This window comes from Shewanella pneumatophori (genome assembly GCF_023283895.1).
Classification (GTDB): domain Bacteria; phylum Pseudomonadota; class Gammaproteobacteria; order Enterobacterales; family Shewanellaceae; genus Shewanella; species Shewanella pneumatophori.
The window spans coordinates 115,344-158,215 of record NZ_JAKILB010000009.1; the positions used below are offsets into that span (position 1 = coordinate 115,344).

Annotated in this window: 42 protein-coding genes and 2 tRNA genes (1 of these 44 only partly in view); 10 read left to right on the plus strand and 34 right to left on the minus strand. The window is 42.3% G+C overall.

Features of this window, described 5'->3' with window-relative positions; translation table 11 throughout:
- The 13 genes from L2740_RS14925 to trmJ all read right to left on the minus strand — a co-directional run.
- Positions 1-2,657, minus strand: the 5' portion of a protein-coding gene (locus tag L2740_RS14925; protein ID WP_248950928.1) for a TonB-dependent receptor. 94 nt of this gene lie to the left of the window's left edge; the window shows 2,657 of its 2,751 coding nt (coding positions 1-2,657); it begins with the start codon at positions 2,655-2,657; its stop codon lies beyond the left edge, outside the window.
- 809 nt (positions 2,658-3,466) lie between these two features.
- Complete coding sequence (gene ndk, locus L2740_RS14930; protein ID WP_248471242.1) at positions 3,467-3,898, minus strand: nucleoside-diphosphate kinase; 432 nt, start codon at positions 3,896-3,898, stop codon at positions 3,467-3,469.
- Positions 3,899-4,127: 229 nt separating this feature from the next.
- Positions 4,128-4,298 carry a hypothetical protein gene (locus L2740_RS14935; protein ID WP_248950929.1) on the minus strand — a complete coding sequence of 57 codons (171 nt, stop codon included), beginning with the start codon at positions 4,296-4,298 and terminating at the stop codon, positions 4,128-4,130.
- A 178-nt stretch (positions 4,299-4,476) separates the two neighbouring features.
- A complete protein-coding gene (gene iscX / locus L2740_RS14940; RefSeq protein WP_248950959.1) occupies positions 4,477-4,674 on the minus strand; it encodes a Fe-S cluster assembly protein IscX in 198 nt (65 codons plus the stop codon).
- Between the two features lie 585 nt (positions 4,675-5,259).
- Positions 5,260-5,595 (minus strand): ISC system 2Fe-2S type ferredoxin, encoded by a 336-nt coding sequence (gene fdx, locus L2740_RS14945; protein WP_248471239.1) that lies wholly within the window; start codon positions 5,593-5,595, stop codon positions 5,260-5,262.
- An 8-nt stretch (positions 5,596-5,603) separates the two neighbouring features.
- Positions 5,604-7,466, minus strand: a complete 1,863-nt coding sequence (gene hscA / locus L2740_RS14950; RefSeq protein ID WP_248950930.1) for a Fe-S protein assembly chaperone HscA — start codon at positions 7,464-7,466, stop codon at positions 5,604-5,606.
- A gap of 71 nt (positions 7,467-7,537) precedes the next feature.
- Positions 7,538-8,062: a co-chaperone HscB gene (hscB, locus tag L2740_RS14955; protein ID WP_248950931.1), complete on the minus strand. Its 525-nt coding sequence runs from the start codon at positions 8,060-8,062 to the stop codon at positions 7,538-7,540.
- A 19-nt stretch (positions 8,063-8,081) separates the two neighbouring features.
- Positions 8,082-8,405 carry an iron-sulfur cluster assembly protein IscA gene (iscA, locus tag L2740_RS14960; protein WP_248471236.1) on the minus strand — a complete coding sequence of 108 codons (324 nt, stop codon included), beginning with the start codon at positions 8,403-8,405 and terminating at the stop codon, positions 8,082-8,084.
- Positions 8,406-8,419: 14 nt separating this feature from the next.
- Positions 8,420-8,803 carry a Fe-S cluster assembly scaffold IscU gene (iscU, locus tag L2740_RS14965; RefSeq protein WP_028767228.1) on the minus strand — a complete coding sequence of 128 codons (384 nt, stop codon included), beginning with the start codon at positions 8,801-8,803 and terminating at the stop codon, positions 8,420-8,422.
- 40 nt (positions 8,804-8,843) lie between these two features.
- Positions 8,844-10,058: an IscS subfamily cysteine desulfurase gene (locus tag L2740_RS14970; RefSeq protein ID WP_248471235.1), complete on the minus strand. Its 1,215-nt coding sequence runs from the start codon at positions 10,056-10,058 to the stop codon at positions 8,844-8,846.
- An 82-nt stretch (positions 10,059-10,140) separates the two neighbouring features.
- Entirely contained in the window at positions 10,141-10,602 is a 462-nt protein-coding gene (gene iscR, locus L2740_RS14975; RefSeq protein ID WP_028767226.1) for a Fe-S cluster assembly transcriptional regulator IscR, read from the minus strand.
- Between the two features lie 195 nt (positions 10,603-10,797).
- Complete coding sequence (gene cysE, locus L2740_RS14980) at positions 10,798-11,619, minus strand: serine O-acetyltransferase (RefSeq protein WP_248471234.1); 822 nt, start codon at positions 11,617-11,619, stop codon at positions 10,798-10,800.
- A 23-nt stretch (positions 11,620-11,642) separates the two neighbouring features.
- A complete protein-coding gene (gene trmJ / locus L2740_RS14985; protein WP_248950932.1) occupies positions 11,643-12,404 on the minus strand; it encodes a tRNA (cytosine(32)/uridine(32)-2'-O)-methyltransferase TrmJ in 762 nt (253 codons plus the stop codon).
- 156 nt (positions 12,405-12,560) lie between these two features.
- Between trmJ and suhB the strand changes: the two genes are divergently transcribed.
- From suhB to L2740_RS15000, 3 genes are all read left to right on the plus strand, one after another.
- Positions 12,561-13,361 carry an inositol-1-monophosphatase gene (gene suhB / locus L2740_RS14990; protein WP_248950933.1) on the plus strand — a complete coding sequence of 267 codons (801 nt, stop codon included), beginning with the start codon at positions 12,561-12,563 and terminating at the stop codon, positions 13,359-13,361.
- A gap of 591 nt (positions 13,362-13,952) precedes the next feature.
- Positions 13,953-14,363, plus strand: a complete 411-nt coding sequence (locus tag L2740_RS14995; protein ID WP_248950934.1) for a phosphate-starvation-inducible protein PsiE — start codon at positions 13,953-13,955, stop codon at positions 14,361-14,363.
- A gap of 226 nt (positions 14,364-14,589) precedes the next feature.
- Positions 14,590-14,886, plus strand: a complete 297-nt coding sequence (locus L2740_RS15000) for a PilZ domain-containing protein (RefSeq protein WP_248950935.1) — start codon at positions 14,590-14,592, stop codon at positions 14,884-14,886.
- 188 nt (positions 14,887-15,074) lie between these two features.
- Here L2740_RS15000 and L2740_RS15005 read toward each other — a convergent pair whose 3' ends face one another.
- Positions 15,075-15,329 carry a YecH family metal-binding protein gene (locus L2740_RS15005; protein ID WP_248950936.1) on the minus strand — a complete coding sequence of 85 codons (255 nt, stop codon included), beginning with the start codon at positions 15,327-15,329 and terminating at the stop codon, positions 15,075-15,077.
- Between the two features lie 189 nt (positions 15,330-15,518).
- Here L2740_RS15005 and L2740_RS15010 point away from each other — a divergent pair, with 189 nt between their 5' ends.
- The 3 genes from L2740_RS15010 (at position 15,519) to L2740_RS15020 (ending at position 19,470) form a co-directional block, all read left to right on the plus strand.
- Positions 15,519-17,192: a sensor histidine kinase gene (locus tag L2740_RS15010; RefSeq protein WP_248950937.1), complete on the plus strand. Its 1,674-nt coding sequence runs from the start codon at positions 15,519-15,521 to the stop codon at positions 17,190-17,192.
- Positions 17,193-17,194: 2 nt separating this feature from the next.
- A complete protein-coding gene (btsR, locus tag L2740_RS15015) occupies positions 17,195-17,905 on the plus strand; it encodes a two-component system response regulator BtsR (RefSeq protein WP_248950938.1) in 711 nt (236 codons plus the stop codon).
- A gap of 128 nt (positions 17,906-18,033) precedes the next feature.
- On the plus strand, positions 18,034-19,470 hold the full coding sequence (locus tag L2740_RS15020; RefSeq protein WP_248950939.1) for a carbon starvation CstA family protein: 1,437 nt from the start codon (positions 18,034-18,036) through the stop codon (positions 19,468-19,470).
- Positions 19,471-19,571: 101 nt separating this feature from the next.
- On the opposite strand, the gene L2740_RS15025 is transcribed toward L2740_RS15020, so the two are convergent.
- The 10 genes from L2740_RS15025 to L2740_RS15070 all read right to left on the minus strand — a co-directional run bounded on the left by L2740_RS15025 (position 19,572) and on the right by L2740_RS15070 (position 27,918).
- Positions 19,572-20,120 (minus strand): YaeQ family protein, encoded by a 549-nt coding sequence (locus tag L2740_RS15025; RefSeq protein WP_248950960.1) that lies wholly within the window; start codon positions 20,118-20,120, stop codon positions 19,572-19,574.
- A gap of 96 nt (positions 20,121-20,216) precedes the next feature.
- Positions 20,217-21,128, minus strand: a complete 912-nt coding sequence (locus tag L2740_RS15030; protein WP_248950940.1) for a precorrin-2 dehydrogenase/sirohydrochlorin ferrochelatase family protein — start codon at positions 21,126-21,128, stop codon at positions 20,217-20,219.
- A gap of 35 nt (positions 21,129-21,163) precedes the next feature.
- Positions 21,164-21,526: a rhodanese-like domain-containing protein gene (locus tag L2740_RS15035; RefSeq protein ID WP_248950941.1), complete on the minus strand. Its 363-nt coding sequence runs from the start codon at positions 21,524-21,526 to the stop codon at positions 21,164-21,166.
- The gene (locus tag L2740_RS15040) at positions 21,526-21,843 is read right to left on the minus strand and encodes a putative signal transducing protein (protein ID WP_248950942.1); all 318 of its coding nucleotides are present in this window, start codon (positions 21,841-21,843) and stop codon (positions 21,526-21,528) included. Before L2740_RS15040 ends, L2740_RS15035 begins: the two co-directional genes overlap by 1 nt.
- 229 nt (positions 21,844-22,072) lie before the next feature.
- Complete coding sequence (secF, locus tag L2740_RS15045; protein ID WP_248950943.1) at positions 22,073-23,020, minus strand: protein translocase subunit SecF; 948 nt, start codon at positions 23,018-23,020, stop codon at positions 22,073-22,075.
- A 12-nt stretch (positions 23,021-23,032) separates the two neighbouring features.
- Positions 23,033-24,883: a protein translocase subunit SecD gene (gene secD / locus L2740_RS15050; protein WP_248950944.1), complete on the minus strand. Its 1,851-nt coding sequence runs from the start codon at positions 24,881-24,883 to the stop codon at positions 23,033-23,035.
- 17 nt (positions 24,884-24,900) lie between these two features.
- The gene (gene yajC, locus L2740_RS15055) at positions 24,901-25,233 is read right to left on the minus strand and encodes a preprotein translocase subunit YajC (RefSeq protein ID WP_012154722.1); all 333 of its coding nucleotides are present in this window, start codon (positions 25,231-25,233) and stop codon (positions 24,901-24,903) included.
- Positions 25,234-25,263: 30 nt separating this feature from the next.
- Positions 25,264-26,397 carry a tRNA guanosine(34) transglycosylase Tgt gene (gene tgt / locus L2740_RS15060; RefSeq protein ID WP_248950945.1) on the minus strand — a complete coding sequence of 378 codons (1,134 nt, stop codon included), beginning with the start codon at positions 26,395-26,397 and terminating at the stop codon, positions 25,264-25,266.
- Between the two features lie 186 nt (positions 26,398-26,583).
- Positions 26,584-27,621, minus strand: a complete 1,038-nt coding sequence (queA, locus tag L2740_RS15065) for a tRNA preQ1(34) S-adenosylmethionine ribosyltransferase-isomerase QueA (protein WP_248950946.1) — start codon at positions 27,619-27,621, stop codon at positions 26,584-26,586.
- A gap of 123 nt (positions 27,622-27,744) precedes the next feature.
- The gene (locus L2740_RS15070) at positions 27,745-27,918 is read right to left on the minus strand and encodes a hypothetical protein (RefSeq protein ID WP_248950947.1); all 174 of its coding nucleotides are present in this window, start codon (positions 27,916-27,918) and stop codon (positions 27,745-27,747) included.
- A gap of 167 nt (positions 27,919-28,085) precedes the next feature.
- Between L2740_RS15070 and L2740_RS15075 the strand changes: the two genes are divergently transcribed.
- A complete protein-coding gene (locus tag L2740_RS15075) occupies positions 28,086-28,679 on the plus strand; it encodes an acyl carrier protein phosphodiesterase (RefSeq protein WP_248471213.1) in 594 nt (197 codons plus the stop codon).
- A 105-nt stretch (positions 28,680-28,784) separates the two neighbouring features.
- Positions 28,785-29,438 carry an RluA family pseudouridine synthase gene (locus L2740_RS15080; protein WP_248950948.1) on the plus strand — a complete coding sequence of 218 codons (654 nt, stop codon included), beginning with the start codon at positions 28,785-28,787 and terminating at the stop codon, positions 29,436-29,438.
- Between the two features lie 62 nt (positions 29,439-29,500).
- On the opposite strand, the gene L2740_RS15085 is transcribed toward L2740_RS15080, so the two are convergent.
- Complete coding sequence (locus tag L2740_RS15085; protein ID WP_248950949.1) at positions 29,501-29,911, minus strand: hypothetical protein; 411 nt, start codon at positions 29,909-29,911, stop codon at positions 29,501-29,503.
- 514 nt (positions 29,912-30,425) lie between these two features.
- Here L2740_RS15085 and L2740_RS15090 point away from each other — a divergent pair.
- Positions 30,426-31,796 carry a Gfo/Idh/MocA family oxidoreductase gene (locus L2740_RS15090; protein ID WP_248950950.1) on the plus strand — a complete coding sequence of 457 codons (1,371 nt, stop codon included), beginning with the start codon at positions 30,426-30,428 and terminating at the stop codon, positions 31,794-31,796.
- 105 nt (positions 31,797-31,901) lie between these two features.
- On the opposite strand, the gene sstT is transcribed toward L2740_RS15090, so the two are convergent.
- From sstT to L2740_RS15125, 7 genes are all read right to left on the minus strand, one after another.
- Complete coding sequence (gene sstT / locus L2740_RS15095) at positions 31,902-33,125, minus strand: serine/threonine transporter SstT (protein ID WP_248950951.1); 1,224 nt, start codon at positions 33,123-33,125, stop codon at positions 31,902-31,904.
- A 185-nt stretch (positions 33,126-33,310) separates the two neighbouring features.
- A complete protein-coding gene (locus L2740_RS15100; RefSeq protein ID WP_248950952.1) occupies positions 33,311-34,237 on the minus strand; it encodes a chemotaxis protein CheV in 927 nt (308 codons plus the stop codon).
- Between the two features lie 66 nt (positions 34,238-34,303).
- Positions 34,304-35,845 carry a phospholipase D family protein gene (locus tag L2740_RS15105; RefSeq protein ID WP_248950953.1) on the minus strand — a complete coding sequence of 514 codons (1,542 nt, stop codon included), beginning with the start codon at positions 35,843-35,845 and terminating at the stop codon, positions 34,304-34,306.
- Between the two features lie 26 nt (positions 35,846-35,871).
- Entirely contained in the window at positions 35,872-36,342 is a 471-nt protein-coding gene (locus L2740_RS15110) for a dual specificity protein phosphatase family protein (protein ID WP_248471205.1), read from the minus strand.
- A gap of 219 nt (positions 36,343-36,561) precedes the next feature.
- Positions 36,562-37,857 carry a DEAD/DEAH box helicase gene (locus tag L2740_RS15115; protein WP_248950954.1) on the minus strand — a complete coding sequence of 432 codons (1,296 nt, stop codon included), beginning with the start codon at positions 37,855-37,857 and terminating at the stop codon, positions 36,562-36,564.
- Between the two features lie 209 nt (positions 37,858-38,066).
- Positions 38,067-38,615, minus strand: a complete 549-nt coding sequence (locus tag L2740_RS15120; RefSeq protein WP_248950955.1) for a methylated-DNA--[protein]-cysteine S-methyltransferase — start codon at positions 38,613-38,615, stop codon at positions 38,067-38,069.
- Positions 38,615-40,102, minus strand: a complete 1,488-nt coding sequence (locus L2740_RS15125; RefSeq protein WP_248950956.1) for an Ada metal-binding domain-containing protein — start codon at positions 40,100-40,102, stop codon at positions 38,615-38,617. The genes L2740_RS15120 and L2740_RS15125 overlap by 1 nt, the downstream gene beginning before the upstream one ends.
- Positions 40,103-40,289: 187 nt before the next feature.
- Here L2740_RS15125 and L2740_RS15130 point away from each other — a divergent pair, with 187 nt between their 5' ends.
- Entirely contained in the window at positions 40,290-42,119 is a 1,830-nt protein-coding gene (locus L2740_RS15130; RefSeq protein WP_248950957.1) for an ABC transporter ATP-binding protein, read from the plus strand.
- Between the two features lie 527 nt (positions 42,120-42,646).
- Here L2740_RS15130 and L2740_RS15135 read toward each other — a convergent pair.
- Together L2740_RS15135 and L2740_RS15140 are read right to left on the minus strand one after the other, a co-directional pair.
- Positions 42,647-42,722: transfer RNA gene (locus L2740_RS15135), tRNA-Ala, on the minus strand.
- A 45-nt stretch (positions 42,723-42,767) separates the two neighbouring features.
- A tRNA-Glu gene (locus L2740_RS15140) sits at positions 42,768-42,843 on the minus strand.
- Positions 42,844-42,872: the final 29 nt, after the last annotated feature.

The window sequence follows — 42,872 nt, forward strand, 5'->3', positions numbered from 1 at the left end:
GGCGGTTGCTCATCAAATAGGTTGTTAACACCACCAGATAGACGAACAGTTTCAGTTACGTCATATGTTGCTGATAAGTCATGATACATAACAGCATCTACACTTGGAGCATAACACTTTGATGGATCGTCTTTACAAGCAAATGAATCCATACCATCGATGTAGCGTGCTTCGTATGTTGCACTCCAGTCACTTCCGGTAGCTGTCAAGTTAAAGTTAGTCTTTAGTTTAGCGTAAGCACCTACGCCACCAGTGATATAGCCACGGTAATCAACCGCTACGCCATCTTGGTCAAATTCTTCATATTCATTTAGAAGTGAAGTATCTAGACCCGCTCTCCAATCTAAGCCTAAACCTTCAAATACGTATGCAACGTTAATATCGTAACCAGAGGTGTTAGTTTGACCTATGTTTTGTAATCCATTATCAAATGAGATTCGACCCGTTCCATCAATTTCGATATTTGCAGACTGACATAACGCAGTACCAGTATTAATCTTATTGCCACCAGCATCTAAACACTGGTTTGCCACATAGTTAGAATCTACCGCAGTAATAGTGTTACTAATTTCAATATCATAGTAATCAACTGTGAACGATAGACCTTCAACAAAACTTGGTGAATAAACTAAACCAAGTGTAGTGATATCCGCTTCTTCCGGTGTCAGATTAGGGTTACCGCCTACAGTTACTTCTGCCTGAGTTTGTTCTGTTGCAGGGTGCTTAATTTGGTCAAACGATGGAGACTTACCGCCATATAGCTCGCTGACAGTTGGTGCACGGAATGCTGTAGACATACCACCACGAACCATTAAGTCATCAGTCATACGCCACGTTAGGCCTAGCTTCCAAGTATTATCTGAACCAAATGTGCTGTAATCGAAATAGCGGATAGCGGCACTCAAATCAACTTGTTGCGCTAACGGTAAATCACTTAGTAATGGAATAGCTAGCTCAGCATATGCTTCATTTACGTCAAAAGAACCGGCTGTAGCCTCTACTCGAGGATCATTCGCAAGCCCCTGTGATGTCAACGAATCTGGCGTATAATAAGCAGACTCTTTTCTGAACTCATAACCAGCTGCAAAACCTAGAATTCCAGCAGGTAGCTCCATTATTTCACCTGACAACGTAGCGGCCATAATATCTAGCTCACTGCCACCAGCATTAATTTCTGTATAAATATATGGTGCAATACTCTCACCTTCCCACGAAGACTGAGTAAAAGGATCAAACTCTTGTGCTAATACTGCATCATTAATTGAACCTAAGTTATGTAGATTTGCGAGAGTGTCTACTGAGTCGTTCTTTCCTTTGTTATAAGAGGCATCCCAAGTCCAGCCGTTTTCGAACTCACCTTCAAGTCCTACAACTACACGAACAGTATCTACAACCTGTGAGAAATCTCGTGTACCTGACTCAACCACACGACGACCATAATTTAGTTTTTCGCCTTCTTGTACATGACCAACCAGCTCTTTATTCATCCAAGAAGAATCGTACGCCCAAGCACTGCTGTTCCAGATTGGCTGAGGAGCCATTTGTTGCTCAGACCAACGCTTAGAGTACATAGCTTCAGAAAAGAACATGATTGAATCTGATAGCTCATAAGTACCAGAAAACGAAAGATTCAAACGCTCCATAGGTGTTGAAAGGTAGCTGTCTTTTGAATAGTTATATTTATCTTCATTAGTAAAGTCATGGTATTCGCCACCACGACCACTTAAGTCAGCTTCGGTTTTATTTGGATCGAAGTAAGCAAACTTTGCTTTGCCGTCATCACCAGCAATATAGTGGCCATAGTAACCGCTATCGCCTATTTCATAAGCACCATCTTCACCTGAACCGACTATACCATGGTTCTTATCGCCCCAAATATGGCCGCCTTCGGAATATGAACTACCACCACAATACAATTCACTTCCGCCAGAAGTTTCAGCAATAGGACACTCAGAGAAGTCTCTATCAGCCTGGCTTGCATCACCACGTTTAGTGAATTGGGCGTTAATAACTACGTTACCTTTGTCAAATGTATTACCGACAGTAAAATCAACGCTTGTTTCATCAGCATCGCCATGCCCAGACATACCCGTCTGTACATTCATTTCAAAGCCTTCAAAATCACGCTTCAAAATAACGTTTACCACACCAGCAATCGCATCTGTACCGTATACAGCTGACGCGCCATCTTTTAGTACTTCAACACGTTGAATCATTGAAACTGGAATCGTGTTCAAATCCACAGATGAAGCTGCGCCAGTACCAGAGGCAATCATACGACGACCGTTAACCAATACCAGAGTACGGTTAGAGCCTAGACCGCGTAAGTTAACGCGAGCATTACCGCCTGAGCCATTGTTTACGGCAGCGTTAGTCATTGCACCGCCTGATGCGGTCATTTTCTGTAACACGTCATCAATAGAAGTCGCACCTGATGCCATAATAGCTGAGGCATCGATTACGCTTACAGGACTGGAGGTTTCCATGTCTGCACGTTTAATACGTGAACCGGTTACCTGAATACGTTCAACACTTTCTTCTGCATTACTTCCTGCAGATTCTTCTGCATAAACAAACCCAGATAATGCAACACTGGTTGCAGCCGCAGCAATTAGGCTGCTACGAATAGCTTTTGCTGTTAATGATACAGAGCTCATATTAATTCCCTCAATCCCAGAAATAAAAAATGGAATGGTTAAATTTATTTTAATTTTATTTAAACAGGCGGTTAACACCTATAAGTTGAATACTGTTTAAATTTAACTTTTATGTCAACTGTCGCAACATAAAAACAACTAAAAAGATATTATTTGATACATTTGAAAAATTAGAGTCGCCACAAAATAAAATTAAAACAAAGACTTAAAAAGCAGGAAGGGCAAGGCGAGATTAAGAGAAAGATAAATAAGTAGCGGCACAAATGTATCAGCAATAATATATTTGTTAAGATTTAGTTAACGACACAAGCAATTAAAACCATAAATGCAACTATCTAGTCACACTTAATCAACACTAGCCAAACATTAAACAAACATTTATTGGGAAGAGGTGTTAAAATACATTTAACTAATAAGTGAGAAAAATAAGAAACTATTTTCATTTGAATAATATTTAACCAAAAATATATTGTGATGCTTGGTCATACAAATATTTTTAACTAAAAATAGAAAGTAATCTTCGAAATATAACAAGAAAAGTGATTGTAATTTAACAATGCTTGCCCCCACTCCGGCACTATATTAAAAAACGCCATGAGCGAATTGTTACCGCAAGCATGTTTGCAGTCAGACCAATCAGCTCAGTCTAAACATTGTAAAAAGGTTAGTTAAGCATCTCTTTGTGCATGACGTGTGTAGTCACCGAAACATTAACAAAATTGAACTACTTGCTAATTTTATCCAAGCATAATTGCATGCTGAAAACAAAAAAGGAGCCAAAAGGCTCCTTTTTGTGTCACACATTCGAATTAACGAGTGCGTGGGCATAGCTCTTCAGCGCTGAAGAAGTAAGCTACTTCACGCTCAGCTGATGCTAATGAGTCAGAACCGTGAGCAGCGTTCTCATCGATGCTTTCTGCGAAATCAGCACGGATTGTACCTTCCGCAGCTTCAGCTGGGTTAGTCGCACCTAGGATTTCACGGTGAGCTAGAACAGCGTTCTCGCCTTCAAGAACTTGAACCATGATAGGACCAGAAGTCATGAACGCAACTAGTGCACCAAAGAATGGACGCTCGCTGTGCTCAGCGTAGAAGCCTTCAGCTTGCTCTTGGCTTAGGTGAACCATTTTAGAAGCGATGATTTTCAGGCCAGCCGTTTCAAAACGGTTATAGATAGCGCCAATGTGGTTTTTTGCAACAGCATCAGGCTTAATGATAGAAAAAGTACGTTCGATAGCCATGAAAAGCTTCCTTCTTGAATATAGGGGTTTTAATTTTCGCGCGGATTATACGAAATTCTGCACCTATTGCCTACCCTTTAACGGCCATCTAATTGAGATAAGTCTGATATCTGGATATAAAAACCCTGAGTGGGTCACACTTTACAGTCGCCACCGTGCACTTTCTATCGCTAAATTAACCAAGACTAAACGATTGACCAACTAAATTAGCCAATCATTTATCACAACATTACTTACGATTTTTAACCCAAACAAAGCCTACAGCAATAACCGCTAAAAGTGCTAAAGCAGGGGCTAAGTCAACAAAGTGATGAAATAAGCCAACACCACCGTGCCCCTCATGAGCAAAAGCAACTGTAGGAGATAACAAGATTGTTCCTAATAATAATAACTTACGCATATCTACATCCCTTTCTCAAAATGATGACTTAAGCCAAAGCCAAGCAAAAACAGTCTTCAATTTAGAACAATTTTTGCTTCTACACTTGATACGGATCAACTGCAAACGGAATTGCGTATTCAACAATCAACAGAGTAGACCAAGATCACACTTGTGCGCTTAACCCCGACAAAGTGTCTCATTTTTCAGCAATCCAATTCGCCTGAATTGCTTCGAGTACTCTTTCATTACAGTGGCTAGGGTCATCGTCAAAACAATCAAGCGCCAATATCCACTCATTTAGATCGGTAAAGCGAATAGTTTCAGGGTTCACCTCGGGATATTTCTCTAACAACTCTAAAGCAATTTCTAATGAATCTATCCATTTTAGCTGCATCATTACGCTCCTTTTATCTGCACTAAACTGAGTATAAGCCAACTCACAGCTAACATTTAAGAAGGTGAGCTAATCTAAGCGCTTTTTGAAGCTCTTGCTGATTTAAGATCTTGCAGAACACAAACCAAGGAAAGTATATGCATTGCTCATAACCACAAACAGTATAGAGCTTATCCGTTAGAGCTTATGCCTGCATATGGGCTATTTAAATCTCATCAATAAAAGCATCCTGATAGTTTCGATATAGCTCACCAAGCGAGAGCTAACCGCTTTAGGATTAGGACTTAGAGAACATGCAAGATCGTGTGGTTTGCAACGAGTGAAAGTCATAGTTGAACTGCTTAATAAGGGTATAACCATTATTGCAGCTATTCGCCTTAAATTAGTTTGCCAAGAGTCTCTCTAAATAGATCAAATTCTTACATCGATTGGTATAACCTTGCCAAAACGAGTCTGAATAGCGCTATTTTTTGTGTAGCTGAGAGCAAGGCTCTCCTAAAGTTTAGTTATCTAGCGATAAAAACAAAAAAGCCAGTAGATTTAGCTACTGGCTTTTTAAAACGCTCAACTTAAGTTCGCTTGGAATTAACCTTCGCTAACCATATTGATAGTGTACTTAGGAATATCTACGACTAAGTCAGACGCTGGTACTCGTGACTGGCAAGATAAGCGACTTTCAGGCTCTAGCCCCCATGCTTTATCTAGCATATCGTCTTCTAGCTCATCACTCTCTTCTAGCTCATCAAAGCCTTCACGAATAATGACGTGACAAGTAGTGCAAGCACACGACTTTTCACATGCATGTTCAATATGGATGCCGTTACGTAGTGCAACGTCTAATACCGTTTCACCTTCTTGCGCTTCAACAACAGCGCCATCTGGACACAACTCTTCGTGGGGTAAAAATACAATTTGTGGCATAACCTTACCTATATATTGTCAACCGACTGCCCTTTTAAAGCGAGTCTAATTGAGTTATCCATACGCTTAGCAGCAAAGTCCTGCGTCGCTGTATCTAATGCTTCAATAGCCTTTTCAATCGCATCAGCATCTTCCTCACTTGCAGTTTGTGCAAGTAATGCCATATCGGCTTGAATAGCTGTGCGCTCATCATCTGACAGTAAATCACCGTCTTTATTTAATGCAGCACTTAATGACTCGAGTACACGAGCAGCTTCAACCTGCTTTTCCGCGAGCATACGGCGGGTAATATCGTCTTTCGCATTTGCCATCGAGTCTTTCAGCATACTGCCAATTTCTTCATCGCTTAAACCAAATGACGGCTTAACTTGAATACTTGATTGAACCCCTGTTGATTTTTCCATTGCCGTTACGCTTAGTAAGCCATCGGCATCAACTTGGAACGTCACTCGAATATGTGCAGCGCCAGCCGCAAGCGGCGGAATGCCTTGTAAAGTAAACTTAGCAAGCGAGCGACAATCAACCACTAACTCACGTTCACCTTGAACCACATGAAACGCCATTGCCGTTTGACCATCTTTAAAAGTGGTAAACTCTTGCGCACGGGCAACTGGAATAGTGGTGTTACGTGAAACCACTTTCTCAACTAAGCCGCCCATAGTTTCAATACCAAGCGATAATGGGATAACGTCAAGTAACAATAAGTCAGATTCAGGCTTATTACCGACTAAGATATCCGCTTGAATAGCAGCGCCAATGGCCACTACGCGATCAGGGTCAATAGAAGTTAACGGCGTTTTACCCATGAAGTTTTCAACTTCTTGGCGCACTAAAGGCACACGAGTTGAACCACCAACCATCACAGTCTCTAATACTTCATCAGCGCTAACATCTGCATCTCTTAATGCACGACGACAACTTGCTATGGTTTTCTTTACAAGCTTACTGATTAAACTGTCAAACAGCTCACGGCTGATAGATAAAGACTGTTCAGCACCGTTATCATCAATAACACTTGCAACGGTTTCAGCTGCATCAGTTAATGCTTCTTTTACGCGGCGCGCTTCAATCTGTATTTTTCGATTAAGGCTAGCGCTCACATCAGCTAACTGCCATTGTTCAATTAAATAAGCTTGCAGCGCATGGTCAAAATCATCACCACCTAATGCAGAATCACCACCGGTAGCCAATACTTCAAATACGCCTTTGTTTAAACGTAGAATTGAAATATCAAAAGTACCACCACCCAAATCATAAACGGCGATAACACCCTCTTGACCTGAATCTAAACCGTAAGCAATCGCTGCTGCTGTTGGTTCATTTAAAAGACGTAATACTTTTACACCTGTAAGTGCTGCTGCATCTTTAGTGCCTTGACGCTGCGCATCATCAAAGTAAGCAGGAACAGTGATCACCACGCCTTCTAACGTGCCACCAAGCGTTGATTCCGCACGGACCACCAGCGGCTTTAAAATTTCGGCAGAAACTTGTACTGGGTTAACTTTACCGTTTGGCGTGACAAATATCGGTAAACCATTTTCACTTGCTTCAAACTCGTAAGCAAACGACTGTGAGCCAGACTGAATATCAGCTAGACTACGACCCATAAAGCGTTTAACTGACACTATGGTATTTTGCGGATCTTGAGCTGAAAACGCTTCAGCGTCTCGCCCTACCATCACTGTATCTTGGGTATAACGAACGACTGAAGGTAAAGAGTGTCTATCATCTTCGTCAGGTAAAGTATTCGCTACGCCACTACGAACCGCAGCAACAAGTGAGTTAGTGGTGCCTAAATCTATCCCAACGGCGAGACGATGTTGGTGAGGAGCAGCGCTCTGTCCAGGCTCTGCTATCTGCAAAAGTGCCATAAATATCCAACTTAAAAAAATGTTGGCTCAAATAGCTTGAGCCAACAATATTATAAAATTAAGACCGCTGACTAATCGAAGAGTGCGTCTTCCACCCTAGTCAACTCATCTTGTAATTTTGCCATAAACTTGAGTTTACGAATTTGATCTGCAGCCTGCAAATGATCCACTTCAAGATCGCTAATAAGTAACACTTTTAATTCAGCGGTGATCTGTTTAGCGTATTGGTCAAAAGAGTCGTATAACGCCGCTATATCATCTTCAGGAGCATTACTGTGAGCAATATCTTCAAGCGATTCACGCCATTCCATCTGCTGCATTAAAAATTGCGTATCTTTTAACGTGGTAGATTCATGGCTAAGCTCTAACCCTTTTAGTGCTAACAAATGTTCAGCGCGTTGAATTGGGTTCTTAAGCGTTTGAAAAGCGTCATTAATTTGCGCAGTACGTTGTACTGAAAGACGCTTATCTTGCTCACTTGCGTTAGCAAATTTGTCGGGATGAACCGCCCGTTGCAGTTCGCGGTAGCGATCTGCAAGTAAGGCGGTGTCGACATCATAGGAAGGAAGTAAACTAAACAGCTCGAAATAATTCATAGTTTAACTTTAAAATGGCTTAAACGGTAAAACTCTCGCCGCAGCCACATTCACCTTTCGCGTTCGGGTTATTAAATTGGAAACCTTCGTTTAGACCTTCTTTAACAAAGTCCAACTCAATCCCTTGAAGATAGATAAAGCTTTTTGCGTCAATGATGATTTTAACACCATCGACATCGTAAAGTTCATCGTCGTCATTCAGGTCATCAACAAACTCAAGCACGTAAGCCATACCAGAACAACCCGATGTCTTAAGTCCTAAACGTAAGCCTAAACCTTTGCCACGGCTGGTTAAGAAACTCTTAACACGTTCAGCCGCAGCGGGAGTGATACTAATTGCCATCTTAACTCCAGGTATTACTTAGATTGCTTTGTTTTGTACTCTTCAAGAGCGGCTTTAATCGCATCTTCAGCCAAAATTGAGCAATGAATTTTTACTGGTGGTAACGCTAACTCTTCAGCAATATCAGTGTTTTTAATTGCGCCAGCTTCTTCAATTGTTTTGCCTTTAACCCACTCAGTTACTAGTGAGCTAGAAGCAATGGCACTGCCACAACCGTAAGTTTTAAACTTAGCGTCTTCGATAATACCGTTGTCGTCGATGCGCAGTTGTAGCTTCATTACGTCACCACAAGCTGGTGCGCCTACCATGCCAGTCACAACTGACGGATCATTTTTATCAAATGAACCTACGTTACGTGGATTCTCATAATGATCGATTACTTTTTCGCTATAAGCCATGATACAACTCCAATTTATCTATTCGTGAATTAAGTTAAGGTTAGTGGTGTGCCCACTGAACAGTGTCTAAATCAATACCGTCTTTGAACATTTCCCAAAGCGGAGACATTTCCCTTAAATTACCAATAGATTCTTTAATCGTTTCTATTGCATGGTCGATCTCTTCATCTGTCGTGAAACGACCGATTGAGAATCGAATTGAGCTATGCGCCATTTCGTCATTCAGACCCAATGCACGTAACACGTAGCTTGGTTCTAGACTTGCTGAAGTACATGCTGAACCTGAAGAAACTGCTAAGTCTTTTAATGCCATCATTAATGACTCGCCTTCAACGAAGTTAAAGCTCACGTTTAGGCTACCACAGTGTCTGTTTTCCATATCACCGTTGATATAAGTCTCTTCAATGTGGTTGATACCATTCCAAAGCTTGTCACGTAAACGACGAATACGTTCGTTATCTACATCCATATCCGCTTTTGCAATTGCAGCAGCTTCACCCATACCTACGATTTGGTGAGTTGCTAGTGTACCACTGCGCATACCACGCTCATGTCCGCCACCGTGCATTGCTGCTTCTAGACGAATACGTGGCTTACGGCTTACATATAATGCACCAATACCTTTCGGGCCGTACATTTTGTGGCCTGAAATAGACAGTAAATCTACTTTGGTCTTTTGCACATCGATAGGCATTTTGCCAGCGCTTTGCGCCGCATCAACATGGAAGACAATTTTACGTGAACGACAAAGTTCACCAATCGCATCGATATCTTGGATAACACCGATTTCATTGTTCACTTGCATGATGCTCACTAAAATAGTGTCTTCACGCATAGCAGCTTCAATCATAGCAACCGGAATTAGACCACTTGGCTCAGGCTGAAGATATGTCACTTCATAGCCTTCACGCTCAAGTTGGCGGCAAGTATCTAGAACTGCTTTATGTTCTGTCTTGCTGGTGATGATGTGCTTGCCTTTCTTGTGGTAGAAGTGAGCAACACCTTTAATTGCAAGGTTGTCAGACTCAGTTGCACCAGATGTGAAGACAATTTCACGTGGGTCAGCATTGATAAGATCAGCAATTTGGTTACGCGCAATATCAACCGCTTCTTCAGCTTGCCAGCCGTAACGGTGAGAACGAGACGCTGGGTTACCAAAAATGCCGTCCATTGTCATGCACTTCATCATTTTCTCTGCAACGCGAGGGTCAACCGGCGTCGTCGCAGCATAATCTAAGTAGATAGGTAGCTTCATCACACACTCCGTACTTTGTAGCCTCTAGCGGAGACCACTTACAACGTACAAAAAATAATTTTTATATTCATAACAAAAGCTGCTAAATGCTGAGCCTTTGCTCCTGCTGCAATTTATCCTGTTTAACGGAGATAAACTGCACATCTCTTTTATGCATTAATCCTGCTAACGATATGCCATTCAAAAAATCGGAGATTTGATTACTTAAGTCTCCCCACAGAGAATGGGTTAAACATCGCGTTCCACTCTGGCAGTTTCCCTGACCTTGGCAACGTGTTGCATCTACGGACTCATCAACCGCACGTACAACCATACCAACTGAGATCTCACAAGCGTCAGTACCTAAGCGATATCCACCGCCAGGGCCACGTACACTTGAAACCAAGCCGTTCTTTCTAAGTTTTGCAAAGAGTTGTTCGAGGTAAGATAGAGAGATCCCTTGACGCTCAGAAATATCGGCTAATGGCACAGGACCATTTGTTGAATGCATAGCAACATCTAACATTGCTGTGACTGCGTACCGACCTTTCGATGTAAGTTTCATGCTACTACGTCTCCCAAAAAAGCATAGGTTAATTTCAACATACCCGACTATTTTAGTCAAGTATAAAACCTAGCGATTTGGTCAGGTATTAATAGGATCATGACAGGAATTAAATACCCCGTCATTTTGCTGGGGTATTTAACCTGTTTATTAGGCAAGATTCAATGGCATTTCAGATTTTAAACGCACATTCTGCTAGATAATGGGATCAAACTCATCTAATGACTTCTGACGCTTCTGCGCTGCCGCTAATTCTGCCTCACTAAAATCTTCGACATCAAGCTCTGGCAGCTTCTCGGTGCAGACACTTCCGCCTAAAGTTTGTACTGCTTGGCAGACTTCTTGGACTTTAGAATCCATTAAATGCATGTGATCGAGCATTTGACCAATCGCATTAGCTACTGGATCCGGGTTATCTGGTGATACCGCATAAGCATCGAAACCATACTTTTTAGCCATTTCGGTACGGCGCTGTGAGGTTTCCTTTGATTGCGCCGACGGCGTTGCCACTACCCGGCCAGGGATCCCGACAACTGTAGTATCTGCAGGCACATCTTTTACTACAACCGAATTTGAACCCACACGAGCGCCATCATGCATTGTAATCGGGCCTAAAATCTTGGCACCAGCACCAATCACCACATTATTACCTAATGTAGGGTGACGTTTACCTGCCTGCCATGTTGTACCACCTAAGGTCACACCATGATAAAGCGTACAGTCATTGCCGATATTTGCAGTTTCACCTATGACGACACCCATACCATGGTCGATAAAAAAGCGATCGCCAATCGTTGCGCCCGGATGAATTTCGACTCCGGTTAGCCAACGTGAAAACGTTGACAAACATCGCGCTGAAAGTCGCCAATTTCTAACCCATAATTTATTACTTACTCTATGGATCCAAATCGCTTGCATTCCCGGGTAATTGAATAAAATTTCAATTGTGCCGTTAGCCGCAGGATCTCTATGGTAAATAGAGGCTATGTCGTCTTTCAGTCTTGCGATAACACCCATTTAGCTACTTCCTTTTTAGCGCTTTACTTATCTTTAGTCTCGTTTTTAGCAACGACTTTATCAACCGAAGTTAAAATACCGCGCAAAATATTCATCTCTTGGCGCTCAATACGAGTACGACTAAATAAACGACGTAACTTAGTCATGACCTGGCCAGGATGATTCTTAACAATGAAATTGGTCGAGAATAAGGTATTTTCCAAATGCTCGAAAAAGTTTTCGCGCTCTTTTGATGATGGATAGTCTTGTTCGGACTCATCAGCTTCTACTGCAACAACTTCAGTTGTGCTTTGTACCTGTGCTAGGTGCGCTACACGGGCTTCATAACAAATAATCTGTACTGCTTGAGCCAAGTTTAATGAGGTATATTCTGGGTTAGCAGGAATAGCCACATGGTAATCACAACGTTGTAGCTCTTCATTAGTCAGACCGTTATTTTCACGACCAAACACAATAGCAACAGGGCCGTTTAGTGCAGAACCTACAAGCTTCTCACCTGCTTCACGCGGCTCTAGCATTGGCCAATCTAACGTGCGGCTGCGTGCGCTTGTTGCGATAACCAAGCTACAATCTGCAATCGCTTCTTCTACAGAGCCAACTGTTATAGCGTGCTTTAAAATATCTGATGCACCCGCTGCTAGCGCAATAGAGTGGCCATCAGGCTCAACTTTTGGCTCAGCCAGATATAAAGTGGATAACCCCATGGTTTTCATAGCACGGGCTGTTGAACCTATATTCCCTGGGTGGGAAGTACCGACAAGAACGACGCGAATATTGCTGAGCATGAAACTACTTATTTTTCTGAGAGAACACGTGAAAGAATGTTACCACAAGCGACCCATTTTGCTTATACAAAAATCAGCATTTGATATAACGGTCAAATAGAGTATAATCCGCCTCCGATAATTTATATCCGTTCTTTTACATCCAGGGGATTTGCAATGCTTCCAATGCATACCATTGCTGTGCGCGCTGCTCGCGCTGCCGGCCAAACGATTTTGCGCGCCTATGCAGAACTAGACCGAGTTGAAGTCAGTTCAAAAGGCATTAACGACTACGTGACTAACGTAGACAAGGAAGCTGAAGCTGCAATCACGTATCAGATCCGTAAATCTTACCCAGACCACACTATTGTTGGTGAAGAAACGGGTGAGAATAAAGGAACAAACAAAGATTACGTATGGATTGTTGACCCTCTGGATGGCACTAACAACTTCGTAAGAGGTATTCCTCACTTTGCTGTTTCTATTGCTATGCAATTCAAAGGCAAAACTGAAGTAGCTGTTGTTTACGATCCAATCCGTGATGAATTGTTCTCTGCTGTACGCGGTAAGTTTGCAAAACTTAACGATTTCCGTATCCGCGTTGCTAACAAAGATTTGGATGAAACTATTATTGCTACAGGTTTCCCATTCAAAGCTAAACAGCACACTGAAACTTACATGAAGCTATTTGCAACTGCATTCACTCAATCTGCTGACGTACGTCGTGCAGGTTCTGCAGCTCTTGATCTAGCTTACCTAGCAGCTGGCCGTGTAGATGGTTTCTTCGAAATCGGTCTAAAGCCATGGGACATCGCTGCAGGCGACCTAATTGTACGTGAAGCTGGCGGTACTGTTACTGACTTTACTGGTAACCACAACTACCTAGTTTCAGGCAACATCGTTGCAGGTTCTCCAAAGACTACTACAGCATTAGTTAAGTCTTTCCGCCCACTATTGAGCGAAGCACTTAAACGTTAATTTACGTTTAAGATGAAAAACCGCCCGAGGGCGGTTTTTTTATGTGTTTTTTTCATCAAGCTCATATATCACATCAACTCATTCGCGATGAATAGCAATCAGCGTAAACATTTGCTCATTCAACAAGTGTTTAGCGACTTACTTTTACCTTGAATTGCTTCACTTGAGATACCGTCATTCTTTAAACTATCCCCTTGAATTAGCTTGGCCAAAAACGATCAGAGTAAGGCAGCAGCTTTATTCTCATTTATAGCAAGCCCTAACCGTCTTTAATTAAGCGAAGCTAATCACAATAGGTCGTTCATCAATAAGCATTTCACAACAGGTAGCTCAACTTGTGCCCTAAACACTTTTCCTTTAGCGTAAAAAATATAAAACTTTGAATTCGATACATTTGATTTTAAAGCTTTTCAATATCAGACAAATCGTTAGCAATTTGAGTAAATGAGAAACACATCACTTACAGTTCGTATTTATTTACGATTCAACAAGAAAAATATCAAACGCAATTGTGAATAATATCACATCGATAATGTCACATTTTTTTGATTTGCTGATACCCTTTATCAAACGACTGCAGTAGGGAACATCATGGATAAAATGTATCGAAAATATGGCATTACCAGTATTAAAGCCATAGAACACCTAGTACTTATTATTATTGCTATCGCCACGGTTGTTGCGATTGGCCAAGAGATCAAACATATTTTTGATGTAGGTGCCGTTGCACTTGCAGATCTACTTCTACTATTTATTTATCTTGAAGTACTGGCAATGGTATCTCACTATGCCGAATCAGGTAAATTACCGATCCGCATGCCGCTGTATATTGCCATCGTTGCCCTAGCGCGTTATCTAATTTTAGATATGAAGGCCATGGATGACTGGCGAATAGTCGCCATATCCTTATCAACATTAGTGCTAGCAGCAACGGTAATTGTGATCCGTTGGGGACAACTAAAACTGCCTTATCCTCGCCCTAGAGACGAAGACGAAAAGTAAACACTATATAAACAACAAGCCCAAAGTACTACTTTGGGCTTTTTTGTTTCCTGCGCTCAGACAGTTTATGATGACACTTCTCATTGAATTCATTTATAGCAATCAGTAAAAAGATTTGGTCACATAGCGAAAGTTTAGCTGCACTGAGTAGAGCAACTTCTTATACTGATTAGTATTCGACAGTTGGCAGTAAGAGACAAACTGATGGATGCAAGGATAACCACTCATGGAAAATTATAGAGAAGACAGACGTAAATCAGCTCGCATTGATATGGGATCAGAAAAGGTCATAATTCGCATACAAAGCGAAGTCGATGTTATTACCAAGCCAGCAACCGCTCTTTGCATTGACCTATCTCGTAAGGGTGCATTATTGCAATGCACACAATCAATGCCTTTAGGCACGTTAATCGCCGTGACATTTAACCCCGGTACAGATAGCGAAAACATAGTAAAAGGCCAAGTCTGCCGCAGTAAACAGCTAGCTGACTCAAGCTTTCAAGTCGCCTTACAGCTAATTTAATGTCATTTTTTGGTATCAATATGTGCTGAGTATGCAGTTAATATTGCAGCTCGAACTCATTAGATGAGCCATTTTGTAGGTGCTGTTTTTCACACTACATGACTAAAGACATGTGCTATTGCTACGTCCATTAAACAAATTTTTCAATTAGATAAAAGCCCGCATTGGCGGGCCAAATAAGATAAAGTTTAATGATTACAAATGCGGTCTGCAGCTGTTGCGATGCCGTCATCAGAATGAATGAACTTACCTTTCTTTTCTAAAAACTCGATTAAAGCATCTGCGTCCATCTCTGATGCGGAACAAGTATGATAACGAGCTTGGTCACCAAAGGTTTGATGCATCAATGTTCTCAATGCTTCTTTAGTTAACGACTGCCCATGTGCAAGCATAAGCTCCATTACCTTGTGACCATGTATTGAATCAAGTGTTAGCTCTGACATTTTGTTAATCTCATTAAGGTGTATATATTAAACACCTTATATGTCATATTGCTGCAGAAAACTTTGATCTGCTTGGCAGTCATGTCAAAACGGCTAAAATTTTCTAGGTAGATTTGGCTAAGTGAGCTTATATTAATTTAGCGATATACCATTAGATAACCACCAGCCGTATCAGCCTGTGAGCACTGCATGTCACTAATATTACTTCTAACTCAACAGATGAGCCTTTATATGGTGATCGTTTATCTAATGAGTAAGACTCCACTATTTAAAGTATTTACTGAGGCCGCAACTCGCCTGCCCCATAAAGTTTATATCTACTTTATCTTTTCTGGCTTTTGCATCATGGCAACCTATTTTGGTGAACAAACTAACGATGCTATTGCCAATACTCGAGCAATGGGCGCAGTGTTAGGCGGCTTGCTTGGTGGCCCCGTAACCGGTTTTTTTGTCGGGCTCACTGGTGGATTACATCGTTACAGCATGGGCGGCTTTACCGATTTAGCCTGCGCGATTTCAACAACACTTGAGGGCTTATCAGCAGGGTTATTCAGCTATTATCTGCGCCGCATTGGCCAGCAAGAGTTAATTTATTCTCCACTGATGGTATGCATAGTTACCTTTGCTGCGGAAGTGATGCAAATGCTGATAATTTTATCGGTAGCCAAACCTTTTGAGGAGTCGTGGATTTTAGTCCAACAAATAGCTTTACCTATGCTGCTTATCAACTCTGTTGGTGCTGCACTGTTTATGAGTATTATTCGCGACCAGAAAGCTATGTACGACAAGATGTCATCGGTGTTTTCAACACAATCTTTACGCATCGCAGAGCGTAGTGTCGGTATATTATCGACAGGCTTTACCCAAGAGGCCAGCAAGCAAGTTGCACAAATAGTTATTGAAGAAACTAAAGTGGGCGCGGTCGCCATTACTGACACTGAAAAGCTGCTAGCATTTTGCGGCATAGGTGATAACCACCATATCGCCGGCACGCCGATATCGTCGAAGCTCACCCAAGATGCTATTGAGCAAGATAAAGTGATGTTTGCCGATGGCGTCAACACGCCCTACTCTTGCTCTATCTCTAAAGAGTGCCAATTAGGTTCATGTTTAGTTATTCCACTGCGCTCAGATGCGGAGGTGATCGGTACTATTAAACTTTACGAACCTAAGAAAAAGTTATTTTTAAATATTAATCGCAGTTTAGGTGAAGGCTTGGGTCGCCTGTTGTCAAACCAAATTCTATATGGACGCTTCGCGGCGCAGCAAAGCCTACTCACTCAAGCAGAGTTAAAGCTATTGCAAGCTCAAGTAAACCCACACTTTTTGTTTAACGCATTAAATACGATTGCGGCAATTATTCGCCGCGACCCAAACACTGCGCGCCAGCTGATTCAAAATCTATCGCAGTTTTTACGTATCAACTTAAAGCGTACTACTGGCCTAGTATCACTGGCTGATGAGCTTGAACATATCGACTCCTATTTAACCATTGAAAAAGCGCGCTTTATCGATAAATTAACTGTCAATATTGAAATTCCAGAGTCATTACTACAATGCAAGTTACCGGCATTTACTTTGCAGCCTATTATTGAAAACGCGGTTAAGCATGGCATTTCTAACATGCTCGATGCTGGTGTGATAGTCGTTAAAGGCGAACAATTGTCAGATGACAGTTTATTATTGTCAGTAACAGATAATGCAGGGCTATACTCGCCCACAACAGACAGCGAAGGCTTAGGTATGAATATTGTTGATAAACGCATTCAAAATATATTTGGCCCTCAATATGGCGTTTCCATCGACTGTGAGCCAAACATTTACACTACAATCAGTATTCACTTACCAAATATGGGATCTTAGCCATGATTAGCTGCATCATCATTGACGATGAACCCTACGCTAGAGAAGAAATTGCGATTTTACTTGAGAATGAGCCCGATTTTGACATTGTGGCGCAATGCAGTAATGCAATCGAAGCAATTCAAGCAATCACAAAACTCAAACCTCAATTAATATTTTTAGACATTCAAATGCCAAAGATATCTGGTCTAGAGTTAGCCGCAATGCTCGATCCTGATGACATGCCAAGGATCGTGTTTGTCACGGCATTTGACGAATACGCTATTACCGCATTTGAAAAGCAGGCCTTCGACTATCTACTCAAACCTATCGATGACAACCGCTTTGCCAGTACTCTAGCCAGATTACGTAAAGATCTTACCCCTAAAGCGCTTGGACCAATCATTAGCGAGAAGCTAGCCCACATTCCCTGTTTTTGTGGCAATAAACTCAAAGTGATCGCCACAGATTCAGTGCAATATATTTACAGTGATATGAGCGGCGTACATGTAGCAACAGCAACAGAACTTGTGCATACCCACATGACACTGAGAGTACTCGAAGAAAAAACCTCACTCATCTATTGCCACAGGCAGTATTTAATTGCACCAACTGCAATAGCAGAAATTGAAGTACAAGATGCAGGTGCCGAAGTTACCACTCGCTCCGGCGCTAAAGTCCCTGTATCTCGACGCTACTTAAAACAACTCAAACAACTATTTGGCTTTCAATAAACATAAACCACTAACAACGCCATACTGCCGCTTAACTAGATGATTTGACCGCTTAGTCAGTTGCCACTTCCAGACGTCATAAATATCTATACACTCGCGACCATTCTAAGTTTGGAGAGTTAATAATTATGACGTGGTTTTTACTTTGCGTCGGTCTGTTGATCGGTGGTTACTTCATTTACGGTGCATTTGTCGAAAAAGTTTTTGGTATCAATGCAAAGCGCCAAACCCCGGCATTTACCAAGACTGACGGCGTTGATTATGTGCCAATGTCAAAAGGTAAAGTGTACTTAATTCAGTTATTAAATATCGCTGGCGTAGGTCCAATTTTTGGTCCAATTCTTGGTGCGCTTTACGGCCCAGCCGCAATGCTATGGATTGTGCTCGGTTGTATCTTTGCTGGTGCCGTTCACGACTATTTTTCAGGCATGTTGTCAGTTCGCAACAACGGTGAGTCAGTACCAAGCCTTGCGGGTAAATACCTAGGTAAAGGTGCTAAGCACTTTATGAACGTATTTGCCATTATCCTGCTGCTACTTGTTGGTGTGGTATTTATTTCAGCACCTGCAGGTCTACTTGGTAAATTGACTGGTTGGGACGTTAGTATCTTCGTAGGTATTATCTTCTGTTACTACTTAATCGCAACGATTGTTCCTGTAGACAAAATCATTGGCCGCCTATATCCATTCTTTGGTGCATTGTTAGTATTTATGTCTGTTGGCTTAACTATCGCATTAATCGTTTCAAGCGAGCACAGTCTATTACCTGGCGTTGAAGTCGGTGACTTCTTAACTAACCTTAATCCGAATGATATGCCACTATGGCCTGCATTATTTATTACTATTGCCTGTGGTGCTATTTCAGGTTTCCATGCAACTCAGTCTCCGCTAATGGCGCGCTGTGTTGAAAATGAATCAAATGGCCGCTTTGTATTCTTCGGTGCCATGATTGGTGAAGGTATTATCGCGTTGATCTGGTGTGCTATCGCACTTTCATTCTTCGGCGGTGTTGAAGGGCTAAACGCAGGTATGGCAGGAAACCCTGCAAACGTGGTTTATGAAGCATCTACTGGTTTACTAGGCGTCGTGGGCGGTTTCTTAGCGGTGTTAGGTGTAATTGTACTGCCAATTACCTCTGGTGATACCGCTTTCCGTAGCGCTCGCTTAATCTTAGCTGAGTTTTTCAAGATGCCTCAAACCGAGCTACCAAAGCGTTTGATGTTTGCTATCCCATTATTCGCTGCAGGTGCGGTACTAACTCAAGTTGATTTTGGAGTGATTTGGCGCTACTTCGGTGTAGCAAACCAAGCGACTGCGGTAATGATGTTGTGGACAGCATCTGCTTACTTACTACGTCTAAATAAATTCCATTGGATCTGTACTATTCCAGCCATGTTTATGACTACTGTGGTGATTAGCTTTATGCTTAGCTCACCGACATTAGGTGCTGGCCTACCAATGACGTTATCTACTGTGGCAGGTGTGGTATCAACCTTAATCGTTACCGCCCTAATCATGCTAAAGACCAAAGGCAAAGGTGATATTGAAACTGCGGAAGAAGCTTAGCAGTTTCATCTCTACGCTATAACAATAAAAAGCCAGTCACATGACTGGCTTTTCTTAATTATTCAATACTTTAATAGAACTTTCAAAGGGCTGGTAACAGCTTATTCTTGCGAGCCTTTTAGTAATTCTGGCTCTACAAGTACCGAGTTATCATTATCAGAGATCCAGATCTGGCCCTCACAAATATTGAACTGCAACGACATATTACGACCAACAAGTAGCCCCATTGCCTTAACAGCCTCTTCAGGAATATTCCAGATTGTTAGGTTGTTATAACGCTCAAGTAGTGGTTCATTTTGCTTCCACCAAATAGGCACACTACGGCCACCATAAGTGATCAATTGTACTTGCTTGGCGCGGCCACAGGCTTTGCGTAACCACTTTTCATCGCTTTGACCAAACTCTACCCATAGGTTGATTTCATCTGATAAGGATTTATCCCAAAGCTCTGGCTCATCATCAACACACAAGCCCTTACTAAATGTCAGTGAGTCACTGGCGTTCATAGCAAAGGCTAACAGTCTTACCATCATACGCTCATCTGTTTCAGACGGGTGCTGTGCTAGAGTTAATTGATGATCTTGGTAATAACCGCGATCCATATCAGCGATTTGAATTGCGACTTTAAATACGGTTGCTTTAAGTGCCATGGGAGTATTCACAAATTAATTTGCACCAAGTTTACCTTAAATTTACCGCTCAACACATAATATGAGCTCTAAAAAGTTAACTCGTCAACGATGGCGCTAAAGGCTGCCTGGTTTGAGATATTTTGCATTAGGAAATTGTGCAGCTAAATGGCTTATTTCATCAACATTGCCAAACACTAAACATGACTCCCCTTTAGCAAGTTGTGCCTCAATGCACTCTGTATCGAATTGATTGCTTATACTCGCATCCCTTCTCAATAGCTCATTCAGCTCAAATGGCACATCTAAGCGTGAGTATGTGACTTCTATCTTTTGTAGATAGGGCATGGCGCCAATAGGCAGTAACTTAGGATCTGTCGTTGTATCAATAAGCAGTAACTCTCCACGCTGCTTACTAATTGTAAAACTAGATTGGTAATGTGTTTCAGTACTTTCGTCAAAGCGTGTATCGTTTCGACTAAAGAACTGCTCCCAAAATACTCGTCTTTGTTTAAACACCGGCAGTCGCTGTTGTACTTCGACTCTACGCTCAGCAATAAAATCAAACAATGGACTAATTGATTGTGGTAACCAAGACTCTAATCGCGCTCTAAGCTCGCGAGCATACACTGGCGCAGCACCAGCGGTACTGATGGCGATTTGTAAACGTCCACGATCAACAATAGAGGGAGTGATAAAGCGGCAAAAATTGGGGTTATCAACCACATTAGCCCAAATGCCTTGTTCTTGTGCAAGTACGGCAAGCTGCTCATTAAGCGCGGTATCAGCAGTGCAAAGATAGAGTAAATCGCAATCTTTAATATCGCTTTGCTTAATGCTGCGCTGTTCGAGTGTTATGCGCCCTGACTGAACATAAGCTTGGGTGTCTTGACATACATCAAGCGCAATCACTTTGATGTGCGCTTGTGTACGGCTAAGTAAATCCAGTTTACGGCTGGCAACATCACCCGCACCAACAACCAGAACCTTGAATGATTGAGTATCGACAAACAGCGGAAAATATTGCATCTATAGTGACACCTTAACGACAAGTTACGACTCGTTTAGTCGTGTTCTATCGGCAATTGTCGCTCAAGCCATGCCTTATAACCACCTGTTAATGATACGACTTTGCTATAACCCATAACTTGCAGGTTATACGCTGCCAATGCCGAGCGATAACCGCCACCACAATAAAGCACTAATGGTGTTTTTTTGTCGGCAAATAAGGTTTCAATATCTCGCTCAATAATGCCACGCCCTAAATGCTGAGCCCTGGGTAAATGCCCATTTTGCCACTCAGAATCCTCTCTAACATCGAGTAATGTCCAAGCTTGCATCGCTTCTTGATACTGCTCAACTGTTACTTCTGTCACTTGTGGTAGGACGCTTTCAACAAGCGCTAAAAAACCTGGGTTATGTTTCATTAACTGTATTTCTCACTGCGTTCGGCACCACAATTCCAGCAGAGCTCGAAACTCGATTCATTCACTTCATGACAGCTCACACACTTCCATTGTGGGCACTGCGCATCTAAAGAAGCCATTTGTGTTTTAGCGAGTTCATATTGGCTTTCAGCCACCCAAAGTTCGACGTTTTGAATGCCAGTAGGTAACTCACCAACGCCGCCTAATAAGGCTTCACCTCTGATCTCAACTTGCACACCGCTCGATTCTAACATACCTTTCCAAGTATGAGCTTCCAGCAGATTCCCTGTTGCGACTAAACGTGTTTGCTCTTCCATGTCATTCCTTACTACTTATGCGCGTTTGGCCTGATTAAGATAATGGTGAAATAGAACTACATGCTACTGCTAAATCATCCAGCCTGTCGAGCGCTGTTTTTTCGAACAACACACTACACCAACTTAAGCCTATATTAATAGTTTTTTAAGCTAACGAAACAATTAGTTCAAGCAGATCGCAAGCATAAAAAAAGCCACCCTTAGGTGGCTTTTTATTTATACCTTAAAACTAAGGCATCAATGCATCTTGATCTGCACCTTCTTTTTCGATTTCTACCGGCATCATGTGCTCACGATTGATCCCTAACTTAATCGCTAAGAAACTTGCTACGTAGATTGAAGAGAAAGTACCAACAAAAATACCCATTAGTAGTGCAGTAGCAAAACCGTGGATCATTGTGCCGCCTTTAAGGAATAAGGCAACAACCACAACTAATGTTGTACCTGTAGTAATAATGGTACGGCTCATGGTTTGGGTAATTGAGATATTCACGACTTCTTCTGGCAAGCTCTTACGTAGCTTTAAGAAGTTTTCGCGGATACGGTCAAATACCACGATGGTATCGTTCAGTGAGTAACCTACAACGGTGAGAAGACCTGCCAAAACCGTTAGATCAAACTCAAGCTGCAGTACAGAGAACACACCTAAGGTCACGATAATATCGTGTGCTAGTGCTGCAACTGAGCCCAGAGCTAAACGCCACTCAAAGCGGAATGACACGTAGATCAGAATACAGATAAGCGCAACTAATACCGCAAGGCCGCCTTGCTCTGCAAGCTCTTTACCTACTTGTGGACCAACAAACTCAACACGCTTTTGGATCACTGAAGAATCAAGCTGAGTCACAGCAGCCATTACGTCGTTAACTTGATCTTCGCTTTTAAAGTCATCTTTAACTGGAAGACGGATAAGTACGTCACGACTAGAACCAAAGTTCTGTACCACTGCACCACCAACCGCTTCAGTCACAAGACTGCTACGCACGGCGTTAAGATCAGCAGGTTTTGAAAACTCAAGCTCAACAACTGTACCACCGGTAAAGTCTAAGCCCCAGTTAATCCCTTTCGTTGCTAAACTTGCAATCGAGCCCAGCACCAAAACAGCAGAGAAAATACTGATCGGTAGTGCGTGGCGTAGGAAGTTGACTGTACTTTTAACATTTAATATTTGTAACATTATCAACGTCCCTTAAATAGATAGTTTCTTCACGCGCTTACCACCCCAAATCGCGTTCACGATTGAACGTGTACCCACGATGGCAGTAAACATTGAAGTAGCGATACCAATCATCAAGGTAACAGCGAAACCTTTCACCGCACCAGTACCAACAGCAAATAGAATTAATGCTGTCATAAAGGTGGTGATGTTTGCATCGGCAATGGTAGAGAACGCGTTGCCATAACCTTCATGAATCGCTTGTTGTACACTACGACCGTTACGAAGTTCTTCACGAATACGTTCGTAAATAAGTACGTTACCGTCAACCGCCATACCTACAGTTAATACCATACCGGCAATACCCGGTAGAGTAAGTACAGCACCTGGGATCATAGACATAACGCCCACAACCATTACCAAGTTAGCTGTTAGTGCAAGGTTTGCAATTAGACCGAAACCACGGTAGTAAACCAACATGAAGATAAGTACAACTGCCATACCCCAGATCATTGCTTGCATACCGTTTTCGATATTTTCTTGACCTAAGCTTGGACCAATTGTGCGTTCTTCAACAATATATACAGGCGCAATCAAGGCACCTGCGCGTAGCAATAGTGCTAGATTTTGTGCTTCAGCATGCTCAAGGCCGGTAATCACAAAGTTACGACCTAAACGTGCTTGAATGGTCGCAACTGAAATCACTTCCTCAATCTTCTTCATCTTCACGCTACCGTCAGCATTCTTTTCACCGGTATCTTTATACTCGATAAATAGCGTTGCCATTGGGTTGCCGATATTGTCTTTAGTGACATTAGAGAAGATTGAACCACCTTTTGCATCAAGGTTAATTGATACTTGTGGACGACTATATTCATCAAAGCTTGGCTGTGCGCCTTGAATATGGTCACCGGTCAACATAACGGTTTTCTTCAATACAACAGGGCCACCACTGCGGCGCTGATAAAGCTCAGAACCCGCAGGAACTCGGCCACTCATCGCTGCTTGAACATCAGCTTTTTGGTCAACCATGTGGAATTCGATAGATGCTGTTGCGCTTAGAATTTCTTTAGCACGAGCAGTATCTTGAACACCTGGTAACTCAACGATAATTCGCTCAGCACCTTGACGCTGTACAACAGGTTCAGCCACACCTAACTCGTTAACACGGTTACGCAGTGTAGTGATGTTTTGCTGTAGCGCTTCTTCTTTAACTTGCTTTAGGTAAGTTTCACTTGGATTTGCAACAAGAACATAGTCTTCGCCAACAGTTTTGTCTTGGAAGACCATGTCGTTGCTGCGAGACTTAAGAAAGCTTTCAGCTTTCGCTAAAGTCTCAGCATCGCGGAATTTAATCTCGATGCCTTTGGCGCCGTTGCGAATACCCGCGTAGCGAATTTTCTCAGCTCGTAAATCAGTTCTAAAGTCGGCTACTTTGGCTTCGGTCATCTTACGAATCGCTTCACCCATGTCTACTTCCATTAAGAAGTGCACGCCACCGCGTAAGTCCAAACCTAGCTTCATTGGTGAACCACCCATGGCTTCTAGCCACTCTGGTACCGCTGGTGCTAAGTTTAATGCTACGGTGAACTTGTCGCCTAACGCTTCACTAATAGCTTCTTTAGCAATTAATTGCTCTTCACCATTATTAACACGTACTAACAACTGACCATTTTCAAGCTCGGAACGCTTTACAGCGATACCTTTGCTTTTTAATACATCATTTACTGTCGACATTGTCGACGCTGAGACCTCGGCTCCTCGTGTGGCAACCACTTGAACTGCATGGTCTTCACCGAAAAGGTTTGGTATCGCATAGAATGCACCGACGGCGATAATTAATATCACCATCAGGTTTTTCCACATCGGGTATTTATTCAACACGCCATTGCCCTCTTGGCTTAAAGTGACTTAATAGAGCCTTTTGGCAATACGGCCGCAATATAATCCTTCTTGATCGTGATTTCGCTTGTTTCGTTGATAGTCAACAATACATAGTCGTTTTCATCACTGATTTTTGCGATTTTACCTAGAATACCGCCGCTTGTTAGCACTTCATCACCTTTGCTCAAAGAGCTCATTAGGTTCTTGTGCTCTTTAACGCGCTTTGATTGTGGACGGAAAATCATGAAGTAAAAAATTAGGCCGAAAATGACCAACATGAAAATCAATTCCATCGTACCACCAGCGCCACCAACAGGAGCATCAGCTGCATATGCGTTTGAAATAAACATAGTATTCTCTTCTTATTGTCTGAGTAAAAATTAATCGGATAATTCAGGAACTTCAGGTACTTCTCGACCTTGGCTGGTATAGAATTCCGTAACAAAGGCGTCTAATGTACCTGTCTCGATAGCGCCACGCAAACCTTCCATCAATCTTTGATAGTAGCGAAGGTTATGAATGGTGTTTAAACGAGCTCCTAAAATTTCATTACAACGATCTAAATGGTAAAGGTACGCCCGAGAATAATTCTTACAGGTATAACAATCACACTTATCATCGAGTGGTGAAGTGTCATCACGATGACGTGCATTACGGATCTTAATAACACCTTCACTGGTAAACAGATGACCGTTACGAGCATTACGAGTTGGCATAACACAATCGAACATGTCTACACCGCGACGTACGCCTTCAACTAAATCTTCTGGCTTACCGACCCCCATCAAATAACGAGGTTTATCAGCTGGAATTTTTGGACAAACATGCTCAAGAATGCGGTGCATGTCTTCCTTTGGCTCGCCAACTGCTAAACCACCAACAGCGTATCCATCAAAACCAATATCAACTAGGCCATTAAGGCTTTCGTCACGTAGGTCTTCATAAACACCACCTTGAATAATACCGAATAACGAATTCGGGTTTTCAAGTCTGTCAAACTCATCACGTGAACGCTGTGCCCAACGAAGTGACATCTGCATCGATTTACGTGCTTCGTCCTCTGTTGCTGGGTATGGCGTACATTCGTCAAAAATCATTACCACATCGCTGCCTAATGAATTTTGGATCTGCATTGACTTTTCTGGGTCCAAGAAAATCTTTTCACCGTTAATTGGTGAACGGAAATGAACGCCTTCTTCAGTGATCTTACGGATATCACCCAAGCTGAATACTTGGAATCCACCAGAGTCAGTCAAAATAGGACGTTGCCAGTTCATAAAGTCATGCAAGTCGCCATGCTTACGCATGATCTCTTCACCAGGACGTAACCATAAATGGAACGTATTGCCTAGTAAGATATCAGCACCGGTTTCACGTACTTCTTCAGGCGTCATGCCTTTAACGGTACCGTATGTTCCCACAGGCATAAATGCTGGAGTCTCTACAGTGCCACGTTCAAAAATCAAACGACCACGACGTGCGCGGCCTTGAGTTGTATCTAATTCAAATTTCATTTTTCACCTCGCCAGATAAACAGTCTGACCCGAGTTAACTCAAATATATGAGTCTAAGATTATGACAAACATAAGGGCAAACAATTCAGTATCAACCCTAAATGCCAAAATATGCATTAAAACCGCAGATAAAAAAATACCCACTTCATTAATGATGAACTGGGTATTTTAAAGCAATTTGAATAATTAGTTCGCTTTTTTGGTCACAAACATCGCGTCGCCATAGCTAAAGAAGCGGTATTTTTGAGCGATCGCGTGCTGATAGGCGTTTTTTACCTCATCGAAGCCTGCAAATGCACTTAGAAGCATGATTAGCGTTGACTCTGGTAGGTGGAAATTTGTCACCATTGCATCGACAACTTGGAACTGATACCCAGGATAAATAAAGATATCAGTATCACCGCTAAACGCTTGTAACTCATCGTTAGATGCTTTGGCTGCACTTTCAAGTGAGCGCACTGAAGTTGTCCCAACCGCAATCACACGATTACCGTTTGCTTTAGTTTCAGCAATTAAATCGACAACTGACTGTGGCACTTCTGCCCACTCTGAATGCATTTTATGATCAAGGATATTATCAACGCGAACCGGTTGGAACGTACCCGCACCGACATGCAAGGTCACAAATGCTGTCTTTACACCTTTTTCTTTAAGCTTTGCTAGCATGGCATCATCAAAGTGAAGGCCTGCTGTTGGCGCTGCAACCGCTCCTGGGTTTTGATTGTAAACCGTTTGGTAACGCTCTTTATCGGCATCTTCATCTGGTCTGTCGATATAAGGTGGCAACGGCATATGGCCAACCTCTTCTAGCACTTCAAGAATCGTTTTATCGCCTTGCAGCTCCAGTTCAAACAAGGCGTCATGTCTAGCAAGCATTTTCATTTTGTAGTCAGCGTCTAAGCAAATAATGTTATCTACTTTAGGTGACTTAGAACAACGTACATGCGCAAGCACACGCTTATCGTCAAGCATACGCTCAACTAAGATCTCAAGCTTACCACCAGACTCTTTATGGCCAAACATACGCGCAGGAATAACCCGAGTATTGTTAAACACCATCAAATCGCCAGGATTGACTCGTTCTAAAATATCGGTGAACTGCAGATCAGCCAGTGCGCCACTATTACCGTCAAGTGACAGCAATCGAGAGGCAGTTCGCTCAGCAGTAGGATAACGGGCAATTAACTCATCAGGGAGTTCAAACGAAAAATCAGCAACGCGCATGTAAAGTCTCAATTGTGTCTAAATCGGCCGCTAGTCTATGACTAGCGTAATAGAAGATCAACAATCAAGACTTAAAAAACCGTCAATTAACGATTTAAGCGCACCTGTGCGTACATATAACGATTAGCTTAGTGACTTAAACGAATCCGATTTACTTTTTATAGCCGCATTGGCACTTTTATTATCAAAGTCTTCTCTGCGATAGCTATGCTGCTGGTAGGGAATGTCAATATTGACTTTTCTACGGGTGACTTGCTGTTTTTTAGCAAGCTTTCGGGTTAACCAGTTCCACATCATCCTTGATCCTCAAACCGTTTAATTGATGGACATTTTATTATCATTTGACGCACATTCTTAATATAAGCCCCGTATTTAACTGGGATAAGCCAACTAAATTGAGAAAGAATTTCCTTCGCATCGCGCAGCATGATACCGTGAAGTACGCGTATCACCAAGTATAAAATATGAACTTTCTTGCACACCTGCATTTAGCAGACAATAGCCAGACCTCAATGGCTGCCAATATCGCTGGCGATTTTGCAAAAGGCAGTATCGAAGATTTTCCAAAACATCTTCAACAAGGAATATGGCTACATAGACAAATAGACCAACTGACTGACAGCCATGAGATCACCAAAGAATTACTGACATTGTTCCCAAAGTCACTGACTCGTGCAGCGCCAATTATTATTGATTTGAGCTTTGACCATATGTTGGCTAAATACTGGGATGAGTATCATCATCAAACACTGGAAGAATTTGCGGTTAAGGCCTATAACGCTATTGACGATTGTGATGCACTGCCAGAAAAACTAGTGTCTATCGCACCAAAAATCCGTCAGGAAAACTGGTTGGTAGCCTATCAAACACGAGAAGGCCTAAATCAAACTTTAGCTTCTGTCGCCAAGCGTGTATCAAAACCAGAGATATTTAATGGCGCGCAGGAATGTGTCAAAAAACTCGATACAGATATTGAAATTGCATTTCGTACTTTCTATCCACAGTTAATGGCCTATAGCCGTTTATGGACCCGCAATACTCCACCAGAGTATCTGTAACTGTTGGATTCTGTTTAATAACACAGCACAAGCTAAGTCACCATTGCATTAAGTACATGTCTAAAAGCTAAGTATTTGCTAAAATCCCGCCTAATAGGAGAACACATGCAAATATTTAGCTATCAGCCCCCGAGTATCCCTTGGTTAGATATCCGTTATATCGACCGAGATATTATCGTTATCAATAAACCCTCTGGCTTGCTTTCAAATCCAGGGATCGCTGAATACACTCACGATTGCGCCCTCACACGTCTACAAGAACGGTTTAAAGACTGTATTTTGGTGCACCGTTTAGACTGTGCCACATCGGGGATCATGGTATTTGCCCGTAATAAAAAAGCGGAATCGAGCTTAAAGACTCAATTTCAGAATAGACAGACTCAAAAAACTTACATTGCTGAAGTAGCGGGTAAATTCACTGATGCAAGTGGTGTTATTGAGCTTGCTCTTGCAGCAGATAAAGCCAATCCACCTAAACAGATGGTCAGCGAGACTGGTAAAACAGCAATCACTCATTACAAAGTGATCAGCCAAGGCGATAATAAATCTTTAGTTGAGCTAAAGCCTGTAACCGGTAGGACTCACCAGTTACGCGTGCACATGCAAGCATTAGGACACACTATTTTAGGTGACGATTTCTATGGTGATGAGCCGATAATCAATGCGGCTAAGCGACTACAACTGCATGCCAAAGAACTAAGTTTTAGTCACCCTTATTCGGGTAAGCCAATGCATTTTAGTAGTGCTCATCCTTTTTAAGCGGTAGATCAAAAAAGGGGCTTATGCCCCTTTAAAATCAATCCAACCGCTATTGACTGTATTTACGCTGCAGCAACATCGACTTTTGCCGTGTAATAACAATCCGATGAATTACAAAACTTTAGATCATTCGACGTGGTAAGCAGAAAATACTCGCCAAAAATATTACCGCCTTTATCTTCAAGCTTAATGCCTTCATCAGTATGCTCGAACGTCATTTCATCTAAGCTATGGCAGCCATCTAAATACCAAGTCTCTAAAAAATACTTACCTTCTTGCTTGTAAAGAGTAATGTTATCACCCAGTAATGGTCTTTCATCTATCCAACGACCAACAACCTCACGATTTGCAATCTCATCTTCTCGCCAGGATAACCGCTTGCGCTTTTCAACAACCGACATTTCCATCTCCTTGAGTTTGGCACCTTTCTCAATTTGAATAACTTCATCTGTCTTACTGCGCACAAGAGTCATCAGCTCATTTCTCCATTTAAAAGCATTTGTAGGTTGGCTATCTTGGTAGTCCACATTCAATCATTGTTCGAGTTTACTTTTAAAATCAGCAACACAAATTTGCAAAGGTTAGATAGAGTCACTAAACAATGGTGCTCATTCAAAAGTCGTAAACTCCGCTTAAATTACCATCAGAGTGTATCGCAACAAAAAATTAAAAATGCGATATAAATCACTTTCTATGCATTACTTTAGTCAATGCGCATTAAAAGACAAGCATTTAACACTTCATACCAGTTTTTAACCTATTTCAGGTCAAAATCTGATATAACCTTGTGTTCTTGTTCAATAATAATACTAAATCAATCAGTGTAAAAGTTGGCTGACGCTAAACACTTTTGCTAGACGAGCTCAAAATGAGTAGAAAAGTAGAATAGTGATTTCCTGAATGAGCTGTTCGCTCCAGGACTTTCTAGTCAAACAAGTACCAATATAGCCGAAGCACAACATTCTGATTGGCACTACAGGACCTACAATGAAGTTTAATCGCCGACACTTTTTAAAAACAGCTGGTGTGACCGCGGCTGGAATTCTTACTTCACAACTTCCTTTATCTACAGCCAACGCTGTGCAGCAAAAACCAGCTAACCAACACACCGTGATGGGGCTTATTGCTCCTAAAATGGATATTGTGCGGGTTGGCTTTATTGGCGTCGGTCAACGGGGCTCTGGCCACGTAAAACATTTTTGTCATTTAGAGGGAGTCGAAATTAAAGCTATTTGTGACACCGACGCCAAAGTATTAGACAAATCCATTGAGTTTGTTGAATTCCAAGGGCTAGCAAAACCTGCACGATATACTGGTAACGAAGATGCTTATAAAGATTTATTAAGTCGAAATGACATTGATATTGTCATCATTTCAACTCCTTGGGAATGGCACGCCCCTATGGCTATAGACACCATGGAAAGCGGTAAGCACGCTTTCGTTGAAGTACCACTGGCCTTAACCGTTGAAGAGTGCTGGCAAATTGTCGATACCGCAGAACGTACACAAAAGAACTGCATGATGATGGAAAACGTCAACTACGGCCGCGATGAGTTAATGGTGCTCAATATGGTGCGTCAGGGGTTATTTGGTGAACTACTACATGGCGAAGCAGCTTATATCCATGAGCTACGCTGGCAGATGAAGGAAATTGATAGTAAAACAGGTTCATGGCGCACACATTGGCATACTAAACGTAACGGTAATCTATACCCTACTCATGGTTTAGGGCCTGTATCGCAATATATGAATATCAACCGTGGCGATAGATTTGATTATCTGACATCAATGAGTTCCCCAGCGCTAGGACGTGCCTTATATGCTGAGCGAGAGTTCCCAAAAGACCATGAACGTAACCAGCTCAACTATATCAACGGCGATATGAACACTTCGCTCATTAAAACCGTTAACGGCCGAACGATTATGGTTCAGCACGACACAACGACGCCTCGTCCATACAGCCGCCATAATCTCATCCAAGGCACTAATGGTGTGTTTGCTGGCTTCCCAAATAGAATCGCGGTCGAACAAGGTGGCTCTGGTAACTTCCATCAATGGGATATGGATATGGAAAACTGGTATGCCAAATACGACCATCCGCTATGGCTGCAGATGGGTAAAGAAGCTGAACGTAACGGTGGCCATGGCGGCATGGACTTTTTAATGTTGTGGCGCATGGTGTATTGCTTACGTAATGGCGAGCCACTCGATCAGGATGTTTACGACGGTGCAGCTTGGTCGGTAGTGAATATTCTCAGTGAAGAGTCCGTTAATAATCGTAGTAATTCAGTGGACTTTCCTGACTTTACTCGCGGCGCTTGGAAGACTGGAAAACCACTCGGTATTGTTGGCGCATAACTGTTTAGGGGACCAAACGAAAAAGCCCACTCAATGAAGTGGGCTTTTAATGTTCAGCAATATTTTACCGTGTTTAACGATTAATATGTTTCACCGTCTAGCTGATTACGCATTCTCTTTACGTTCAGCAGCTTCACATGCCGCAGCGGTAAAGATAACGTCTGTAGAACTGTTCAAACCTGTTTCAGCCGAATCTTGGATAACACCAATAATAAAGCCAACTGCAACAACTTGCATCGCTACGTCATTTGAAATACCAAACAAGCTACATGCTAGTGGGATAAGTAACAGTGAGCCACCAGCAACACCCGATGCTCCACAGGCTGAAATACCCGCAACCACACTCAATAAAATAGCAGTCAAAATGTCGACCTGAATGCCCATAGAGTTAGCCGCAGCTAAAGTCAAAATAGTAATGGTAATTGCCGCACCACCCATGTTGATTGTGGCGCCAAGTGGGATAGACACAGAATAAGTATCTTCATGTAGCTTTAGTTTTTCACACAGCGCCATGTTTACAGGAATATTGGCCGCACTTGAGCGAGTAAAGAAGGCTGTTACACCACTTTCACGAATACAAGTAAACACTAATGGGTATGGGTTACGACGTATTTTAAAGTACACAATCGCAGGGTTGATGATCAAGGCCATAATAGCCATTGCACCAAGCAGCACTAATAACAAATGCATATAACCCGCGATAGCAGCAAAACCAGTGGTTGCGAATGTTGAAGCCACTAGACCGAAAATACCAATTGGTGCTAAGCGGATAATAAAACGAACCATTTGCGACACACCATGGCTCACATCAGCAAAAACCTGCTTAGTTGAATCTGTTGCGTGATGCAGAGCAAGACCTAAGCCCACACCCCAAGCAAGAATACCTATGTAGTTACCTGTCATTAACGCATTAACTGGGTTATCGACTAGTTGGAACAATAATGTATGAACAACCTCGCCAATCCCTTCTGGAGGATTAGCCTGCGCCGCATCTAGACTCAACGCAAGTGTAGTTGGAAATGCAAAACTCATCAAAACAGCGGTTACTGCAGCCGAAAACGTACCAAATAAGTATAAAATTACGATCGGACGCATATTGGTTTTAGCATTTTTCTTTTGATTGGCAATCGATGCCGCAACCAAAATGAAAACTAACACAGGTGCAATTGCTTTTAGCGCGCCAACAAATAATTGCCCTAAAAACGCAACGTTTTCTGCACCGGTTTTTGATACCGTAGCTAAAGCAACACCTGCGATAATACCAATAAGAATTTGTAACACTAAACTGCCGTCTGCCAACTTGGCAAACAAAGATGGTTTTTGATTCATTACTTAACCTGTCATTTTTATAGTATGTAGAAACCCTAATACAAAGGCCGCTTATGATTTGTGCCTTTTATATAGCGTCAATCTCCCTTCTATACAGTTTGTATCGGATGCAGCAAGTATTGTCTACCTTTGCTAGGCAATTAGCGCTTTAAATTACTCACGGTTAACATCTTGCTAATAAGGTCCTAAAGATTCGAGTTTGCAGAGGCTTTTTCAGCTCCTCGTAGCATGGCTTCTATCAATTCATGAGCACAAAATTTAGTTAATGCTTCATTAGCACCGACTTGATGGGCTTGACTGACACTGATCTCACTCGACAGTGAAGTATGTAAGATAATATAGGCTGCTGCGATGGCAGGATTGTTCTTAACTTCAAATGCCAATTCATAACCATCTAGACCTGGCATTTCGATATCACTGACTAAAATATTAATTGGCTGACGCTCACGCTCTGCTTGTTCCATAATTGCCAGCGCCTCTTTACCGTCTGCGGTAACCTGATAAGGAATATTGATGCTATCAAGGGCGTCACTGAGCTGCTTACGCGCAACTTTAGAGTCATCCACGAGTAAGATATTCATCGGCTTTAAATATTCGCGCTGCACATCAGTTAAAATAGCTCTTGTGGTTTCAGGACTGAGGGGGAACACCTTAGACAGCAGTAACTCCACATCAAGTAGCTGTACCAACTTGTCATCAATTTTAGTTACGCCAGTAAGAAAGGCATTTTTGCCCAATGTCGTTGGCGGCTTTTCAATATCACGCCAGTTACATTCAATAATTTTATCGATAGAACGAACCAAAAAACCAATCACCATCCTTTGGCAATCAGTGATAATGATATAGCTATCCTTGCGTTCTTCCTCAGTGATCGGACGATAGCCAATCGCTGCAGCCATATCAATAATAGGGATAGTTGCGCCGCGAATGGTCGCAGCGCCTAAAATGGTAGGGTGAGAATGAGGGATCGCGCTGAGTGGGCTATAAGGCACTAGCTCACGGATTTTCAGTGTGCCTAGAGCAAACAGCTGAGTATGTGATAGTTTAAATAGCAACAACCCCTGAGATTGATTCGCTTTACTCTTGGGTTTACTTTTAGTTATTGCGTCCATACTCGTGCCGCCATAAGAATATTATTTTATATTAGAAACTCTAACCTAAGCGACTAAACCGCACAATTAAAGCTGAGACTCGATTGGCAATAAAGCGATGCAATCGACAAGAAATTTACGCCATAGCCCGGCATCTGGTTCAGTATGAATTTTACGTTGATTAAAATCATCAAACCAGACAAGTTCATCATCTTCTACAGCCAAACGATATGCGCTTTTCGCTAGATTATTTGTTAAGTCATCAACGATTTCTTGAGCCAGCTGCTTATTGTCTACAATTAGCCCCATCTCAGTATTTAGCCAAGCAGAGCGAGGATCAAAATTAAACGAGCCAACAAATACCGAACGCCTATCTGTTATAAAGGTTTTAGCATGTAAGCTACTTTTAGAGCTGCCACTCCAACTACTGGTTTTTTTAATATCTGGATTCGCTTTCACCTCAAAGATCTTCACCCCAGCTTCTAACAGGCGTTGTCTGTATTGCCTGTAACCTGCATGCACAGCAAGGACATCAGTTGCCGCCAAGCTATTGGTTAATATTGTAATATCTATACCTCTATTAACGGTTTCGATTATGCTGTCAGTACCCGCTTTAGTCGGCACAAAATACGGTGACACCAAAATCACTTCATCTTGAGCGTTCGCTAAAAACGCACTCAAGTCAGCTAAAATACTGTCTGTTTCAGAGCTGTGATTCTGTTTATCGGGTTGATCAAAAACCAGTGTTGTCGGCCCCCAATACCAACTTAAGCTATTAGTTTGCATTTGCGGAATTAACTCACTTTGCAATAAGCGCTCAATATAGGGGTTAGCGCTATAGGCTGACTTTTCAGCTGCAACTCCACTCAGTTCTTCAGCTGCTTGTTTATCACTAACGCTGTGAACGGTAAGTGCATTAATCTCAACGCTGATAGGTGCATTCCAATATAAATCAAATTGATCTGATACCTGGCCTACCACTTCACCAATTGCCATTAAATCAAAATCGCCAAACTCAACCTCGGTATTATTAGAAAAGTACTCATTACCAATATTACGCCCACCAACTATGGTGATCGCGTTGTCGACGGTTAATGACTTATTGTGCATACGATGATTTAGCCGAGAAAATCCAGCAACAAATGCAAGATTACGAAAACTACGTTCAAAAGAAGGGTTATATAAACGTACTTGAATATTTTTGTGCTGCGCCAACATGGCAAGTGCTTCATCAGCATCTTTAATCGCCATATCATCAAGTAAAATCCTGACCCTTACCCCGCGCTCAGCAGCTTCAATTAAATGCCACATCAGTAAGCGACCACTGTCGTCACCACGATAGATATAATATTGCATATCGATGCTAGCACTCGCGGCGCTCACTAGCGCCAAACGAGCAATTAAGGCATCAACCCCATCGGCAAGAGGTAAAACACCGGTTAAACCTGGTTGAGCCTTGAGATCATCTTGCAGATAACTCACAAGGGGCCAGTCTTTTTGCGGCATAAGTTGAGTTGAAATGATTTTATCGGGAAAAACAGCAGAAGATTGGCAGCCGGTTAAAACCCAAACTGCCCAAATAAGGAGTAACTTTAGTGGAGTGAACGTCTGCAATCCTTTTGCATTCATTTTATTATTCTGTTTGCGAACCTTAGTTAATCTTGTAGCGCATAAAGCACATCAAATGCAAATTGATCCCAACCTTCAGAGCTAAATGCAATATCTCGAACAGCCCTAACTTGGCTAACGGCGTGAAGTGGTGCTGCGCCGTTATCCATCAAATAGTAAGCCATAATAAGACCGGTGCGATCTTTGCCTGAGCGACAGTGGATTAATACGGTTTTGTCTTGTTGCTCACATTGCCTAATAAAAGCCAGCGCTTTAGGTACTTGCTCAGTACAAAGTGCTAGATCTTCTTCTTTAGGCGGAATGTTGCTTGAAAACGGCACACATAGGTAGTCTAAACCTAAGTCTGCAATCTCTTGTGCGTTGCACTCTTCACCATGATTGACCGATAAAATTGCATCAACACCCGATGCTTTTATCTGTGCAAGATCCCAAGGGTCTTTGTTCGGCCCACTGCGTCCTGCAATTTGCCCCTCTACTAACCAAAATAGGTGCTGCATAGTGTTTCCTAGGTAAAAAATGTATTTTAACAGACGGTAAATCGACAAGAGCATACCTAAAGCCGCCATGGTGCGCTATTGCTTTATTACCGAGCACTACAACCTATGATGAAAATTTGACGCTAGGCCGCAAAATAGCAGCTAAATCCTTATACTGATATCGCTGAATACAAAAAAGGACTCAATAAGAGTCCCTAATTTTTAAGTTGAATAGCTGATTTAAGACTTTTTGCCCCAAACCTCAGCATTGATTTTTTTACGGTGTTTTTTGCCAGTACCAGCAGGCTTTGCCATCGGCTTAGCATCGCGAGAGGGACAATCTTCAGGTGCTTCAAGATCAGCTTCAAATCCCGGGATCTGCTCACGTTCTAGGCGAATTTTATTTTTCTTTTCAATCAACTTAAAGTGTTGGTATTCATCATGAGAAATTAAGCTCATTGCTAAACCCGCCTCACCTGCACGACCACTTCGGCCAATACGGTGCATATAGTCGGCTGGGCTTCTTGGTAACTCAAAGTTAATCACAATCGGCAGCTTTTCAATATCGATACCACGAGCCGCAATATCAGTTGCAATTAACACACTGATTTCACCAGATTTAAAGCCGTCTAGTACACGGTTACGCGCGCCTTGACCTTTGTCGCTATGAAATACTTCTGCAGTAATACCCGCATTTTCTAACTTTTGTGCTAATCGGTTACAGCTGTATTTGGCACTGGCAAAAATCAACACTTGTTGCCACTGATTGTCTTTAATCAATTGTGCTAGCAACGCTGTTTTACGGTTACGGTTAACGGTAATAACGCGCTGTACTAATGTCGTTTCCTCTTCATCCTGTAGCTGAACTTCAACAGGGTTATTAAGTAGTGAGCTAGTCAGTTCACGTACTTCTTCTGGAAACGTTGCCGAAAACAATAAGGTTTGCTTAGCTTTGGGTAATTTGCCTAACAGCTCATTAAGCTCTTCGGTAAAACCAAGGCTTAACATGCGATCAGCTTCATCTAACACTAAGGTGTGGGTCTTATCTAATTTAAGTGCATTACTTGAAATAAGATCGATTAAACGGCCAGGCGTTGCAACCACAATATCTGCGCCGCCACGCAAGCTTTGCATTTGGGTGTTAGTCGACACGCCACCATATACCGAAAGTGTTTTTAGATTAGGCTTAATAAGCTGCGAGTAACGCATAAAGCTGTCGCTAACTTGCTGGGCCAATTCACGAGTTGGCACTAATACTAAGCAAGAAACGAAGTTACTGCCTGCTTTACGAGGTTCTGCCTTTGCAAGCTTTTGAATAATCGGTAAGGCAAATGCCGCTGTTTTACCCGAACCTGTTTTTGCACCACCGAGAACGTCTTTGCCAGCAATCACAGCTGGGATCATGTGCGACTGAATAGGAGTTGGCGTGGTATAACTCAGCAGTTTTAAGGTCTCAAGCAACTCAGGGATCAGCCCTAGTTGAGTAAAGTCGCTGTGAGTTATTACGTTGTCGATTGAAGATACTGGCTGAGTCATAATTTACAGGTTAATGCCTAATCAAAAATAAGGCGCTTATTCTACGCTAATATCGGCTTAAAAGCTTATATTTCTTAGTGCACCGGTTTGCGTGTCACCACAGCTCAAAAAGCATTTTTATAAACGGCTATATAAGTGTGCCCTCACAATGAATCCAAAAAGTGAAAAGCCAAGAATGAATCATGGAAAGTTAAGCCCAAATGAATGAACTAAACAGATAAGCCCTCAAGCTTAAGTAACTTTTGCTTCAACGCTAAACCATAAGCATAACCCGTTAATGTGCCATTTTTACCAATGACTCTATGGCAAGGCACAATAATGGCTATCGGATTCGCTCCATTTGCGGTACCTACGGCCCTAACCGCTTTGGGTCTATCGATTTTACAGGCAATCTCGCCGTAACTGCAGCTTTGACAGTGCTCTAGCTCTGTTAACGCTTGCCACACCTGTTTTTGAAACTCGGTGCCTTTTGGCGCAAGTGCCACCTCAAAATGCTGTCGCTTTTGCGCAAAGTATTCCATCAGCTCTTGTTGGGCTTGCGCTAAATGTTGCTCAGCAACTGCCAATTCCTGCTTATCTACAATTCCGTCACGGTTATCGATGATCTGTTGATTATCAACTTCGCGAGTTTGCCATTCATCCTCTGCACTAGGAATAAAGTTAAGGTGGGTTAGGCCTTGGGCGTTAGCGCAAAGGGAGAGCTGTCCATAACTTGTTTGGAAGTTAAGTTTGGCAATAGGATCGATTTTGCTCATCATCAAAGGCTCCACAATTGAAAAGTTAAATAGCTCCCCCAAGGGGCGATTTGTTTTGCCAAAGACTCGGTTATTTCAGTGTAATTATCACACTTTAAACCTTGCTCAGCATACAAGGCTAAAATTCGTTTTTTTACCACTAGATCGCCACATAGCAAAACATCTGGGTCACTCTGGCCACGCATTTTGGCGTAAGCCACTGTCCATGGACCAATACCTTTAATTGATAACCAATCGGCTAAATCAGTATCTGGATTTTCTGTTACGAATTGAGCAAGTGCATTCAGTGCTTTCTTTCTGGCGCCGGGCATTCTCAGCTCGTTTAATTCTGCAGTAGCAATCACTGCTGGTGTAGGGAAAAGCTTAACTCTCCTATCACCTATAGTGCGCTCTTCGCCATAAGCGAGCACTAACTGATTAAGTAATTTTGATGCTTGTACAATACTAACTTGCTGGCCAAGCACTGCGCGACAGCCAGCTTCAAATGCCGACCAAACACCGGGCAACCTTAACCCTTTACGCATTAAGCTGCTGATAGGCGTTAACTCGCGTAATGCATTATCTATTTGTGCAATATTGGCATTAAGATCTAGTACTCTACGGATCTCGTTGATAATCAAACCAAGTTGTGCCAATGCGCTATCATCTTCTAATACAATTTCAACATTAAATAGGTTTGCAGCGCTGTCGAGCCTAGCATTGAAGTAACCACTTACCTCATTAATTGTGAAACTGCGGCCATAACTCAACTCGTCATTTAGCCATTCCATGTTTTGCACCGCACGAACTTGATAAAAGTGGTGCTGCTCAGGCCAACTAAACGGTGGTCTAAAGCTCAATTGTAAGTTCAATGCAATACGCCCTTTCGTTTCAAGCAATTCAGCTTTAGTTGCATCACTGGTGATGGTTGCTTTTTTACGTAAATCACTAGGTGTTAGCTGTAATGTCTGTTGAAACACTTCGTTAAAGCGGCGAATGCTATTAAAGCCTGCTGCAAATGCCACTTGGGTAATGCTCAGCTTAGTTTGATGCAGCAGTTGCTTAGCTAACATCAGTTGTTGATATTGAGCATAAGATTTCACCGATGTACCAAGCTTATCTTGAAATAGCTTTCTTAAATAACGGCTACTAATGCCTAATCTAATCGATAAACTTTCTACAGTCTCACCATCTTGTCCTGACATCGCGCCACTATCGATCAAAGCTTTTGCTCTATCGAGTGTGGTTTGTGTTCCTTTCCATGCATAAGATTGCGGTGCACTATCGGGTCGACAACGAAGACAAGGTCGTAAGCCTGCATTAGCGGCCTGTAGTGCAGTGTCAAAATATCTTACGTTTTGCTCTTTTGGGCTAACCGCAGGACAAATTGGCCGGCAATAAATTTTAGTCGTTACTACGCCTATAAAGAATTGCCCATCAAAACGTGGATCGCGAGTAAGCCTTGCTTTACGGCAAGCTTGGAGATCAGTCTGACAATTATGCTGCACCATTTTTGGCCTCTAGAACTCATTTAATGGCAACAATAGTACGCAACATGCTGATTGCGAACTAGCGGAAAACGGAACTGAATATAAAGAATATTTAGTTACACTGCTTTGTATACACTTAATCTAAGTAATCCTATATGCTATCGATTCATTAGATTTTTCTAACTTTTCTATAAAACTGAGTAAAAACATGTTCAAACGATTTGAGTCTTGGGTCGATCCACTGCCTAGCAAAGAACCACAACAACCGCCGCAAGGGATCTACGCTTTTTGCCGCCACTACACTCGTGGTTTTGAAGTACCGCTGGTTATTATGTCGATTTTGACCGCATTACTCGCGATCCTTGAAGTATCGCTATTTGGCTTTATGGGCGATCTGGTCGACTTACTAGTTCAACATGATCCAGAGACTTTATTTGAGCAAGAAGGCGCACGCTTACTCGGTATGACCGTATTGGTTCTTGTCGTGATCCCACTAGTGACCTTATTGCATGCTCTGATAGTTTATCAAGGCTTGCTAGGCAACTACCCTATGTCTATCAGATGGTTAGCTCATCGCTATCTATTAAAGCAAAGCGTGTCATTCTACCAAAATGACTTTGCAGGCCGCGTTGCAACTAAGGTGATGCAAACCTCTCTCGCTGTTCGTGAAACGGTAACTAAACTGCTGGATGTGTTGGTTTATATCTTGGTTTATTTCACCTCCATGGTGGTGATGATTGCCAAAGCAGATATTAGATTAATGATCCCAATGCTTATTTGGTTAGCTGTTTATGTAGGTTTGCAATGGCGATTTTTGCCACAACTTAAAAAAGTATCAACCGAACAAGCCGATGCTCGCTCAACTATGACAGGCCGTATCGTCGATAGTTACACTAACATTGCTACCGTAAAGCTGTTTTCACACACCCAAAAAGAAGCGGAATACGCCAAAGGCAGTATGCGCACCTTTTTAGAGACCGTGTATAAACAGATGCGTTTAGTGACTTGGATTAATGTCAGTGTACAGGTTATCAATTACATACTTGCGTTCTCTATTGCAGCAGTCTCTATATGGTTATGGCGTGATGATGCCATTACCGTTGGCGCAATAGCGATTGCGATCAGTCTGGCTCTAAGACTAAACGGCATGTCGCAGTGGATCATGTGGGAGATCAGCTCACTATTTGAAAATATCGGCACGGTTGCTGATGGCATGAATACCCTATCTAAACCAACAGAGATTAATGACATCGATAATGCCCCGGCGCTTAACGTCAGTAAAGGCGGCATCGATTTCAATAATGTCAGTTTTCACTATGGTGAGAATACAGGTGTTATCGACCAGCTAAACTTGAACATTAAGCCAGGTGAAAAAGTCGGCTTAGTCGGCCGCTCTGGTGCTGGTAAGTCAACCTTGGTTAATCTATTAATGCGCTTTCATGATGTTGAGTCAGGCAATATTGCTATCGATAAGCAAAATATTACCGAGGTCACTCAAGATTCTCTGCGCGCTCATATCGGTATGGTGACCCAAGATACTTCGCTGTTACATCGCTCTATTCGAGACAATATTCTTTATGGTAACCCTGATGCTAGTGATGAAGAGCTAGAAGCTGCAATTAGGAATTCACAAGCTTATGAATTTATTCAAACGTTAAGCGATCCAGAAGGCAATACAGGGCTTGATGCGCAAGTGGGTGAGCGCGGCGTGAAGTTATCAGGAGGCCAGCGTCAACGTATCGCTATTGCACGTGTGTTACTTAAAAATGCACCGATCTTGCTACTTGATGAAGCCACATCAGCACTCGATTCTGAAGTGGAAGCTGCAATTCAAGAAAGCTTGTATCAGCTAATGCAAGGTAAAACTGTTATTGCCATCGCGCACCGATTATCAACCATTGCAGCAATGGACAGATTAATTGTGTTGGATGAAGGTAAAATTGTTGAGCAAGGTAGCCACCAAGAGCTAATCAATTCTGGTGGGATCTACGCGCAGCTTTGGGCCCATCAGACTGGCGGTTTCCTCGGCGTAGATTAACATTGACTAGATGTTGCTTAGCCTAATGCTTTTGCAAAGCATCCTCAAATATAGAAAAGCCATCACAATGATGGCTTTTTTACAAACACGATATGCCAACAGTCGGTAATAACGCTACAGATCTGCCTTCGTCTATTAAATTAGTACCTTAGATATTGGAGTAGCTATTACTACTCTCTATTTCTTCTTAGGTAATTCTAGCCTGATAAAAACTTGCTTATTCTGCCGCAATTCAAAATCAAATAATCAAAGGTTCACAGCCTGCTCTAATAATGAAAGTGACCTAACCTTTGCAGCTAACTTCCCTCCCCTTCCTATAAAACCAGTTATAAATTAAAGGGAATAACTAAATACATACCGAGAATCTCTGAAGTGTAGATTGCTATAACGATGGATAAAAATGAAAGGTATTAAGATAGGAAAGGCATATAGAAGCCTTAAGCAAGATGCGAGTACAACAGCTAAATTAAAGACATAAAAAAACCACCCTAAGGTGGTTTTTTCACTTACTGCTTTGAACAGTAATATGGTGGAGCCTAGCGGGATCGAACCGCTGACCTCAACACTGCCAGTGTTGCGCTCTCCCAGCTGAGCTAAGGCCCCATTTCTGGTAAACATTCATGTTATTAAAACACGAATTTAAAATAGTGGTATCCCCTAGGGGATTCGAACCCCTGTTACCGCCGTGAAAGGGCGGTGTCCTAGGCCTCTAGACGAAGGGGACCCGGACTGGCGTTATACTCTACCAAAGAG

Coding starts and splice junctions, on each gene's coding strand:
- L2740_RS15005 (WP_248950936.1), bottom strand. CDS start 15,329: ATGTCAGAGCTAACACTTGATTCAATACATGGTCACAAGGTAATGGAG.
- L2740_RS14995 (WP_248950934.1), top strand. CDS start 13,953: ATGGATAAAATGTATCGAAAATATGGCATTACCAGTATTAAAGCCATA.
- sstT (WP_248950951.1), bottom strand. CDS start 33,125: ATGAATCAAAAACCATCTTTGTTTGCCAAGTTGGCAGACGGCAGTTTA.
- secF (WP_248950943.1), bottom strand. CDS start 23,020: ATGTTACAAATATTAAATGTTAAAAGTACAGTCAACTTCCTACGCCAC.
- L2740_RS15070 (WP_248950947.1), bottom strand. CDS start 27,918: ATGATGTGGAACTGGTTAACCCGAAAGCTTGCTAAAAAACAGCAAGTC.
- trmJ (WP_248950932.1), bottom strand. CDS start 12,404: ATGCTCAGCAATATTCGCGTCGTTCTTGTCGGTACTTCCCACCCAGGG.
- L2740_RS15020 (WP_248950939.1), top strand. CDS start 18,034: ATGACGTGGTTTTTACTTTGCGTCGGTCTGTTGATCGGTGGTTACTTC.
- L2740_RS14970 (WP_248471235.1), bottom strand. CDS start 10,058: ATGAAGCTACCTATCTACTTAGATTATGCTGCGACGACGCCGGTTGAC.
- L2740_RS15115 (WP_248950954.1), bottom strand. CDS start 37,857: ATGACTCAGCCAGTATCTTCAATCGACAACGTAATAACTCACAGCGAC.
- iscA (WP_248471236.1), bottom strand. CDS start 8,405: ATGGCAATTAGTATCACTCCCGCTGCGGCTGAACGTGTTAAGAGTTTC.
- L2740_RS15090 (WP_248950950.1), top strand. CDS start 30,426: ATGAAGTTTAATCGCCGACACTTTTTAAAAACAGCTGGTGTGACCGCG.
- iscX (WP_248950959.1), bottom strand. CDS start 4,674: ATGCAGCTAAAATGGATAGATTCATTAGAAATTGCTTTAGAGTTGTTA.
- btsR (WP_248950938.1), top strand. CDS start 17,195: ATGATTAGCTGCATCATCATTGACGATGAACCCTACGCTAGAGAAGAA.
- L2740_RS15085 (WP_248950949.1), bottom strand. CDS start 29,911: ATGACTCTTGTGCGCAGTAAGACAGATGAAGTTATTCAAATTGAGAAA.
- tgt (WP_248950945.1), bottom strand. CDS start 26,397: ATGAAATTTGAATTAGATACAACTCAAGGCCGCGCACGTCGTGGTCGT.
- L2740_RS15105 (WP_248950953.1), bottom strand. CDS start 35,845: ATGAATGCAAAAGGATTGCAGACGTTCACTCCACTAAAGTTACTCCTT.
- L2740_RS15080 (WP_248950948.1), top strand. CDS start 28,785: ATGCAAATATTTAGCTATCAGCCCCCGAGTATCCCTTGGTTAGATATC.
- L2740_RS15010 (WP_248950937.1), top strand. CDS start 15,519: ATGTCACTAATATTACTTCTAACTCAACAGATGAGCCTTTATATGGTG.
- L2740_RS15120 (WP_248950955.1), bottom strand. CDS start 38,615: ATGATGAGCAAAATCGATCCTATTGCCAAACTTAACTTCCAAACAAGT.
- L2740_RS15035 (WP_248950941.1), bottom strand. CDS start 21,526: ATGAAACATAACCCAGGTTTTTTAGCGCTTGTTGAAAGCGTCCTACCA.
- iscR (WP_028767226.1), bottom strand. CDS start 10,602: ATGAAACTTACATCGAAAGGTCGGTACGCAGTCACAGCAATGTTAGAT.
- ndk (WP_248471242.1), bottom strand. CDS start 3,898: ATGGCTATCGAACGTACTTTTTCTATCATTAAGCCTGATGCTGTTGCA.
- suhB (WP_248950933.1), top strand. CDS start 12,561: ATGCTTCCAATGCATACCATTGCTGTGCGCGCTGCTCGCGCTGCCGGC.
- L2740_RS15110 (WP_248471205.1), bottom strand. CDS start 36,342: ATGCAGCACCTATTTTGGTTAGTAGAGGGGCAAATTGCAGGACGCAGT.
- yajC (WP_012154722.1), bottom strand. CDS start 25,233: ATGTTTATTTCAAACGCATATGCAGCTGATGCTCCTGTTGGTGGCGCT.
- hscB (WP_248950931.1), bottom strand. CDS start 8,062: ATGAATTATTTCGAGCTGTTTAGTTTACTTCCTTCCTATGATGTCGAC.
- hscA (WP_248950930.1), bottom strand. CDS start 7,466: ATGGCACTTTTGCAGATAGCAGAGCCTGGACAGAGCGCTGCTCCTCAC.
- iscU (WP_028767228.1), bottom strand. CDS start 8,803: ATGGCTTATAGCGAAAAAGTAATCGATCATTATGAGAATCCACGTAAC.
- L2740_RS15040 (WP_248950942.1), bottom strand. CDS start 21,843: ATGGAAGAGCAAACACGTTTAGTCGCAACAGGGAATCTGCTGGAAGCT.
- L2740_RS15075 (WP_248471213.1), top strand. CDS start 28,086: ATGAACTTTCTTGCACACCTGCATTTAGCAGACAATAGCCAGACCTCA.
- L2740_RS15100 (WP_248950952.1), bottom strand. CDS start 34,237: ATGGACGCAATAACTAAAAGTAAACCCAAGAGTAAAGCGAATCAATCT.
- fdx (WP_248471239.1), bottom strand. CDS start 5,595: ATGCCACAAATTGTATTTTTACCCCACGAAGAGTTGTGTCCAGATGGC.
- L2740_RS14935 (WP_248950929.1), bottom strand. CDS start 4,298: ATGCGTAAGTTATTATTATTAGGAACAATCTTGTTATCTCCTACAGTT.
- L2740_RS15130 (WP_248950957.1), top strand. CDS start 40,290: ATGTTCAAACGATTTGAGTCTTGGGTCGATCCACTGCCTAGCAAAGAA.
- queA (WP_248950946.1), bottom strand. CDS start 27,621: ATGCGCGTTGCTGATTTTTCGTTTGAACTCCCTGATGAGTTAATTGCC.
- L2740_RS15025 (WP_248950960.1), bottom strand. CDS start 20,120: ATGGCACTTAAAGCAACCGTATTTAAAGTCGCAATTCAAATCGCTGAT.
- L2740_RS15125 (WP_248950956.1), bottom strand. CDS start 40,102: ATGGTGCAGCATAATTGTCAGACTGATCTCCAAGCTTGCCGTAAAGCA.
- cysE (WP_248471234.1), bottom strand. CDS start 11,619: ATGGGTGTTATCGCAAGACTGAAAGACGACATAGCCTCTATTTACCAT.
- L2740_RS15000 (WP_248950935.1), top strand. CDS start 14,590: ATGGAAAATTATAGAGAAGACAGACGTAAATCAGCTCGCATTGATATG.
- L2740_RS15030 (WP_248950940.1), bottom strand. CDS start 21,128: ATGCAATATTTTCCGCTGTTTGTCGATACTCAATCATTCAAGGTTCTG.